At 38.6% G+C, this 57,671-nt stretch carries 55 protein-coding genes and 2 pseudogenes (2 of these 57 cut by a window edge); 30 read left to right on the plus strand and 27 right to left on the minus strand.

What is annotated here, in order from left to right:
- Together CDG56_RS05240 and CDG56_RS05245 are read right to left on the minus strand one after the other, a co-directional pair.
- Positions 1-424 carry the 5' portion of a dienelactone hydrolase family protein gene (locus CDG56_RS05240; RefSeq protein WP_087544318.1) on the minus strand. 263 nt of this gene lie to the left of the window's left edge, so 424 of the gene's 687 nt are visible here — the first part of the coding sequence; its start codon is at positions 422-424; its stop codon lies off the left edge, out of view.
- Positions 425-531: 107 nt separating this feature from the next.
- Positions 532-2,331: a hypothetical protein gene (locus CDG56_RS05245; protein ID WP_087547153.1), complete on the minus strand. Its 1,800-nt coding sequence runs from the start codon at positions 2,329-2,331 to the stop codon at positions 532-534.
- Between the two features lie 204 nt (positions 2,332-2,535).
- On the opposite strand from CDG56_RS05245, the pseudogene CDG56_RS05250 reads away from it, so the two are divergent.
- Positions 2,536-3,141, plus strand: a pseudogene (locus CDG56_RS05250) (Uma2 family endonuclease).
- Here CDG56_RS05250 and CDG56_RS05255 read toward each other — a convergent pair.
- From CDG56_RS05255 to pepN, 3 genes are all read right to left on the minus strand, one after another.
- The gene (locus tag CDG56_RS05255) at positions 3,133-3,786 is read right to left on the minus strand and encodes a DNA-binding response regulator (protein ID WP_087547154.1); all 654 of its coding nucleotides are present in this window, start codon (positions 3,784-3,786) and stop codon (positions 3,133-3,135) included. The pseudogene CDG56_RS05250 and the gene CDG56_RS05255 overlap by 9 nt on opposite strands.
- Before the next feature lie 46 nt (positions 3,787-3,832).
- Positions 3,833-5,971, minus strand: a complete 2,139-nt coding sequence (locus tag CDG56_RS05260; RefSeq protein WP_087547155.1) for a two-component sensor histidine kinase — start codon at positions 5,969-5,971, stop codon at positions 3,833-3,835.
- Between the two features lie 100 nt (positions 5,972-6,071).
- Entirely contained in the window at positions 6,072-8,681 is a 2,610-nt protein-coding gene (gene pepN, locus CDG56_RS05265) for an aminopeptidase N (RefSeq protein ID WP_087547156.1), read from the minus strand.
- 344 nt (positions 8,682-9,025) lie between these two features.
- Here pepN and CDG56_RS05270 point away from each other — a divergent pair, with 344 nt between their 5' ends.
- Positions 9,026-9,283 (plus strand): hypothetical protein, encoded by a 258-nt coding sequence (locus tag CDG56_RS05270; protein ID WP_004661424.1) that lies wholly within the window; start codon positions 9,026-9,028, stop codon positions 9,281-9,283.
- 55 nt (positions 9,284-9,338) lie between these two features.
- On the opposite strand, the gene CDG56_RS05275 is transcribed toward CDG56_RS05270, so the two are convergent.
- The 4 genes from CDG56_RS05275 to CDG56_RS05290 form a co-directional block, all read right to left on the minus strand.
- A complete protein-coding gene (locus tag CDG56_RS05275) occupies positions 9,339-9,812 on the minus strand; it encodes a DUF2147 domain-containing protein (RefSeq protein WP_087547157.1) in 474 nt (157 codons plus the stop codon).
- 204 nt (positions 9,813-10,016) lie between these two features.
- A complete protein-coding gene (locus CDG56_RS05280; RefSeq protein ID WP_413772781.1) occupies positions 10,017-10,454 on the minus strand; it encodes a DUF2147 domain-containing protein in 438 nt (145 codons plus the stop codon).
- Positions 10,455-10,693: 239 nt separating this feature from the next.
- On the minus strand, positions 10,694-11,167 hold the full coding sequence (locus CDG56_RS05285; protein WP_087544310.1) for a DUF2147 domain-containing protein: 474 nt from the start codon (positions 11,165-11,167) through the stop codon (positions 10,694-10,696).
- Positions 11,168-11,312: 145 nt separating this feature from the next.
- Entirely contained in the window at positions 11,313-11,774 is a 462-nt protein-coding gene (locus CDG56_RS05290) for a DUF2147 domain-containing protein (RefSeq protein WP_087547159.1), read from the minus strand.
- 238 nt (positions 11,775-12,012) lie between these two features.
- Between CDG56_RS05290 and CDG56_RS05295 the strand changes: the two genes are divergently transcribed.
- Both CDG56_RS05295 and thiM read left to right on the plus strand, forming a co-directional pair.
- Positions 12,013-13,173, plus strand: coding sequence for a hypothetical protein (locus tag CDG56_RS05295; protein WP_087547160.1), 1,161 nt, complete (start codon positions 12,013-12,015; stop codon positions 13,171-13,173).
- 34 nt (positions 13,174-13,207) lie between these two features.
- A complete protein-coding gene (gene thiM / locus CDG56_RS05300) occupies positions 13,208-14,023 on the plus strand; it encodes a hydroxyethylthiazole kinase (RefSeq protein WP_087547161.1) in 816 nt (271 codons plus the stop codon).
- Positions 14,024-14,055: 32 nt separating this feature from the next.
- Here thiM and CDG56_RS05305 read toward each other — a convergent pair whose 3' ends face one another.
- The 3 genes from CDG56_RS05305 to CDG56_RS05315 form a co-directional block, all read right to left on the minus strand.
- On the minus strand, positions 14,056-14,907 hold the full coding sequence (locus CDG56_RS05305; protein WP_087547162.1) for an AraC family transcriptional regulator: 852 nt from the start codon (positions 14,905-14,907) through the stop codon (positions 14,056-14,058).
- 87 nt (positions 14,908-14,994) lie between these two features.
- Positions 14,995-15,357 carry a 5-carboxymethyl-2-hydroxymuconate Delta-isomerase gene (locus tag CDG56_RS05310; RefSeq protein WP_087547163.1) on the minus strand — a complete coding sequence of 121 codons (363 nt, stop codon included), beginning with the start codon at positions 15,355-15,357 and terminating at the stop codon, positions 14,995-14,997.
- A 9-nt stretch (positions 15,358-15,366) separates the two neighbouring features.
- Positions 15,367-17,079 (minus strand): AAA family ATPase, encoded by a 1,713-nt coding sequence (locus CDG56_RS05315; RefSeq protein ID WP_087547193.1) that lies wholly within the window; start codon positions 17,077-17,079, stop codon positions 15,367-15,369.
- 159 nt (positions 17,080-17,238) lie between these two features.
- Here CDG56_RS05315 and CDG56_RS05320 point away from each other — a divergent pair, with 159 nt between their 5' ends.
- Both CDG56_RS05320 and CDG56_RS05325 read left to right on the plus strand, forming a co-directional pair.
- Complete coding sequence (locus tag CDG56_RS05320) at positions 17,239-18,204, plus strand: alpha/beta hydrolase (RefSeq protein WP_087547164.1); 966 nt, start codon at positions 17,239-17,241, stop codon at positions 18,202-18,204.
- A 31-nt stretch (positions 18,205-18,235) separates the two neighbouring features.
- Entirely contained in the window at positions 18,236-18,949 is a 714-nt protein-coding gene (locus CDG56_RS05325) for a glutamine amidotransferase (protein ID WP_087547165.1), read from the plus strand.
- Positions 18,950-19,359: 410 nt separating this feature from the next.
- On the opposite strand, the gene CDG56_RS05330 is transcribed toward CDG56_RS05325, so the two are convergent.
- The gene (locus CDG56_RS05330; RefSeq protein WP_087547166.1) at positions 19,360-21,087 is read right to left on the minus strand and encodes a glutamine--tRNA ligase/YqeY domain fusion protein; all 1,728 of its coding nucleotides are present in this window, start codon (positions 21,085-21,087) and stop codon (positions 19,360-19,362) included.
- Positions 21,088-21,253: 166 nt separating this feature from the next.
- Here CDG56_RS05330 and CDG56_RS05335 point away from each other — a divergent pair, with 166 nt between their 5' ends.
- From CDG56_RS05335 to CDG56_RS05345, 3 genes and pseudogenes are all read left to right on the plus strand, one after another.
- On the plus strand, positions 21,254-21,763 hold the full coding sequence (locus CDG56_RS05335; protein WP_087547167.1) for a peptidylprolyl isomerase: 510 nt from the start codon (positions 21,254-21,256) through the stop codon (positions 21,761-21,763).
- An 83-nt stretch (positions 21,764-21,846) separates the two neighbouring features.
- The gene (locus CDG56_RS05340; protein WP_087547168.1) at positions 21,847-22,563 is read left to right on the plus strand and encodes a UDP-2,3-diacylglucosamine diphosphatase; all 717 of its coding nucleotides are present in this window, start codon (positions 21,847-21,849) and stop codon (positions 22,561-22,563) included.
- Between the two features lie 105 nt (positions 22,564-22,668).
- Positions 22,669-23,062, plus strand: a pseudogene (locus CDG56_RS05345) (nitroreductase family protein).
- A gap of 44 nt (positions 23,063-23,106) precedes the next feature.
- Here the strand turns inward: CDG56_RS05345 and CDG56_RS05350 are convergent.
- The 5 genes from CDG56_RS05350 to tsaE form a co-directional block, all read right to left on the minus strand.
- Positions 23,107-23,967 carry a DMT family transporter gene (locus tag CDG56_RS05350; RefSeq protein ID WP_087547169.1) on the minus strand — a complete coding sequence of 287 codons (861 nt, stop codon included), beginning with the start codon at positions 23,965-23,967 and terminating at the stop codon, positions 23,107-23,109.
- A gap of 77 nt (positions 23,968-24,044) precedes the next feature.
- Positions 24,045-24,518, minus strand: a complete 474-nt coding sequence (gene hfq, locus CDG56_RS05355; RefSeq protein ID WP_087547170.1) for an RNA chaperone Hfq — start codon at positions 24,516-24,518, stop codon at positions 24,045-24,047.
- Positions 24,519-24,609: 91 nt separating this feature from the next.
- On the minus strand, positions 24,610-25,554 hold the full coding sequence (gene miaA / locus CDG56_RS05360; protein WP_087547171.1) for a tRNA (adenosine(37)-N6)-dimethylallyltransferase MiaA: 945 nt from the start codon (positions 25,552-25,554) through the stop codon (positions 24,610-24,612).
- Between the two features lie 6 nt (positions 25,555-25,560).
- Positions 25,561-27,501, minus strand: coding sequence for a DNA mismatch repair endonuclease MutL (mutL, locus tag CDG56_RS05365; RefSeq protein WP_087547172.1), 1,941 nt, complete (start codon positions 27,499-27,501; stop codon positions 25,561-25,563).
- A complete protein-coding gene (gene tsaE / locus CDG56_RS05370; RefSeq protein ID WP_087547173.1) occupies positions 27,491-27,967 on the minus strand; it encodes a tRNA (adenosine(37)-N6)-threonylcarbamoyltransferase complex ATPase subunit type 1 TsaE in 477 nt (158 codons plus the stop codon). The genes mutL and tsaE overlap by 11 nt, the downstream gene beginning before the upstream one ends.
- A gap of 107 nt (positions 27,968-28,074) precedes the next feature.
- Between tsaE and CDG56_RS05375 the strand changes: the two genes are divergently transcribed.
- The 4 genes from CDG56_RS05375 to CDG56_RS05390 all read left to right on the plus strand — a co-directional run bounded on the left by CDG56_RS05375 (position 28,075) and on the right by CDG56_RS05390 (position 30,578).
- On the plus strand, positions 28,075-28,707 hold the full coding sequence (locus tag CDG56_RS05375; protein WP_087547174.1) for a hypothetical protein: 633 nt from the start codon (positions 28,075-28,077) through the stop codon (positions 28,705-28,707).
- A complete protein-coding gene (locus CDG56_RS05380) occupies positions 28,704-29,612 on the plus strand; it encodes a pseudouridine synthase (RefSeq protein ID WP_087547175.1) in 909 nt (302 codons plus the stop codon). The genes CDG56_RS05375 and CDG56_RS05380 overlap by 4 nt, the downstream gene beginning before the upstream one ends.
- Positions 29,613-29,721: 109 nt before the next feature.
- The gene (locus tag CDG56_RS05385) at positions 29,722-30,036 is read left to right on the plus strand and encodes a type II toxin-antitoxin system RelB/DinJ family antitoxin (protein WP_087544280.1); all 315 of its coding nucleotides are present in this window, start codon (positions 29,722-29,724) and stop codon (positions 30,034-30,036) included.
- Positions 30,037-30,134: 98 nt separating this feature from the next.
- Positions 30,135-30,578, plus strand: coding sequence for a GNAT family N-acetyltransferase (locus CDG56_RS05390; RefSeq protein ID WP_087536111.1), 444 nt, complete (start codon positions 30,135-30,137; stop codon positions 30,576-30,578).
- Here the strand turns inward: CDG56_RS05390 and CDG56_RS05395 are convergent, their stop codons facing one another.
- On the minus strand, positions 30,579-31,295 hold the full coding sequence (locus CDG56_RS05395; protein WP_087547176.1) for a pseudouridine synthase: 717 nt from the start codon (positions 31,293-31,295) through the stop codon (positions 30,579-30,581). It abuts the gene before it with no gap.
- 246 nt (positions 31,296-31,541) lie between these two features.
- On the opposite strand from CDG56_RS05395, the gene CDG56_RS05400 reads away from it, so the two are divergent.
- Entirely contained in the window at positions 31,542-32,057 is a 516-nt protein-coding gene (locus CDG56_RS05400; protein ID WP_087547177.1) for a glycine zipper domain-containing protein, read from the plus strand.
- Positions 32,058-32,201: 144 nt separating this feature from the next.
- Entirely contained in the window at positions 32,202-33,203 is a 1,002-nt protein-coding gene (locus tag CDG56_RS05405; RefSeq protein WP_087547178.1) for an LLM class flavin-dependent oxidoreductase, read from the plus strand.
- Positions 33,204-33,528: 325 nt separating this feature from the next.
- On the opposite strand, the gene CDG56_RS05415 is transcribed toward CDG56_RS05405, so the two are convergent.
- Positions 33,529-34,365: a pyruvate, water dikinase regulatory protein gene (locus CDG56_RS05415; protein WP_004661375.1), complete on the minus strand. Its 837-nt coding sequence runs from the start codon at positions 34,363-34,365 to the stop codon at positions 33,529-33,531.
- A gap of 158 nt (positions 34,366-34,523) precedes the next feature.
- On the opposite strand from CDG56_RS05415, the gene ppsA reads away from it, so the two are divergent.
- From ppsA to alr, 14 genes are all read left to right on the plus strand, one after another.
- Complete coding sequence (gene ppsA, locus CDG56_RS05420) at positions 34,524-36,902, plus strand: phosphoenolpyruvate synthase (RefSeq protein WP_004661374.1); 2,379 nt, start codon at positions 34,524-34,526, stop codon at positions 36,900-36,902.
- A gap of 65 nt (positions 36,903-36,967) precedes the next feature.
- Positions 36,968-37,729, plus strand: coding sequence for an RDD family protein (locus tag CDG56_RS05425; protein ID WP_005215378.1), 762 nt, complete (start codon positions 36,968-36,970; stop codon positions 37,727-37,729).
- Between the two features lie 300 nt (positions 37,730-38,029).
- Positions 38,030-39,085 carry a ubiquinol oxidase subunit II gene (cyoA, locus tag CDG56_RS05430; RefSeq protein ID WP_087536105.1) on the plus strand — a complete coding sequence of 352 codons (1,056 nt, stop codon included), beginning with the start codon at positions 38,030-38,032 and terminating at the stop codon, positions 39,083-39,085.
- 3 nt (positions 39,086-39,088) lie between these two features.
- Positions 39,089-41,080 carry a cytochrome o ubiquinol oxidase subunit I gene (gene cyoB / locus CDG56_RS05435; RefSeq protein ID WP_087544275.1) on the plus strand — a complete coding sequence of 664 codons (1,992 nt, stop codon included), beginning with the start codon at positions 39,089-39,091 and terminating at the stop codon, positions 41,078-41,080.
- 4 nt (positions 41,081-41,084) lie between these two features.
- Positions 41,085-41,705, plus strand: coding sequence for a cytochrome o ubiquinol oxidase subunit III (gene cyoC / locus CDG56_RS05440; protein ID WP_087544273.1), 621 nt, complete (start codon positions 41,085-41,087; stop codon positions 41,703-41,705).
- A complete protein-coding gene (locus tag CDG56_RS05445; protein WP_087536102.1) occupies positions 41,705-42,034 on the plus strand; it encodes a cytochrome o ubiquinol oxidase subunit IV in 330 nt (109 codons plus the stop codon). The genes cyoC and CDG56_RS05445 overlap by 1 nt, the downstream gene beginning before the upstream one ends.
- Positions 42,035-42,044: 10 nt before the next feature.
- Positions 42,045-42,923, plus strand: coding sequence for a heme o synthase (gene cyoE / locus CDG56_RS05450; protein WP_087544272.1), 879 nt, complete (start codon positions 42,045-42,047; stop codon positions 42,921-42,923).
- 87 nt (positions 42,924-43,010) lie between these two features.
- Positions 43,011-45,122 carry a hypothetical protein gene (locus CDG56_RS05455; protein WP_087547179.1) on the plus strand — a complete coding sequence of 704 codons (2,112 nt, stop codon included), beginning with the start codon at positions 43,011-43,013 and terminating at the stop codon, positions 45,120-45,122.
- Positions 45,123-45,131: 9 nt separating this feature from the next.
- Positions 45,132-45,866 (plus strand): DUF3142 domain-containing protein, encoded by a 735-nt coding sequence (locus CDG56_RS05460; RefSeq protein WP_087547180.1) that lies wholly within the window; start codon positions 45,132-45,134, stop codon positions 45,864-45,866.
- Between the two features lie 128 nt (positions 45,867-45,994).
- Positions 45,995-46,378: a 30S ribosomal protein S6 gene (rpsF, locus tag CDG56_RS05465; RefSeq protein WP_004654408.1), complete on the plus strand. Its 384-nt coding sequence runs from the start codon at positions 45,995-45,997 to the stop codon at positions 46,376-46,378.
- An 11-nt stretch (positions 46,379-46,389) separates the two neighbouring features.
- Positions 46,390-46,617, plus strand: coding sequence for a 30S ribosomal protein S18 (gene rpsR, locus CDG56_RS05470; protein ID WP_000090661.1), 228 nt, complete (start codon positions 46,390-46,392; stop codon positions 46,615-46,617).
- Between the two features lie 12 nt (positions 46,618-46,629).
- On the plus strand, positions 46,630-47,076 hold the full coding sequence (rplI, locus tag CDG56_RS05475) for a 50S ribosomal protein L9 (RefSeq protein WP_004912185.1): 447 nt from the start codon (positions 46,630-46,632) through the stop codon (positions 47,074-47,076).
- A 181-nt stretch (positions 47,077-47,257) separates the two neighbouring features.
- Positions 47,258-48,703 carry a replicative DNA helicase gene (gene dnaB / locus CDG56_RS05480; RefSeq protein ID WP_087536098.1) on the plus strand — a complete coding sequence of 482 codons (1,446 nt, stop codon included), beginning with the start codon at positions 47,258-47,260 and terminating at the stop codon, positions 48,701-48,703.
- 59 nt (positions 48,704-48,762) lie between these two features.
- Entirely contained in the window at positions 48,763-49,833 is a 1,071-nt protein-coding gene (alr, locus tag CDG56_RS05485; protein ID WP_087547181.1) for an alanine racemase, read from the plus strand.
- A 46-nt stretch (positions 49,834-49,879) separates the two neighbouring features.
- Here alr and CDG56_RS05490 read toward each other — a convergent pair whose 3' ends face one another.
- The 4 genes from CDG56_RS05490 to CDG56_RS05505 all read right to left on the minus strand — a co-directional run bounded on the left by CDG56_RS05490 (position 49,880) and on the right by CDG56_RS05505 (position 53,646).
- Complete coding sequence (locus CDG56_RS05490) at positions 49,880-50,614, minus strand: proteasome-type protease (protein WP_087547182.1); 735 nt, start codon at positions 50,612-50,614, stop codon at positions 49,880-49,882.
- A gap of 17 nt (positions 50,615-50,631) precedes the next feature.
- Positions 50,632-51,411 (minus strand): transglutaminase family protein, encoded by a 780-nt coding sequence (locus CDG56_RS05495; RefSeq protein WP_087547183.1) that lies wholly within the window; start codon positions 51,409-51,411, stop codon positions 50,632-50,634.
- Positions 51,408-52,010: an alpha-E domain-containing protein gene (locus CDG56_RS05500; RefSeq protein ID WP_087547184.1), complete on the minus strand. Its 603-nt coding sequence runs from the start codon at positions 52,008-52,010 to the stop codon at positions 51,408-51,410. Before CDG56_RS05500 ends, CDG56_RS05495 begins: the two co-directional genes overlap by 4 nt.
- A gap of 85 nt (positions 52,011-52,095) precedes the next feature.
- A complete protein-coding gene (locus CDG56_RS05505) occupies positions 52,096-53,646 on the minus strand; it encodes a circularly permuted type 2 ATP-grasp protein (protein WP_087547185.1) in 1,551 nt (516 codons plus the stop codon).
- 212 nt (positions 53,647-53,858) lie between these two features.
- Between CDG56_RS05505 and CDG56_RS17150 the strand changes: the two genes are divergently transcribed.
- Positions 53,859-54,860, plus strand: coding sequence for a helix-turn-helix transcriptional regulator (locus CDG56_RS17150; RefSeq protein ID WP_087547186.1), 1,002 nt, complete (start codon positions 53,859-53,861; stop codon positions 54,858-54,860).
- A gap of 13 nt (positions 54,861-54,873) precedes the next feature.
- On the opposite strand, the gene CDG56_RS05515 is transcribed toward CDG56_RS17150, so the two are convergent.
- The 3 genes from CDG56_RS05515 to CDG56_RS05525 all read right to left on the minus strand — a co-directional run.
- On the minus strand, positions 54,874-55,149 hold the full coding sequence (locus CDG56_RS05515; RefSeq protein ID WP_005160973.1) for a DksA/TraR family C4-type zinc finger protein: 276 nt from the start codon (positions 55,147-55,149) through the stop codon (positions 54,874-54,876).
- Between the two features lie 518 nt (positions 55,150-55,667).
- Complete coding sequence (locus CDG56_RS05520; protein ID WP_005160977.1) at positions 55,668-56,987, minus strand: adenylosuccinate synthase; 1,320 nt, start codon at positions 56,985-56,987, stop codon at positions 55,668-55,670.
- A gap of 58 nt (positions 56,988-57,045) precedes the next feature.
- Positions 57,046-57,671, minus strand: partial view of an ATP phosphoribosyltransferase regulatory subunit gene (locus tag CDG56_RS05525; RefSeq protein ID WP_087547187.1) — the 3' portion only. It continues 541 nt past the right edge of the window; only the last 626 of its 1,167 coding nucleotides appear in the window; its start codon lies off the right edge, out of view; it ends in the stop codon at positions 57,046-57,048.

Here is a 57,671-nt window from a genome sequence, read left to right on the forward strand (position 1 = left end):
CCAGTGAATGATGATAAACCACAGGTGCCAGCATGTCCTCACGCTTGGCCATTTGAATCACATAACCACCCGTTAAACATTGTCCCAGCATGCCCAAGCGACCATTTGAGCGTGGATCAGCTTTTAACGCATCAAGTAACACATGAATTTCTTTATTCATATCGCTATCGGCAGCATTGATTCGCCCAGCCTTACTGACCATTGCCCGAATACAATACTTGACTGCACCACCACTAAATAAATTGGGTACATAAACCAGATAGCCACGATTTGCCAAGTCCTGTGCATCTTCCCGATACACATCCAGTATGCCAAACAATTCATGCAGCAATAAAATAGCAGGCGTTTTTTCAGAGCTTTGTGCAGGTGCATACACTTCAACTTCGATTTTACGTGTCGGTAATGTGATTGTTTTTATTTCCATTTCAGCTATCCATTCTTTTAAATCGCTTTTATATTATTTTTGACAATATTAATTGTCAAATAAAAAAGGGCATCAATAGATGCCCCAGCTAAGATTAGAGTAAATTTTTAAAATTTCAGTATACCATTGGCAGTTAATATTTTCGTTGGATCAGCTTGTTGAGAAAGTTTTACATCTTTAAATGTTAATGTACGGTTTGCTGTGTCCAAACTTAATCCAGGGCATACCGAAGTTTCCGAAGCATATGTTCCACATTGATACCAAGTCATTGAACCTAGTACAAATGAGATATAAGTAGCAGTCGCATTAGCTTTGGTAATCGTTATACCATCCTCTAGTGGTGGATTTGCTTTATGGGCGAACTGTACATTTACAGTTTGATTAGATGCGTTAAACTGCCCAACTCTTGGTGTCGCCCATACAGTTGAGTTATGTTCGAATATCAATGGCGAAGCTAATCCAGTAATGGTGATACAACCCCATTGATTGGTACTATTTGCACAGCTTGTAGCAGGTGTCGGTGTAGTCTGCTGACTGTTATCTAAATACATCAACAAACTATTATTTTTAACTGTTAGATCTTGCGTTGTCCCACTGACTGCTTTTAATACAGTATTATTAAAATAGAAGCTTTTTGCAGGTTTTGAATTGATCTGTCCATCTTTTACGGTTACACCATTACAGGCAGGATTTGTTCCCACACCACATGCCCAAGCATAACTATTATTTTCAACAGCAACACTTTTCACAACTGAATTTTCAACCGTGATTTTTACATTTTCTTTTTTATCAGCATTAAAAAATGTATAAATATCAGGTGATGTAATTGCAACTGAACTTGCCTTACTAAAGCTACAGAAATCATTCGGGGCATTCTTAAAGCCAAGCTTATCATCCGCACCATTTGACTCGCAAAGTTGTGGAGAGGCTGTGGCTTTTTCACCATAAAAACCTGTAAAATCTGCACTTTCTGCAGAATATTTACCTGCATTGTCTTTAAATAGTGTCACATATCCCTTATCAGTAATTACATAATAATTTGTACCATTTTGCTGAACGTTTGCACCGCAAACTTCTGCAATGGTTGCAGTTGTGCCTTTTGCAATAACTTTTCCTGTCGCTGCATTCAGATTCAAGACCACTGTACCTTTATCACTGTAATCACCGCTATAGCTCATCAAATCACTGAGTTTGCCTACAGGTAGTTTCTTGCTGGCACAGGTTTCTGTTACTGGGGCAGGAGTTACAGGAACGAAATCAGGAACTGCTGCCACATCTCCTGCTTTTACTTTCTCAATCAGGGCAGCATAGTCTTTAATCGTAGCTTGATTGGCAGCCAATGATGCCGCAAAAGCATCCAGAGCCTTATCAAATGAATCACCAATTGCAAATTTAGTTGTTAATAGGTCAAAGTTTTCTGGTAATACATAACCATCTGCTTTGAGTTGCTTGGTTAAATTATCTACCGCGGTTTTAAGTGTGGTTTCTAAAATTGGTTGATAGGTTTTAAACCAGTCACTTGGCGTTTGTGAGCTTGCCAAAGCCAGAGCAAGATCAGTAAATGGTGTAATATTGACATTACCCGCTTTTGCAGCATAACCATGCAAGGTTTGGGTATCTGATGCTTTCACTTCCAATGCACAAGGTAGTTTAGTGCTATCCACCTGCCCTGACCATTCCCCCTGTTCATTGGTTTTAACCTCATTTTTAAACCCAGTGCCATCTTTACAACTCGCTGTGACACTGGCATTTTTAATCGCTGCCCCAACAGCTGCTGTTCCAGCTAAATTACTGTAGGTTGTGGTCGGTGTTGGTGATGTATTACTGTGCTGATCATCGTCATCATGACATGCTGTAAGTAAAACACTGGCAGCAATACAAGCACTCAATAAACTTTTTTTTAACATACGAACCCCATTCGTTATTTCATCCCTTTCGTGATGACAGTAACGTTTTTAGGGTTTTCTGCGTATCCCCAGTTCAGGGGGGGATAGCCTAAAATCTATTTTGACTTCAAAAACTTGTTTACAATGTGAATATTCAATGAGTTGTGATACTTCTTCATACACGCTAAGGTATAGGCTGTATTTATATCATTATGAGTTATTGCCATGTCACCTCATCATGCCTACCCACTTTCAGTCAGTGAACAGGATTATCTTGATGGCGAATTGCTAACTGATATTAAACATGAATATATTCATGGCGAAGTCTATGCAATGGCTGGGGCAAAAGCGGCGCATAATCATATTGTCAGTAATATATTCAGCCTTTCATATGCATTTAAAAGGAAAATCTTGCAGTTCTATGATGTCAGATATGAAAGTCAAAATTGACGACTGTTATTTCTATCCTGATGTACTGGTTGATTGTTCAGATTTAGCAGATGACAGTGTTTTTACACAAACACCGACCATTATTGTTGAGGTATTGTCTAAATCCACGCGCCAGATTGACCGTGTGATCAAACGTGAAAAGTATCTACAGATTCCGACCCTACAGGAATATATCCTGATTGAACAGGGTATTGCCGAGATTGAAGTAGTATGTCGTAGTCAAAACTGGCAATCTCATTTCTACTATTTGGGAGATCACATTACACTGAACTCAATTGGTTTAAGCATTTCAGTTGAAGATATTATGACCGTGTCAAAAATGAAGATGTCGTGACATGGCTAGAGAAGAAAGCCCTAGCAGAACAAAACCTCTCAAATTAAACCATATTGCTGTGCCAACAATGCCGCTTCAGCACGGGATGAAATATGCAGTTTTTGATAAATTGTCTTGATATAGCCATTTATGGTATGGCCAGATAATTTTAATTCGTAGGCGATTTCAGCGACCTGATGTCCTTTTGCAATATAGACAAGCACCTGTTTTTCCCGATTTGTTAAAGTCAGTGACTGTATGGCCTGTTGCTTTTGTTGATTGAGCTGTTCATGTGTTTTGACATAATTGAGCAGTTTCTGCGTCATGCTTGGGGAAAAGGCATGGATTCCAGCAATCAGGTTTTTCAAATGCTGCTGAAATAGAGTGGGTTCAAGGTCTTTCAGCAAGTACCCTTTTGCACCATGACAAATGGCCTCAAACAGATATTGGTCATCTTCAAAAATAGTTACCACCACACTCAGGGTATTGACAGAATGTTGTGCCAGCCAGTCAATCACCTCTGTTCCCTTTCCATCAGGCAAGGAAAGATCAATCAAGGCCAGATCATAATGTTGTGACAATAATGACTGTTTTGCTTCCTTTACACTATAAACCTGTTGGATACGAATGCCTGCAAAGGTTTCAAGCAACATCTGTTTCATCCATGCATTGACTTCCAGTATATCTTCTAAAATCAATGCCGTTTGAATCATATTTACACACATCTTATATATTTACATCCATTACTTTTTGCCACAGTCACGATAATGGAAAAATCAACTCTACCCTTGAACCTTGTGTTTCTGGCAGCCTCTGAAAATGCAGGGTTGCCGAAAGTTCAGTTGCACGTTCCCTCAGGTTTTTAAGCCCATTCCCCTCAGGCTGATTAGTTTGACCATCAAATCCAGCACCATCATCACAAATGACTGAAACCAGTTGTGAATCAACCAGGCTAATCTCAATGATTACACTCTGGGCATTGGCATACTTCATTATATTACTGATGATTTCCCGAAGCATAGAAATATAATGCCTGTATTGTGCATAACTTAAGGTGATGGGTGTGTCAGCAAGCTTTTGTTGCCAATTCAGTTCTATCCCACAACTTTGCAGGCGGGTCACAACCTCATGCTCAAATTCCTGCAAAACCACATTTAACTCAACACCCGTACCCAACAGACCATTGACGATGGTACGCATTTCAGCAATTGCCTGACGAATGGCCTGCTTGGCTTGATCCACATCTTTCTGATACAGACCTGATAATAGTTTTGCCCCCAGGTCATCGTGCAAGTCGCGGGCGATACGGTGTCTTTCCTCACGCACACCATTGTCATAGGCAACCCGACTCTCGACTGCCTGAGCTAAAAACGGTAATAAATTCTGAACCAGTTGCTGGTCATAGGCATTAAACAAACGGCGGCCTTGCTGCGGATAGCTGAGACGCATCGCTGCCAGTCCTGCCACCTGTGGGGTATACATCACCAGTCCATTATCTTCAATTTGGCTATTATTTTCGTGTTCACTTATTTCAAGGTTTAATGGCTGAAACAGGTCATTCAACAAGGCTTTCCACTGTAACTGGCGTTCCTGCTCATTCACCGCAAAGCTGACCTGCAAGATTCGCTCAAACAGTTCGCTGTCGGATAATTTTTTACGTTGTAACAGCCGTGCCTGTAGCCAGCCACGGACAGGCAGCCAAACCAGACCACAGATCAGGATAGCCAGACTGAGTGACATAAGTGGGCTTAACATCATCACCAGAAAGGCATCCAGCAACACCAGTAAAATCGCTCCTGCCAGCCAGTACAGAATTCCGAATGCCCAACGGTCCAGACTAAATAACTGATAGCGTTTTAAGCCAATCGCAATACCAATGGTCACAAACAGAAAGAAACCAAACGAATAGGCTTGTGACATATTCAGCTGAATATCAAGTAGCTGGGTACTCTGAACCAAAAATACAAATGCGCCGCTACTCACCAGAATCCATAAGGCAAACCAGCGCAATGCCACTTTTGCCCGTGGATCATGTCGGTTTGCCCGCCATTGCCAAACCATACATAAAATTGCGCTCAGCATTTGTAAGGTAACGGGTAAGTCTCCCCCCATGCTTGGTTCAGGTAATAGAAATAAGGTATCGAGCAACCACCAACCAGAGAAAAATATCGGTATTGCCCACAACCATTGGGTTCTGATCAACTGCTTTGGGTACACCAGGAATAGACTGATTAATGCACAGCCATATAGCAATGCACCACCCGTATTGATTGCGACCAGTACCCGAAATAATTCGGCATTTAAAGCTAGATCACGGGTGCTATAGATGGCTGCGGAAAAGGCGAATACTGGATAGGCCGCATTGAGTAAGGCAAAAACACGGGGGGCGATTTCATTGGGACGCAATGCCCAAATCCAGCAGCCCAGTAAAAACCCAATCGAACTGACAGCAAGCTGAAACCAGAACTCAAAAGGTAAATCCCGAAGTGTTCGTTTAGGCTGAATATTGACAGGATATGGCGTTGAGCTTGAATGATCGCCTGACTGCAAAAATATCTGCTGATGCTGGCTAATCAGTTGATAAATTTGGCTCTGCTTGATAAAAAACTGCTGCATTTCAGAATAGGTTGCAACAAAATGAGGATCTTCAATAAAGTCATTTGCATTGAGTAGTATTCGGTTCTCCCCACCTGCTGATGAAATCGCAACTGAATCCACATCCCATAATATCAATCGCTGTCCGTCAAATACCGAAATTTTCTGGCGTTCTTTAACTTCAAAGCGTAAATGGCTACTGGGCTGATTTACCGCACAATAGATGACCGCAATAAGGGTCAACGACAATCCTAAAATGGCATAAAACAACCGATCCGCTGGTGTTTTGCGACGCAAAACCATGTATCACCACAATATGAGTATCCTTTCTGTGAACTAATGATAATCCAGAACATATAAAAAAGGATGCTGTGACAGCATCCTTTCTGACGAAAATAATGTGTTATTCAATGTTTAGCATACTGCTCAAGGTTTCAGATACATTTTTCGATTTCACTTTAGGCTGCAACGCTTTCAATGCCCGCTGTACCTGACTACGTTGTGGTTCGGCTAAAGTATACCAACGAGACAATACTTGTAATAAACGCGAACCTAAAATTGGATTTTTCTCATCCAAATAAGCGGCAAGCACAATGAAATGATCGACACCAAAGCTCCACGTATTGACTGGATTTGCAGCTAGTCCACCACTCACTGCACGGATACGGTTCGGTGTTCCCAAATCATAATCGGCGTGCTTAGTCAGATACTCAATCGTTTCCGCTGTCGCACATGGATTCGATGCTTGGATGCTAAACCATTGATCCAGCGACAAGGCTTCATCTTTAAAACGATTATAGAAGTCATCCAAAGCATCTTGAGCCTGTGGTGCATCATTCCAGACCAGCACACGCAATGCCCCCAAAAGTTCAGACATATTGCCCGTGTTTTGATACTGCGCATAAGCCAGATCAAATACCGATTCATCGCCCTGACGTGCCAGCATATTTAGCATGATATTTTTAAGCGCCCGCACACCCATCGCCAAAGAAAACTCTTTTTGCATCTCTGGGTCTAAAGATAGATAGGTGTCTTTCCAGAATGAATCCAACTCACGAGCCAACCGATCCAACACTGCTTCACGTTTCTCACGAATCAATTCAGGCTCATAGTCTTGATCAATACGACTGCCTAGATAGTTTTCACTTGGTACATCAAATAAACGTGATGCCAATAACGGATCTTTATTTACTAAGTCAGGCAAGGTATTTTTAATTGCCTGAATATAGGTATCCACCTTATGGTCTTCTAAAAGAATACGTTCCAATAAAGTTTGTGTCGCTTGCCATTGGTTAAAGCCATTGGTTTCATGCTGAATCAAGAAGGCAAGATCATCATTGGAATAATCAAAGACTAAATTCACAGGGGCAGAAAAATTACGTAATAACGAGGCAACAGGTTGCTCAGTCACCCCTGTAAATTCAATTGTTGCTTCATCTTGATCAAATAAGTACACGCCATCTTTGACCTCATTCACAAACAGATCAGTGCTGTGCAAGGTATATTGCTCACCTGTATTGGCATTAAATAATGCCAGAGCCACAGGAATTGGCACTGCTTTGAGGTTTGGATATTTTGAATGTGCTTTCAAGCTTTGTTTGAAGCTTAAACGATAAGTCTGTGCAACCGCATCATATTCACCTCGAGCTTCTAACTTTGGCGTACCAGGTTGGTTATACCATGTGAGGAAGTTAGAGAGATCAACACCTGACCCTGCGCTTAATGCAGCAACCCAGTCTTCAACCGTCACCGCCTGACCATCATGGCGGCGAAAGTATTCATCTGTGCCCTGACGGTATTTCTGTTTGCCTAATAAAGTCGCCATCATGCGGTTAATTTCCGCACCTTTTTCATAAACCGTTGCAGTATAGAAATTATTGATTTCAACAAAATGATCTGGGCGTGGTGGATGCGACAATGGACCAGCATCTTCTGGGAACTGATGCGATTTCAATACCGCTACATCATCAATTCGTTGTACAGCTGCTGATTGTAAATCCTCAGAGAAAGACTGATCCCGAAAAACCGTTAAGCCTTCTTTTAAACACAACTGGAACCAGTCACGACAGGTAATTCGGTTGCCTGTCCAGTTATGGAAATATTCATGTGCAATGACTGACTGAACTCGCATGATCGCAGCATCAGTGGTGTATTCCTCATCGGCAAGCACACAAGAGGTATTGAAGATATTTAAACCTTTATTTTCCATTGCACCCATGTTGAACTGACTGACCGCGACAATCATGTAGTTATCGAGATCATACGGACGACCATAGTGTTCTTCGTCCCAACGCATCGAATGCTTTAATGCTTCCATCGCGATATGGCATTTTGGAATATCTTTCTCAATCGCATAAATTTCCAGGGCAACGTCACGCCCCTCAGACGTGGTATAACGATCTTTCAGTACCGCCAAATCACCAATCACACAGGCAAATAAATAGCTTGGCTTTTTGGTTGGATCTTGCCAAATTGCAAAATGACGACCTTCCCCAGCTTCACCCGTTTCCAACAAGTTACCATTTGCAAGTAATACTGGATATTTCTTATCTGCTTCTACCCGTGTCGTAAACTCAGCAAGCACATCTGGACGATCTGGATAGAATGTAATTTTACGGAAACCTTCTGGTTCATTTTGGGTAACGAACAAATCACCTGCTTTATATAAGCCTTCAAGTTGCGTATTGGATTCAGGATGGATAATCACCTGAGTTTGAACAATGACCTCATCTGGTGCATCAGTGATCACCAATTGTTCAGTATCCAAATGATATTGTTCAGCGCTAAGGGTTTGCCCATTCAATTGAACCGATTTTAATTCAAGATCACGACCTAACAGAACCAATTCGCCTGCAGTCTGACGTTGCATAACCAGTGTAGAATCGACAATCGTATGATCATCATAAACTTGAATATTTAAATTAATTGATTCAACCAAGAATGATGGCTTTTGATAATCTTTTAAATAAATCGTTTGATCTGCTTGTACAGGAGGCTGTGCCGCAATATTCATCAGTATTCCTTATCGTTCATCATGTCGGATGGTCTTGTTATCAAGACTTCTTGATTAGTCGATCATACGCCAACTTACAAAAGCTGTCTTTAAGCCCATATCTTAGTTTCAAGTATTTTTATTGGGGTTTAGTTCAGTAATTTTCAAATTAATCGATTAAAATGGAATTCTGTTTAGAAAGAATAACAACAGTTATTTCTAATTTTAAATAAAAGCTACAAAAATAACCAAATTCCAAGGTTTGAACTACATTTTTTTTATGTGCTTTACATTTTGTGCACGGTTATTGCTTAAGTTTATATGCCAATGTAGGTAATACAATCAAACAAGCGAGGGTTAAGACGATGGAATTAAAAGCACACTTATATCGTTTAGAAAATATTAAAGCGATCCATGATCTTGCAAAAGCAGGTGTGGATCATCATGTCATTTCCGTTTTTTTAACAGCAGAAGGAATCGAACTCAGCAGCTTAGAAGTAACGAATATCGTGAATACCTATGATGAACTTGGAAAAGAAAAATTACCAAGTAAAAAAGTCCAAGCACTTATCAACGCCAAAAAAATCGGTCAGGAGGACGAAAACTTACCATGCCCTGTTTAACTTTTACATTTAATAAAAAACCTCGAAATATTTTCGAGGTTTTTTATTACACTAATTAAGGATTTGCACTATCTGTACGAATCCAGACCACGGTGCGGCCCAGTGCAGACACTCCCATATAACCACGCATACGAAGACGCTTTCCTTCGCCAGTTACAACACCCTTGCCTTTGTAGATGCGACCCGAAGTCGGTTCCAACACACGACCATCTATATATGAGTCAGGTTTATTTGGATCTTCCCTAAATCCAGATAAAATCTCCAAACCCAGAATGGGTTTATTTGTATTAGGAGCTGGGCACTTGGTACAGTTCGCAAGGGAAAAACCACGAGCATTAGGATAACGATAAACAATTTTCCCATGAAAGCGACCATCTGATCCTTTACGGATTTCAACAATCGAAAGTTGCTCACCTGTACGTTCTTCAATACTTTTCCAATAACCTTCGATCGAAGCTGAAAAAGCAGTCATGCTTAAAAAAGCAATAGAAACTCCCATGATTCCTTTCATAAACATTTGATTTAGCATACTAACCCCGTCTTTTAAAAACTAGCCCATTCATCTTTATAGGTTTAATTATTTAAACTTATCACACTTCACTAGAACTTTCACTCTTCTGGTGCGTTCTTTTGCTTTAAAAAACTTATCTAACTGATATAATTCATGTAATCAATAACATTATTTTTTAAATACAAAATAGATTCTTCACATTTCTATCAACTTACAAGATTTTTAAGGATTGGCATGATCCGTCCTTAGCCAAACCACAGTCCGCCCTAAAGCCGAGATCCCCATATAGCCACGCATACGTAAACGCTTACCATCACTCGTTACAAGTGCCTTGCCTTTGTAGACCCGGCCACTGGTTGGTTCCATTATTCTACCATCAATATACGCATCTGGATTTTCAGGATTATCTTTGAGCTTTGATAAGATTTCTAAGCCAAGGATTGGATGATTGGTATATGGCTCAGGGCATTTAACACAATTGGCTAACTTAATACCGTGTGCATTGGGGTAACGATAGACAATTTTGCCATGATAATAACCGTCACTGCCTTTTCTAATTTCGACAATTGAAAGCTGCTCACCCGTACGATCATCTATACTTTTCCAGTAACCCTCGATTGAACTTGCATAACTACTAATACTTGTAATAGCCAATGCCATTCCGATTAGGCATTTCTTTAATGAATTTTTATACATAGAAGCCTCAACGTTTTGAATAAGAAAAATATTTTTTATGCACGATCTCTTAGGATATAGCATAAAAAACCTCTCTGATTCAATATCAAAGCATTGAAACTGATCTACATAGATGAATTCATAAAATGACTAAAAGACGATTAGACATGAATTCATTTAGATATAAACCCAGATATTGAACCAAATTTATTTGTTCAACAGGGTTATGGATTGGCACTGTCAGTCCTAATCCAAACTTGGGTACGACCTAAAGCAGAGATCCCCATATATCCGCGCATGCGTAAACGTTTACCATCAGCACTTAACTGAGCTTTGCCTTTATAAAAATTGCCCGTTTTAGGTTCGAGTATTTTTCCGTCTATAAAATGGTTTGGATTTTTAGGGTCTTCTCGCAAACCTGATGCGATCTGAAGTCCTAAAATAGGTTTGTTTTTGAAAGGCTCAGGGCATTTCACACAATTGGTTAATACACTACCACCTGGAACAGGGTAACGATATACAATTGTTCCTGTATAAGTATTATCAGGTTTCTTTTTAATTTCTACGATTGAAAGCTGTTCGCCCGTACGGTCATCAATACTTTTCCAAAAACCTTCAGGTGTCATCGCGAAATTAGCAGTTGCGAATAGGGCAAATGAAATTCCCACGATTCCTTTCATGAGTGAATGTTTTTGCATAATATGCTCTCCCTAAGTGCAAAATAGATCCATCTGATATACATTTTTATTCCAATGTTCTTAGACAGTCAACAAGACGAGTGGATATTTAATTGTTTAAAATCACAATAAATTTTAAGCAATTCATCTATTAAAAAAGAAATGATTACGGGTTCGCACTATCTGTGCATATCCAAACCGTATTTCTACCCAAAGCTGAAATTCCAACATAACTGCGCATATTTAAATGCTTACCATCAGCACTTAACTGAGCTTTGCCTTTGTACACTTTTCCAGTTTTGCTCTCTAAGATGAATCCATTAATAAAACTATTTGCTTTATTAGGGTCTTCAACCAAACCAGTTAAAACTTCTAAACCTAAACGTGGCTTTCCTGTATACGGCGGTGGACAGTTAACACAATGTGTTACGATCGCCCCTTGCGCATTCGGATAGATATAAACGATTTTTCCGCGATAAGTGTTATCCGCTGCTTTCTTGATTTCAATAATAGTCAGTTGTTCGCCTGTCCGATCATCAATACTGCGCCAATAGCTTTCAATTGTACTTACATCTGAGAGAATACTTGTAAAACAAGCAATTAATGCAATAGAGCATTTCAACAATATTGATTATTCATCCTTATCTCTTCCTACTTCTAAAACAAACTTAATAAGATCTTTTAATTGGGACAGAAATTTACCATATTTTAAAAAATGGATAAGCCACCTGCTTAGCTTTTATATAAAATTCAGTGGATTAAATCTCAATACAAAACCACTTTTTCAGTGCAAATAATCTTTTTCTCACTCCGAGCACGAGCAATGTATAATCCTTTCATTTCGTGGTTATATAGGTTTATTGTCAATGGATTTACAGATTCTGCAAAAGCAGTTAGATGAAAGTAGCCATTGCCCATTGTGCCAAGCATCCATGTTCTGGATTGAAGCTGAGCAATACTCACAAGAATTCCAATTTCATGAATGTAGTCATTGCCAACATCGTGTATTTAAAAGTGACAGCAAGCTGAATTGCCATTGTGCTCAATGCACAGCTCAGCGCAAAAAACAAACTCAACAAACCATTTTACAAGAACAACGTAAATACAAAGTCAAAGATGAAGTGATTTATAGCCTGAATCAACTCAGCTTTATGCATAAATTATTTTTACTAAGTTTATTGGACAGTTATGCTCGTGAAGATGTACAGCATGATGAATTCATCCACTGGAAGAACATTAAATATCATGATTTCACCCCCAATTATTTATTTCAAAATCAACTCGTTCAAGAGTTACTCAAATTAGGCATCTTTAAATCACAAGATTCGAGCCTAGAACCAGAACATTTTTATCTTAATCTTCGGCTTGATGGTTATTCTGATCCGAGTCTATTTAGTGTAACCCAACAATTGCGCCATTGGTTTTATGAGAATCTAAGTTTAGGTATTCCCTTCAAAACAACAGATGAAGTTAAAGATGCTTTGTATTTGATTCTTTATCAAGAAATCGTCCAGTTCATGCAGTTTTATTGTAGAACTTGGGGAATTCAAATTGCAGGCAATCGCTCCTTTCAGGCCTTTTGCTATCGCTTGATGGAAGGACTCGCAGTGGGTCAAATTTTTTACTTAATTCAAACTGCGTTAGAGTATCTCTATAAGCAAAACGCATTGCAGCCAAGAAACGATAAATTTATTAATACCAACTTACTCAAAAAGACATTAGCACAATATCGTGAACGCGCTGTGGCTGAACGTTGGGAAACCACGACATTACCTCGCCCATACACCATTCCATTTAGTAAAATGAGCGAAGTATTATTATTTAAATTCTTGGGTTATGACGAAAGTGTTTTTATTCAACCTGTCTGGAAATCTTGGCGCAAGATTGAACCTCGTTTAAATTTTTATGCAGTAAAGCGTTGCATGTATTGCGGTTCAAATGATCTTGTAGTCGATTATGATGCTACAGACTATGTATCATTGATTTGTCGTCGATGTAAGCATCAAGACCACTACTTTACGCGTTAAACTATTATTTTTGTAAATTTTTAAGGGGTGATGAATGTCACAAAAACAACAACTAATTGAACAAGTGATTGAAGCTTGGCAAGCTCTTCAGCAACAAGCCCCATTGGTACAATGTATTACCAATAGTGTCGCCAATAATTACGTCGCAAATATCTTACTTGCAGCTGGTGCATCGCCCGCAATGATCGACAATCCATTTGAAGCAGCAGATTTTACAAACATTTGTGCAGCTTTAAGCATCAATATTGGTACACCGACGACTGAACAAACTCAAGCGATGCTCATTTCTGCTGAGACAGCACAACAGCAACAAAGACCATGGGTACTCGATCCTGTTGGCTATGGATCAATCCTGAAATGGCGTAGTGAAACTGTTGATCAATTACTCAAGTTTCAACCTACCATTATCCGCGGCAATGCCTCTGAAATCAGCACTTTAGCGGGCAGTCAAGTTCAATCTAAAGGCGTTGATAGCACATTAAATAGCCATGATGTTTATGCTCAAGCAAAAAGCTTGTTACAGCATACTGAGTGTGTTGCGATTTCTGGTGAATCTGACTATATCATTTCCAAACAATTGGATATCGTAATCAAAGTAAATGGTGGTTGCCATTTACAGCCTAAAATTACTGCAACAGGATGCGCTCTAGGTGCATTAACCGCCGCTTATCATGCAGTAACAAATTCAACCATTGCGGCGCTTGCTGCACATATTCATTTTGCTATTGCAGGCAAACTGGCATATGACAATGCTCAAACAGTTGGAAGCTTTAATGTTGCTTTTTTAGATTATATTCATATGCTCGATGATAATTTAATTCAGCAATATTTAGACATTGAAATTTTATAATTCAGCTCTGCTTAATTAGCAGAGCTTGAAAGCTATTTCAGTAATAAATAAATGTCTGTGATCAAATCACATTCATCTACATCATGAACAAAGTTGTGGTAGTGAAAAAAGACGGGAAAATCCCCTACTTCACGTGCTGATTGTGGCAACCAGTCCCGATATAGATAGTAAACACTGTCTTTAATATGATCGTGACTGCCCAAATGCCGAATCACGGCATAGTTACCTTTGGGAAGTGTACCTGTGCTTACACCGTATGTATTTTCAGGTATATCCGCCGTGATTGTTCCAGCAATGTCAAAACGGAATTCATCACTTAAAGTCTGTTCAGGGTCAGAAAATGGAATACCGTAGGTGCGGCTTTTTGCTATAGGAGATAATCCCGTTTCTTTGCGCCACTGAATAAATTGTGCTGCCGTTTCAAATACACGTTCTGGTGCGCCATGATGAGAAATAAATGCGATTTTCTCTTCTGCTCTTTCTACAATATTAACGTTCATCATGATTTCTCTCGGAGGTAAAGAAAAAACAAACTTTTCATGCCAAGACGACCAATGCGGCTGTTCTCTAAAAGCACTTGGGGTTTGATCAAATGAACGTTTAAATGCGCGGCTAAATGCTTCAGGGCTATCAAAACCAGACTGTAAAGCAATATCAATAATTTTAGTGTCAGTAGAAAATGCAAGTTGAAATGATGCTCGTTTTAAACGACACAACTGAATAAACTTCATCAGATTCACACCTGTATTCGCTACAAAAATGCGATGAAAATGAAATTTAGATAGTGATGCAACTTGACTCAACATATTCAAATCTAGCTCATCATCTAGATGTTGCTGGATGTACTCACATACACGTTGCAACTTCTGATCATATAGCGACATACATTTAACTCAATTCATTTGATGAAAGCTAATTTGCCAGATTCATATCCTGTAAACTTGATCAGAATTGCGGATTTTCAAATCAAATTAAATCATCGCCTTAAAATAATTCTCTTTTGGCATATCAATCACTTCAACACATAATTGAATTGAATATTCAGCCTCATTTTTTAGATAACCTTTTTGTTGTAACAATCGGAGTAATGCCTCACCTGCTGCTTGCTTCTGAACTTGGGTTCGTCCACTCAAAATATAAAGTTTTAGATGAACATAAGCTTCTTGATGATCCTCCAACCCAATTAAAAAAACCTCATCTTTAAAAATGCGCGACTTAATATCATGGGCTCTAAATAATCCAGTCTCAACCAATACTGTATTGACTAGCTTAAGAAGTTTTTGCTGATCAAGATTAGTTAAATTTGCTGAATAATTTGCAATTAGATGAGGCATTTAAATCCCTTATTCGATAAACAGTAACGCTAAACGTACTTGATCATAAGCCATGCGCGGACTTGTAGCTTCCACAATTGGACGTAACTTAATTGAACCATCATCGGTAAAATGCTCAGGATTTTTACGTTTGTGTAACCGTTTATAAATCTTACGAACTTCTTCAACGACTTCATCACCAGGGTTAGCAATGGAAATATCTAATCCTTGCTCTTTATGCAATCGCGCAAGATGGTTAATAATCGTTGCAGGCGTTAGCCCTCGCTCATGGGCAATATCTTCAATTTCATAACCATCTTCAAATAAAGCACGCGTCTCATCTAAGGTCGCTGCTGCATAATTTTGTTTTTCGCCTTTTGAAAGTTTTTTCTCATTACGTGCAATTTCAGTTGTATTCAACGTACCACCACAATGACGAATAAAGGCATTATGCTGTGGCGTTAGATCAATATTTTCAAAATTCACTTCTGCTTCAGTCGATAATTCCTGAAAACGGCGGTCTGCTTTAATTGCTAAACTATCCAACTCTAATGCTTGTTCATTAAACCCAAGCAATTTCAGTCCAGTCAGTGACTTTAACCGAGACAAAGCGACATAACCCTGACCTTTTTCAAAAGTATGCGTTAAATTAATTTCTGCTGCTTCTAAAGTCATACCCTGACTTTTATGAATGGTAATCGCCCACGCCAAACGTAAAGGAATTTGCTGATAACTTGCAATCACCTTGCCTGCTTCATTTTCAATTGACCATGTTTCTGGCTCAACAAGTAATGTCGTTCCATCTGTCAATTTGACTTTTGGTAAAATCCCTTGTTTATCATCTTCCTCAAAACCAATCACTTCACCTAAACTGCCATTGATATAGCCCATATCAAAGTTATTTTTGACAAACATCACTTTGGCATGCTTTTTAAGGGTCAATTCTTCAGGTGCGCGTACCGAGGACTTCAGTGTTTCGATTAATTTTTCATTACCATCTAAAATAGCATTAAATTGATGACTTTCATTCTCAATTTCGTTCAGATGCTGATAATTGATGTTATCCACATCCATATTATGTGTGTATAAACGGGTAAAGGTTTCGCCAATATCGTGCTGACGCGATTGTTGTAATGCGAAAATATGATTCTGCTGAATGCTCTGTGCTCGAATCGCATTTAATATCTGATTTAAAATTTCATCATCCTGACGGTGTTGCTCAGTCAAATAGCAAACCCGAAATTTTGCTTCAACCCACGCTTCAGACATGAAGCAAAATTTATCTCGATTACTTTCATCTTTCTTACCTACTGGTGGTAACTGGAAAAAGTCACCTGCAACAATGACTTGAATTCCACCAAAAGCTTCATCACTTTCTTTGAAGTATTTAAGCACCTGATTGACTAAATTAAGCTGTTTGGCATGCAGCATTGAAATTTCATCAATAATCAAGACTTGGGCATTTTCTAAATGCTCTTTTAGATATTTACGCTCTTTCATACGCTTAAGATCATCATCACTCAAACGATCTTTAATTCCAATCCCTGCCCACGTATGAATGGTCATTCCATTCATATGCGTAGCCGCGATCCCTGTAGAAGCCGTAATCGCAACGGGGACTTTTCGCGCTTTAAGATAGTGAATATATTGATTTAGCGTATAGGTTTTTCCTGCACCCGCGGAACCTGTTAAAAAAACATTTTCCCCAGCTTTAAGTAACTTCAGTGCAGTCTCTTGTTTCATAATTTCTTCAGTCAAAAACAACAGCACATAGCTTAACGATTTTTTTGTAAAAGTAAAAACTCAAACTGATTTTGAGAACTGTTTGTATCTCACTTTTACATTGACATCCAAACATTTTCATTTAATGTGTTTCTTAATTAATTCAGATTAGATATAAAAATGAACATTTCAAATTCATATAAATATCGAACAGATATATTGGGAGAAGATTATCAGCAACTCACTTTAAATTTTGCTGATGATTATGATGGGAAAGTCGTTGCAACATTAGTTCGCAAGAAATCAGCTCAAGCCACCAAGAAAGCAGTTCTATATATTCATGGTTTTTGTGACTATTTTTTCCAAACAGAAATGGCAGAACAATTTAACCAGCATGGTTATGATTTTTATGCTCTCGATCTCAGAAAATATGGTCGCTCAAAATTACCGCATCAGAAGTTTTATTATCTACTCGACTTACGTGAATATGATGCTGAAATCACTAAAGCACTCGAAATTATTGGCCAAGAAAATCACAATCAAGTTTTACTTGCTGGGCATTCAACGGGCGGCTTAATTACAACGCTATACGCCGCACATTACCCAGATCATCGCCTGATTAAAGCACTATGGACCAACAGTCCTTTTTATGATTTTTATAAAAGTGTAATAGAGAAAAAAGTTGGTATTCCCTTATTAAGCGAGGTTGGCGAACGTTTACCAAATGCTAAATTCCCAAGTGGCTTAAATCAATGGTATACACCAAGCCTACATAAAGATTTCTATGGTGAATGGGATTTCAACTTAAATTGGAAGCCCAAATCACTCCCTTTTGTTCATTTATGTTTTGTAAATGCGATCCACAAAGCACAAAAAGAAATCCATCGCGGTATTAGTTTAAATATTCCAACCTTGATTATGCATTCACACCAATCCAAATATCCCAAAAAATGGGGTGTTGATGCACAGCAAAGTGATGTGATTTTAGATGTCAAAGATATGACACACAATGCAAAGAAAATGAAAGGTGATGTACAAACCTTAGCAATCAAAAATGGCTTACATGATTTAGTCTTATCTGCACCGCCTGTGCGAAAGAAAGTCTATGAGGATTTATTTTCTTGGCTTGAACAAAAAATGCCTTAACTAAGCTCTATTTATAGTGATTACACAGATTATGGATACTTCAATTTCTTTGCCTAAAACAGTTTATGCAATTCAACATCTTGCATTTGAAGATTTAGGTTCATTAGAAGATATTTTTTATCAACTCGGTTTCCGTGTTCGTTATTTTGAAGCGGGTGTGGATGATCTTAAACCCGCTTTAAATTATGAAGGTCTTACCATTATCCTTGGTGGACCAATTGGTGTTTATGAAACTGAAGACTACCCTTTTCTTATAGAAGAAATTGAAGGCCTTAAGCAACGCTTGAATGCGAATAAACCAACTATTGGTATTTGTTTAGGCGCACAATTGATCGCACATGCATTAGGTGCAAAAGTCTACGCAGGTCATCAAAAAGAAATTGGTTGGAGCCCATTAGAAATAAAAAATCTTGATCAAAACCCATTATCAGGATTAGAAAATATTCATGTCTTACACTGGCATGGTGATACTTTCGATTTACCATCACAAGCAACTTTACTCGCTAGCTCAGAAATTTATCCAAATCAGGCATTCGCCGTGGGAAATAATATTCTAGCTTTACAATTTCATCTTGAGATAAACCAACACAGTTTTGAGAAATGGCTCATTGGCCATACGTGTGAAATACGGCATGCAGGCTTATCAATTCCTCAGTTACGACAAGCTAATTTAGATTATGCTGAACAATTAGAAAGTAAATGCAGGGCAATTATTGAATTTTTTTTAGAAAAACTTGATGATTGAATTCATGACTCGAAAACAGTATGTTTATGATAAATTTAGACATACTATTTGCCTAACTTAAATTAATTATTTGAAAAATAGAATATTACACTTATTAAAATTTTATTACAGAAACAAACATTAAGACCAATAAGTAACGACAGTACTCGCAAGCTATTTTCTAAAAAAGCAATAAAATAACATTATTCATTTACACTCTTTTAGTTGGAATAAATATATGATCAAGTTAATAAAAAGTTTTCACTCAATCAATACTTATTTATTCATTTCGACGGTTTTACTTATTTCAATGATTATTTATTTCTACCACATAAATCCATAATATAATAGAAAAACCCAATTTAAAATTGGGCTTTTCCATGTCTAAACTAAATTCTTCGAGCTAAAAAGAGTTCAAATTCGCCTAAAGGTTATTTCTTCTCTACTTTAAAGCTATCTTTAAGATCAAGAATGCGGTTGAATACAGGTTTATCAGCATAATGATCATGTTGATCTGCAACAAAGTAACCCTCACGTTCAAACTGGAAACGATCTTCAGGTTGCGCTTGTGCCAAAGCAGGCTCAATCACCGCTTGAACGACTTTTAATGATTCAGGATTTAGATTTGCCAAGAAATCATCATCTGCATCTGGCGCAGCTTCGGTAAATAAACGATCGTAAATACGAATTTCAGCAGGTATACCTTTCGTTGCAGAGACCCAATGAATAACCCCTTTGACTTTACGACCTTCAGGGTTTTTGCCTAACGTTTCAGGATCAATTGAACATTTAAGCTCAATTACTTCACCATTGGCATCCTTGATTACTTCATCACACTTGATCACATAAGCATGGCGTAAACGCACTTCGCCTTCTGGAATCAAACGTTTAAATCCTTTTGGTGCAACCTCTTCAAAGTCTTTACGATCAATATAGATTTCACGTGTTAAAGGAATGATACGTTCGCCCATATCAACATTTGGATGACGTGAATGAGTTAAATCTAATTCTTCAGGTAAATTAGTCAATGTGACTTTTAATGGATTCAGTACAGCCATTCCACGCGCTGCGGCATTTTCCAAAGATTGACGGATACAGAACTCCAGCATTGCCACATCCACGATACCATCAGTTTTTGACACACCGACACGCTTACAGAAATCACGCAAGCCCTCTGGGGTAAAACCACGACGACGCATCCCCACCACGGTTGGCATACGCGGATCATCCCACCCATTGACATGATTGCCTTCAACCAATTTACGCAGTTTACGTTTAGAAGTAATCGTATAATCAATATTTAAACGGGATGATTCATACTGACGTGGAACTGCTTGCGAATGCACTTTTTCTACCACCCAGTCATAGAATGGACGGTGATCTTGGAACTCTAAAGTACAGAGTGAATGAGTAATCCCTTCAATTGCATCTGACAATGGATGAGCATAGTCATACATTGGATACATTTTCCACTTATCACCTGTCTGGTGATGTTCTGAATGCAATACGCGGTAGAGAATCGGGTCACGCATATGTACATTCGGGCTTGCCATATCAATTTTGGCACGTAAAACCGCTTTGCCCTCGCCCAACTCACCATTACGCATTTGCTCAAAACGCGCCAGATTTTCTTCCACAGTCGCATTACGGTATGGTGAGTTTTTACCTGGCTCCACAAAGCTACCGCGATTCAACTTGATTTCTTCAGGTGTTTGCAAGTCCACATAGGCATCCCCCTGTTCAATTAATTGAACAGCCCACATGTAAAGTTGATCGAAATAACCAGAAGCATAGCGAGGCTCACCATTCCAGTTAAAACCTAACCACTTCACATCATTGGCAATACCATCAACATATTCTTGTTCTTCGGCATCTGGGTTTGTATCGTCAAAACGTAAATTACATAGACCATCAAATTCTTCGGCAATACCAAAGTTCAAACAAATTGCTTTGACATGACCAATATGCAGATAACCATTTGGCTCAGGCGGGAAACGAGTTACAACTTTTTGGGTACGACCTTCTTTTAAATCATCGGTAATCACCTGACGTACAAAGTCCAAGCCTGCCTGTTGTTCTTGCTGCGCGGCATCGACAGAGGCATGAGTATTCGGCGTCGGGGTCTTTGGCAGTTCTGAAACAACATCATTTGGCTTCATAGGGTGTAAATCACTTCTTACAGTTAAAAATGGGAAATAAAAACGCAATCTTTACTATTTATGAAAGATTTTAACGTTTTTTACTTGCCTTGTAGTTTACAGTTTGCTTATGCTTCTCTCAACCAAAAACCCATGGTCACAAACCCATGTTTAGGAGATTAATGTAATGAGTTTTCCTCAAGTCGAATTAAATACCAATAAAGGTCGTATTGTTCTTGAGCTTAACGCTGAAAAAGCACCAAAAACGGTTGCAAATTTCTTAGAATATGTACGCGACGGTTTCTATGACGGCGTAATTTTCCACCGTGTGATTGATGGTTTTATGATCCAAGGTGGTGGCATGGACGAAAACTTCAAAGAAAAAGCAACACGTGACTCAATCGAAAATGAAGCTGACAACGGCTTAAGCAACGATGAAGGCACAATTGCTATGGCACGTACACAAGCCCCTCATTCTGCATCTGCTCAATTCTTTATCAACGTAAAAAATAACTCTTTCTTAAACCACACAGCGCCAACTGCACAAGGCTGGGGTTATGCGGTATTTGGTAAAGTTGTAGAAGGTATGGATGTTGTAGCTGCAATTAAAGGTGTGCGTACTGGTAACCGTGGTTACCATGCAGATGTTCCTTTAGAGAACGTTGTGATTGAATCAGCTAAAATTATTGCTGAGTAATAACCCCTGCCAACCTCCCTTTATAAAGGGAGGAAAGTCCCTCTTTTTAAAGAGGGATTTAGGGAGATTAAAAGGAAAAAAGTGTGACCTACCTGTTTATTTCAGATCTACACTTGTCACCTGATCACCCTCGACTCGTTCGAGGGTTTTTGGCTTTATTGAAACAATATCAGGATAAAAACACACACCTCTATATTTTGGGTGATTGGTTTAATGCTTGGATTGGGGATGATTACACCGCCCCGTGGTTAGATGAAATTGTCAGCGCTTTGCAAAAATTCACCGCAGCGAATAACCAAGTTTATTTCCAAGTGGGGAATCGTGATTTTGCCTTAGGTCAAAAATTCTTAAAGCAATTTAATGGGATTTTATTACCTAACGTTTATACCTTAAATATTCAGCGACATACGTTCCGACTGGAGCATGGCGATGCGCTCTGCACTGATGATGTTGCCTATCAGCGTTTTCGCAAAGTGATTCGCAATCCCATCTTATTGGGGCTAATAAAACGTACCCCTCTCAGCTTTAGACAAAAGCTCGCCAATGGCTTCCGTAAAAAGAGTAGTGAAACCAAACAACTAAAAAGCTATGACATCATGGATGTAAATGCAAAAGCAGTTGAAAATGTCATTACTGAAGTCGATTATTTAATTCATGGCCATACCCATCGCCCTGAAATTCATCAAGTGTTGAATAAACAACGTATTGTTTTAGGTGATTGGCGAGAAGACTCCGCTTGGATTTTAGAAATTAACGAACAAGAAAATAGCAGCTTGGATTTTAAAAAGTGGACCTATTGATCTTTATTCCATTCGACTTTTATCGATACCAAAATCACATTTAGACACTTTTCCTACCTGCTAGATCCAGTAAAATAAACTGATTTTTTATTTGGTTGATAATAGATGGATTCCCTAGACACCGCAAAAACACGTTACACCACCAAAATACACGATGCGAGTAAAAAAATTCCAAAAGAACAGTTTGAAAAACTACTCTAAATTTTACGCTTCAGCCCTTCTTCAGTAAATATTCAACCTTGGCATTTTTAATTGCTGAAACAGATGAGGCCAAACAACGTATCGCATCAGCACAGACAGGCAATTACATCTATAACGCGGCTAAAGTTCTAAACTCTTCCCACACCTTAGTATTTTGCACACGTACTGATATTTCTGCCGAATACAAGGCTTAAAAGCATCTGTTATTGTTTCACTCGGCTATCGTAGCGAAAATGACTTTAATGCAAAATTACCTAAATCACGACTATTTGATGAGGTTGTTTTTACACGTTTATAACAATCATTCATCCAATGGGAGTGACTCAATCCACTCCCACAGTTTTAATTCATCATTGCTTTAGCCAATAACATGACTGAAACAATACCACTGATTAATCCAATCCAGGTATAAGTTTTTAAGCGCTCTTTGAATAAAATCACTCCACTTAGTACACCTAGAATAACCACTAGTATATTCATTCCAGCAAAGACAATCGCAGGCGTTTCTTTGAAAATCATATGTGCTTTAACATACAAAGCAATATTGGCAAAGTTCAGTACCCCCAAACATAATCCCATAAAAATGTTTTTAGGTTGCCAGTTCGGTTGGGTAATGGCGATATAAATGATAGATAAAATAAAGGCTGTAATAAAAGTTAAATTTAGCGTGACCGCAAACTGTAAGCCTAAACTACTGCTATATTTTAGTAATACATCAATAGCTGCATAACCCGCCCAAACACTAAACAAAAATAAGGCTGATTTTAAGCTCATGCCTTTACTTGCCTGCTCTGTAGCTTGTCCTATAATGATCGCTAAAATTGCCATAACTCCGAAAACAACCCCAATTAATTTCAATTGGCTAAATTGCTCACCAAAAATAAAATAGGCAGCTAATAACGACAGTATGACTGCAAGCCGCTGAGCAATTTCCGTTTTTAAGATACCAGCGAATTGTAGCGACTTGGCTAAGCATAAAAATATACTTGGTAATAATAGACCTAAAACAAGAATTAACCACCAAGGCGTATTATTGAGAGAAATATGAGTAATATCGGTTTTAAACCAATAAAAGCATAAAAGGCTTGCGCTCAAATAATTCCACGCGATGATTTGAAAAATATCAAAACCTTTTGCTTTTAAATATTTTAAAAGAATCGAGACCAATACACTACAGCACGCAGCTGCAACAATCATTTCCATAGTTTTTCTAGCTATGTAAAAACACAAAAAAAGCCAGTCTATTATTAGACTGGCTTTTTTAAAAGATCATAGATCAATTAACGATTATTTTCGTCTTCTTGACCATCTTCAAATTTAGTTTCGCTATCGAAGCCACCTTGATGACCGAAGCCACCTTGACCACCGAAGCCACCTTGACCACCGAAGCCACCTTGACCACCGAAGCCACCTTGACCACCGAAGCCACCACCTTGACCACCAAAGCCACCTTGACCACCAAAGCCGCCAGTAGAACCTTGACCACCGAAACCACCAGTAGCACCTTGTGCAGGGAAACCACCAGTAGCACCTTGTGCGCCAGCTGGACGTGGGTTACGCGCAGGTACAACTGTAGAAATCGCGTGTTTATAAACCATTTGACTTACAGTGTTTTTTAATAAAACTACATATTGATCAAAAGACTCAATATGCCCCTGTAATTTAATACCGTTCACGAGGAAAATAGAAACTGGAATACGTTCTTTACGGAGAGAATTTAAGAACGGATCTTGTAAAGTTTGACCTTTAGACATTTGTAACTCCAAAAAATTTTTAAATCAGCGCAAAAAAACTATCTTTATTTTTCAACTAAAAATTATAAAAAGACAGCCTGCGAATTTTGCTTTATCCAAAGAAGTTTCGCAAGTCTTCTTTCGCCTGCTTTATCGTCACGTAAGTTTTAAAATCGTGTATTTCTTGCAAAGAACGTAACCAAGTGTATTGACGTTTGGCAAGTTGCCGTGTCGCAAATAATGCTTTATTCTCCATTTCTACTTTATTTTTGAGACTTATATCACTTTTTAATAAAAAATCTAAAGCTTGACGATAACCCACAGACCGCATGGATGGTAAATTATCACTTAAATCGTATTTTCTAATTAATTCCTCTACTTCATTTAAAAATCCAATACTCCACATTTTGCTTAAACGTTGCTCAATACGTTGATGTAATTCTACCCGATCTGGCATCAATGCGTAATTATGAAATTTGTAACGATAGGGTTGATTTTTAGGCTGCTCTGCCTGTAGTTTTGTTATTGGTTCACCTGTAATTCGGTAAACTTCTAATGCCCTAATAATTCTTTGTTTATCTGAAACTTTGAACTTTTGTCCAGCAATTGGATCAACAGAAACCAATTCATCATAAACAGACTGCCAGCCTTCAAGATCAGCTTTAGCGAGAATTGCATCACGAATACTTTGATCCGCATTCGGTAGATTATCAGCTAATCCTTCAAGTAGCGATTTAAAATATAGCATTGTGCCGCCCACTAAAATTGGTGTTTTGCCACGCGAATGCATGTCATCAATTAATGGGCAAACATCTTCAACAAACTGGGCTGCTGAGTATACATCCAATGGCGTAATAATATCGATTAAGTGATGCGGGTATTGTTGTTGCTCTTCTTTTGTGGGTTTAGCAGTCCCAATATCCATATCTTTATAAACTAAAGCTGAATCCACAGAAATCAATTCGAAATTACCGCGTTCATAGAGTTCGCATGCCAATGCTGTTTTACCACTTGCGGTAGGCCCCATTAAATTGATGACGGGCAATTGATTTGACATGTAAAACTACTCTCCTCGAGCAAATAATTTATCTAATTGATGTAATGGAAATGCGCGCCAAGTTGGACGCCCATGATTACATTGACTGGCAAATTCAGTTTGTTCCATTTGGCGTAATAAAGCATTCATTTCAGAAAGACTGAGTTGTCGATGTGCTCTTACAGCCCCATGACACGCCATACCAGCAAGAAGCTCATCACGTTTTTGTAATAGGCCTCTGGCTTCATCATTCGGGTCAAGATCATTTAATAATTCTGGAATTAAATTACTAAAGTCAGCTTTATGCAAAATAGCAGGCACACCACGCACAATCACTTGATCATCGCCGTATTGATCAATTTCCAACCCCAAACGTTCTAATTGTGGCTGTAAATCTTCAACGCGAGTCGCTTGCATACGAGTAATGGAAACAACTTTAGGAATCAGCAGTTGTTGCGAAGTCCAAAATTCAGGTTTATCCCATGCCGACTTCATCTGCTGCAACAAGATACGTTCATGTGCCGCATGCATATCCACAATGATCAGGCCTTCAGTATTTTGCGCTAAAATATAGATGCCATGCAGTTGTGCGATTGCTATTCCCAAAGGAAACTCATCTACACGTGATGGGCCAGGATCATTTCCATCTTCTGTTTCTTCACGTAAAGGCGCTAAATAGCTTTTGAGTGCATTATTTAACTGTGCAGAGCCATTATAACGTGGTTCTTGAGGTGTTGAATTGTACTGTACTGCCTGTGGGCGGCTTTGATTAAACTCAGTGAGTAAATCTGTCGCAACAACAACCTGCTGATTGGGTTGTCGTTCAGGCTCAGCTACTGCTCGATGTAAATTGAATTGTTCTTGGTATTTTGGCTGAGGCTGATAATTAAAATTTTCTGCCTCAGCTTCATCTGTTTTCATCGCTTGTGCTAAATCAGCAGTTGCGGTTTGAAATTGAGACAAGGTTGCTTTGGCATAATGCCGTACAAACTCATGTACTTCACGCTGGTTCAAAAAACGAATTTCATGTTTGGTTGGATGTACATTCACATCAATATTTTCAGGATCAACTTCTAAAAACAATAAATAAGAGGAATGTTGATGACCATGCAAAATTCCTTCATAGGCCATACGTAACGCATGCGAAATGGTTTTGTCTTTGACAATACGACCATTCACATACACATATTGCATGTCAGCCTGTGCTCGTGCGTCGGAAGGATGCCCTAACCAGCCTGACAAACGCATATTGATACTTTCAGCATCGATCCAGTATGCATTTTGAATAAACTGTTGACCTAATAACTGCTGGACACGCTGATAACGTAATTCACCACTATCAGCAATCGGCAAATTTAAACGAATATTATCGTTATGTTCGAGTACAAAACGAATTTCAAAATGAGTCAAAGCCAAACGGCGGACTATTTCTTCGATATGCCCAAATTCTGTACTTGGTTTTTTTAAAAACTTTCGGCGCGCTGGCACATTGAAAAATAAATCTTGTACACGAATATGTGTACCTTTTTGTGCTGCAACAGCCTGTATTTGTTGATGATCAAATGCTGTTCCATTCACTTCAACCTGATAACCCACGCCTTGTTCATCTTGGCTACTGGTCAAGGTCAAACGTGATACTGCAGCAATCGAAGCTAATGCTTCTCCACGAAAGCCTAAACTAACAATTGCATGCAAGTCTTCCGATGTTTTAATTTTACTTGTCGCATGCCGCATCACCGCTAATGGTAAATCTTCAGGATGAATTCCATGGCCATTATCAATGATTTCAATCAGGGTCGAACCACCTTGTGCTACCCGAATAATAAGTTCGGTTGCGCCAGCATCGATTGCATTTTCTAATAATTCTTTAACAACTGATGATGGACGTTCAATCACCTCACCCGCAGCAATCTGGTTGGCTAAGGCAGCATCAAGAGTATGAATACGACGAGTTGAATCATGCGCCATTCAATTGTTCCTGCAAAGTTTGAGATAAAGATTCGGATTCACTGGTTAGCGTGACAAACCGAGTCAATTCATCATCCGATTTTTGAATATCAATCACTACATCAGCTTTTGGTATTTCGTCTCCACCTTTTGACGGCCATTCAAATAAGAATAAAGCATCTGGGGTTTCTAAATAATCACGAATTCCCATCAGTTCTAATTCATAGGGATCATCTAAACGATACAAATCAAAATGGAAAATTTCTTTGCCTTGAATGGTATATGGCTCAACCAAGGTATAAGTTGGGCTTTTTACTGAACCTTGATGCCCAAGATTCTGGATAAAGTAACGCGTAAATGTCGTTTTTCCAGCCCCTAAATCACCAATCAAATATATAACGCCTGAATGCACTTGTTGTGAGAGCACTTGCGCAAATTTTTGAGTGTCTTGTTCATGATTTAAAGTAAATTTCACTGAATATGACATGGTAAATAGAATAAAATTGGGATACCCGCTATGATAACATCGCCCTGCGTTAAAGCCTAATGCACCGAAATGAATTGCTTCTTTTTAAAACGTTCAAGAATTTAAATATGACCTTACAAAATAGAGTAAACCCTTGGGGAAAATTGCATCAGCATCCTTCTAAAAAAGCGATGCTGATGGGAAATCGTGGCGGTCGTCTCCATAACTCGAACAAACAGATTATTAAACAATGGGCAACACAGTCATGGATTCATTGTTTAACAACATTCGGTAATATTAAAAGAGAAGTTTTTGGTGACTCTTATTCAGAATTATTTTTTTTAGATGAAGCCACAGCTTTATCTGCAGGACATCGTCCCTGTGGCGAATGCCAAAGAAAACGTTATCAAGAGTTTAAAAAAATCTGGTTAAATATCAACAACGCAGGTATATCAATTTCAGCAAAAGAAATGGATAAACATATCCACCAAGATCGAATTAATGCTGAAAAAATGCAGCATACATTTCAAGCAAATCTTTCAGAACTGCCTATTGGAACTTTTTTTGAATATGCTTCTGAAGCGATTGTAGTTTATAAAGAAAACTGTTATTTGATTTGGTCTTTTGATGGCTATCAAAAGAAAATTGAATTACCTCAAAATCTTATAGTTACTGTGTTAACACCTCAAACTTTTGTAAAAATGTTTGACCATGGATATGTCCCAAATTTTCATTCTTCAGCATCACTCAAAATAATATGAATACGGTTGAAAATTTTATCCCTCCAGTGATCAATGGTGTCAGTGCCAGTAAAGTCTTTTTACCTCAAAATATTTCGGCACCTACCATTTTTGAATATCTTTGCCAACACTTCTCGCATATTCAAGCCAGTGAATGGCAGCAGCGCTTTGCTGATCAGTTAATTTATGCGGCTGATGGTGACATCTTAAACATAGAAAGCCACTATACGCCTAATACCCATATTTTTTATTATCGTTTTCTGGCGCATGAAATTCATGTGCCTTTTCAGCATGAGATTTTATACGAAAATGAACATTTACTCGTGGTTGATAAACCCCACTTTCTTACGATGACTCCAACTGGGCAATATGTTCAGGAAACATTATTAGTACGTTTAAAAAAGCAAACTGGATATGAGGATCTAACCCCGATTCATCGACTGGATCGCGAAACAGCGGGCATCGTTTTATTCTGTAAAAAACCAGAACTTCGAGGAATATACCAACAACTTTTTGCAGATCGAAAAGTGCAAAAAATCTATCACGCGATTGCAGCTTATCGAGCTGAATTACATTTTCCACAAATATTACAGCTCCATTTAGAAAAAGGTCAGCCGTTTTACACGATGCAAATTAATTCTGAAAAACCTCAGAATTCTGAAACTTTGATAGCGCTTTTAGAACACAATCAACATTACGCAAAATATCAGCTTAAACCCAAGACGGGTAAACAACATCAATTGCGTGTGCACCTTAATTACTTAGGCATTCCAATTTTAAATGATCCGTTTTATCCAGTTGTCGCACATAAAGCCGATGATGACTTTGAACAACCGCTCCAGTTGTTAGCAAAAGAGATTTATTTTATCGATCCCGTTTTAAATCAAGAAATGCATTTCAATTCTAAATTTGAATTGATATTGTAAATACAACGTAATGACAAAATTGCTATTTTTTCACTTCAGAAATATTGAAATTACATTGCAATGGTTTAGAATACATGACGATAATTAAAAATATTTGGTCGTATTCTGTATGCGAAAAACAGAAGTTTATCAAGTTCGCCTTGATTCACAGGAAAAGAAACAAGCTTTTGCCGTTTTTAAGCAGTTAGGTATATCCCCTGCCCAAGCTGTTCGTCTTTTCTTTAAACAAGTTGTATTGACGAAATCAATTCCTTTTGCGATTGAAAATCAAAACATTAATATGGAACAGTTACTCAAGCTCCGTAAATCTAAAAATGCAGCAATAAATGATCCTTCAACTGCTATAGATTTGCATGTTGAAGACGATCATGAAGATCTATTTGAAGAATTGAATGCACTGTTAGGTGAAAGTGACAAAACTTAACAATGTTGCATTTATAAACAAGTTTTTATTTTTTAAGCTTAAATTTTTTCGTTATTCTGATAGTCCAAATAAAATTATAAATGCAAGGATAGACAGGAATGATTGTTAAACGAGCAACAAAAGAAGATCTTCACCAACTTGCTGTCTTGTTTGATGAATACCGTCAATTCTATGGTACATCATCCAATATTGAACAATCCTATCAATTTCTAAAACATCGTTTCGAAAATAAAGATAGTGTCATTTTCATTCACGTTAAAGATGATGTGCTCACAGGCTTTGTTTTACTGTACCTTGCTTTTTCATCTGTTTCTTGTGAAACCTATTATATTTTAGATGATGTTTATGTAACCCCATCTTATCGAAAACAAGGATCGGCTAAGCAATTAATTGACACCGCAATCCTTTTTGCTCGCCATGAAAATGCACAAAGAATTAGTCTCGAAACACAAAAAAATAATTATGAGTCTCGCCGTCTTTATGAACAAATGGGATTTATTCAAGATGATGAATTCAAAACCTTTCACTGTTTTTTAAAATAGTTACTCGATATCTAAAGCAATATTTTGACTCAATTGTTTTTGCGAAGATGTAAGATAAATCCATTCACCTTTTGGTAATTCAGGAAGCTCAAGTAATCCTATTTGCTGGCGGTGTAAAAGCTCAACTTTATTTCCGACTGCGGCAAGCATACGTTTAACTTGATGGTAAACACCTTGATGAATTGTCATTGTCAATTGATGTGTGGAAAATAGTTGAAGATTGGTTGCGGCATAAATACCTTTTTCATTCCTTAGCTCAACCCCCTGTTCTAAAGCTATTAATTGCTCAGCTGAAATCGGATCGGCAGTCGTTACATGATAAACTTTTGGCACATGCTTGCGCGGATTGGTTAAGGCTTGTAAATATTGACCATCATCAGTCAATAACAATAATCCTGTGGTATCTTGGTCTAGTCTTCCCACGCATTGAATACCCCGATGAATCAAAATTTCAGGCAGTAGGCTAAATACACTTTTATGATGCGTTGCCTGATGTGAACATTCATAGCCCTTCGGTTTATTTAAAACAATGTAGAGATGTTCTCGATATTGGTATTCTTCGCCAAATACTTGAAAACAAAGCTGGTCCGTATTTATATTCTGTTTAGGGTTTTCACAAACTTGTCCTTCAATCTGCACAGAACCATTTTTAATTATCTGTTGGCAATACTTTCTTGAACCAAAGCCTTGCGATTGCAAAATTTTTTCCAACAGCATAACTACATCCTCATCTCAAACTCAGTCTATTGTACTCGATTCAGCTAGGCATCGTTGCTTACAGCATACTCATTCTTTTTTTTTATAATTTATTCACAATCTGTTCATTTGTAATAGAACATATACAAAACTCTCGCCAAAGTCTCTCAATCATCCTATTGCGCTCCATATTTTCACTTAAAAGTCCTGTTACATTTGTCTCAAGCAAAAGAATACTGTCCAAAAGAATGGATAAGGAGTTTCACCATGAAATCGAATATGTGGTTATGTAGCGTCATCTTAGCAACCTCATCAATGATGACTGTTGCACATGCAGATAATACAGCACGTGTTGCAGCAACTTCAGCACTTGGTAGTATTGTTGGTACAGCAGTTGGTAAACAACTTGGCGGTAATACAGGTGCTATGATTGGTTCCGCAATTGGTGGTGCTGGTGGTGCAGCAGCATCAAGCAATAAACGTGATCGCACTGAAGCCGCCATTGGTGGTGGACTAGGTGGTGTTGGTGGTTACACCGTTGGACGTAATGTCGGTGGAACGAGTGGCGGTTATATCGGTGCTGCGCTTGGCTCTGCAGGTGGTGCGGTATTAGGTCAAAAAGTAGGTCAAGATCGTGATGCCGATGAACGTTACGAAAACCGTCGTTCTTACGATGAGCGCCGTTACGACAACCGTCGTTCTTATGATGATCGTAGATACTATAAATCTCGTCATCATTACCGTCATGATAATGGCTATCACCGTGGTTGGTATAAAGATTAATCATCAAATCCTAACACTTTCTCTTTTGGCGCCTTCGGGCGCTTTTTTTATTTTATCCAATGCGCAACAAATATCGACAATATTCGATATACAAAACCAAACTTATATCGTATTATTTCGATATATGATTTTGAGAGTTAAAAAATGAAGTCACTACAAGAAATCAAATTTTCAATTTTGGAGTTAGCTCCTGTCAGAGACGATAAAAGTATTGAATTTTCACTTCGTCATGCACTAGAAGTTGCTCAACACGCTGAAAAGCTTGGTTATGAACGTTTCTGGTTAGCTGAACATCACAATATGGATGGAATTGCGAGTTCTGCAACGGCAGTTTTACTAGGATTCATCGCAGCAAATACACACAAAATTCGCTTAGGTTCTGGTGGCATCATGTTACCTAATCATGCACCATTAGTTGTTGCAGAACAATTCGGGACTCTAGCAACACTTTATCCAAATCGTTTTGAACTTGGTTTGGGGCGTGCTCCAGGAACTGATCAAATGACGATGCGTGCATTACGACGCGGGCGTCAAGAAACCGAAGATCAATTTCCTCAGGATGTAATGGAAATTTTGCAATATTTTAAAGACCCACAGCCCAACCAGAAAATTATTGCCACTCCAGGTCAAGGCACTCATGTACCTGTCTGGTTGCTAGGTTCAAGTCTGTTTAGCGCACAGCTTGCTGCAAAGTTGGGACTTCCCTATTCTTTTGCATCACATTTCGCTCCACGTATGTTAGGTCAAGCAATCGAAATTTACCGTGAGAATTTTCAAGCATCTGAATATCTTGATAAACCTTATGTGTCAATGGGCGTACCAACAGTCATTTCGGCAACTGATGAAGAAGCACAATATTTAGCTACCAGTTCTTATCAGCGTATTTTAAACCTGATTCGGGGGCACAGTCTAAAACTCAAACCGCCAACTGAATCAATACAAGGTCTGGCAAGCAGCGCTGAGCAACTCGCCATCCAGAATTTCTATGCAATGGCTCAAATTGGTTCACAGGAAACTGTCAAAACAGGACTGGAAAAAATTGCCGCGCAATATGATGTAGATGAGTTTATCTTCACCTGTGATATTTACGATACACAAAAACGTCTGGAAAACTTTAGCTTGCTCATGGAGCTAAAAAACCAGTAGGCAATCCTATTTTCAAATAAGCATTGCCTCGTTCCGCAATGCTTATTTCATCACGCCCATGTATTGATAGGAGGTATTTTTTTTGCAGTAACGTAGATACTTTCCTTGAGGTTTATAGTTTTTATCCAGCAACATAATATCAATATTATTCTTCAAGCTTTTGTCTGTACGGATATAATCAAGTGTCTCATCCGAGCTTTCATGGTTTTTACAGTCAAAATCGACCTGAATGGCATCAAGCGCTGCTTTATGAGGTTCCCAATCTTATTTCTTCAAAATAAAAAAGCGTAGCCCATCCTCTACGCTTCTCATTTAAAGATACTATTTAGCCAATACGACGTTTTAAACCAGTCAACTGTAAAATACGCGTTGAAATTTCTTCAATCGACATTTCAGTGACGTTCAAATACTTAATACCTTCAGAAATATAAATACCCTCTATGGCACGTAATTCCATTTGGCACTGACTAAAACTTGCATAACGACTATTGGCTTTTCGTTCGCTACGAATAGCGACCAATCGCTCAGCATCAATCATTAAACCAAAGAGCTTATTTTTATGTGCTCGTAGCACAGCAGGTAGACGATTATCATCTAAATCTTCTTCAGTTAAGGGATAGTTCGCAACACGAATTCCAAACTGTAATGATAAATAAATCGAGGTTGGTGTTTTCCCAGATCGAGAAACGCCAACTAAAATCAAGTCAGCTTTATCATAATGACGAGTTCGAGCACCATCATCATTGTCTAATGCAAAATGTACTGCATCAATACGAGCCTTATAAGATTCAGAATCTGTTACAGCATGGGTCTGTCCAACTAAAGTTGTTGGTGGTGTACCCAACTCTTGCTCAAGTTTACTAATTAATCCCTCGAAAACATCCAAATTTACGGCTTTAGCTGTATTAATAATTTCACGAACATGTGGGTCTACCAATGTGTCAAAAACAAGTGGTAAACATCCATCTCTTGATTGGCATCCATTGATGTCAACCACCACATTCATTGCAGCTTCTTCAGTGGTAATATAAGGCATAATATGAATATCAAAATCGACATTCGGAAATTGCGCAAGTAGTGAATGTCCAAGGGTTTCTGCGGTAATTGCAGTACCATCCGAAATAAAAAATACACTCCGTTTAATTTGTTTACTTTCGGGCATCAAAATTCTCCTTAAACATTTGTCTTAGTGCTCTATAATCTTTATAGTAAACTCATCTAACATGACTGTCGCTTAGTAAAATACTAAATCTAAGCACATTCGTATAATTTCATACCAATGATGGTCATTCATACTGCAAAAAAAGTGGAGTAAATACTTTGGAAGCGCGCGTAATCGGTCTGGAAAAATTAGGGAAACACGATGTCGAACTCGTAGGTGGGAAAAACTCATCTTTGGGTGAAATGATCAGCCATTTATCCAATGCTGGTGTATCGGTACCTGGTGGCTTTGCAACAACTGCTGCTGCCTATCGTGAGTTCTTGGATCAAAGCGGCTTAAATGCTCGAATTCAGGCTGAACTTGAGCAGCTAAATGTTGATGATGTAAACGCACTTATAGAGACAGGCGCTAAAATCCGTAAATGGATCGTTGATACCCCACTTACTGCTAATTTAGAACAAGAAATTCGTGACGCATTTACAGCACTTTCAAACGGTAATCCAGACATCGCTGTTGCTGTACGCTCTTCTGCGACTGCTGAAGATTTACCTGATGCTTCTTTTGCAGGACAACAAGAAACTTTCTTAAATATTCGCGGAATTGATAACGTTCTTATCGCGATTAAAGAAGTTTTTGCTTCGCTTTATAATGACCGTGCCATCGCGTACCGTGTACACCAAGGTTTTGAACACAGTGTTGTTGCCCTATCTGCGGGTGTACAACGTATGGTTCGTTCAGAGACTGGTGCTGCAGGTGTAATGTTTACGCTTGACACAGAATCTGGTTTCCGTGATGTGGTATTTATTACCGCATCATACGGTCTGGGTGAAATGGTTGTTCAGGGAGCTGTCAACCCTGACGAATTCTATTTGTCAAAACCATTGTTAAATGCAGGTAAACACTCAGTCTTACGCCGCAATCTCGGTTCTAAACACCAAAAAATGATTTATGGTGAAGAAGGCGCTGCAGGTAAATCCGTTGTTGTGGTTGATGTTGAAAAACCAGAGCGTCAACAATTCGCATTAAATGATCATGAATTACATGAACTTGCTAAACAAGCATTGATTATTGAACAACATTACGGCTCGCCAATGGACATCGAATGGGCGAAAGATGGTGATGATGGTCAAATCTACATCGTTCAAGCACGTCCTGAAACTGTTAAAAGCCGTCAAAATGTCGGCACAATGGAACGTTACCTATTAAAACAACGTGGCACTGTCATCTGTGAAGGTCGTTCAATTGGTCAACGCATTGGTTCTGGTAAAGTTCGTGTTGTAACCTCGATTAAAGAGATGGATAAAGTACAAGACGGTGATGTACTTGTATCAGACATGACTGACCCAGATTGGGAGCCAGTAATGAAACGCGCCGCAGCGATTGTGACCAATCGTGGTGGCCGTACTTGTCACGCTGCAATCATTGCACGTGAGTTAGGTGTACCTGCAATCGTGGGTTGTGGTAATGCAACAGAAGTATTAACCGATGGTCAAGAAGTCACTGTTTCATGTGCTGAAGGTGATACAGGCTTTATCTATGAAGGCGCATTAGATTTTGAGGTGCAACGTAACTCAATTCACTCAATGCCAAAACTTCCATTTAAGATTATGATGAATGTTGGTAATCCAGACCGTGCATTCGACTTTGCTCAAATTCCAAATGAAGGGATTGGTCTTGCACGTCTTGAATTCATCATTAACCGTATGATCGGTGTACATCCTAAAGCGCTTCTCAATATTGACAGCCTACCACGTGAAACGCGTGCTGCTGTAATGACACGTACATCAGGTTATTCTTCGCCAATCGAATTCTATGTAGAAAAGTTAGTTGAAGGTATTTCAACACTTGCAGCTGCATTTGCTGAAAAACCAGTCATCGTTCGTATGTCTGACTTTAAGTCAAATGAATATGCAAACTTAATCGGCGGTAAATTATACGAGCCAGAAGAAGAAAACCCGATGTTGGGTTTCCGAGGTGCAAGTCGTTACGTATCTGACAACTTCCGTGACTGTTTTGAGCTTGAGTGCCGTGCTTTGAAGAAAGCCCGTGATGAAATGGGTTTAACCAATATTCAAATCATGATTCCATTCGTGCGTACAGTGTCTGAAGCAAAACGTGTGATTGAGTTGCTTGCTCAAAATGGTTTAAAACGTGGTGAAAATGGCCTCAAAATCATTATGATGTGTGAGCTTCCAACCAATGCTTTATTGGCTGAACAGTTCCTTGAACATTTTGATGGTTTCTCAATTGGTTCAAATGACTTAACACAATTAACACTTGGTCTTGACCGTGATTCTGGTATCGTATCTCATTTATTTGATGAGCGTGATCCAGCGGTTAAAGCCCTTCTTTCTATGGCAATTCATGCATGCCGTAAAGCAGGAAAATACGTTGGTATTTGTGGTCAAGGTCCTTCAGACCACCCTGACCTTGCTAAATGGCTCATGGAACAAGGTATTGAATCTGTGTCACTTAACCCTGACTCAGTGCTTGATACTTGGTTCTTCCTTGCTGAAGAACAAATCAAGAAAGCCTAGTCTTTTTAAAAAAAGGCCCTTTCGTAGGGTCTTTTTTCATCTTTAGTCATTGAGAATTTTTAATTATGCAAATTTACTTGGCTCGTAATAACCAACAAGCTGGACCTTATAGTTTAGACCAACTGAACCAAATGCTTTCTAGCCAACAAGTATTACTTACAGACTTGGTTTGGCACGAAGGTATGAGTGAATGGAAAACTCTTGGCGAACTCACTCAAGGAAAACTTGTCTACGAACCTGTAGGTTATTCATCATTCAATCATCAAATTAACAATCAAACTGAGCAGTCAACTTTTAAAATTAAAGTTGAACAAAAAACATCTGAACTCGCCTCATTTCATTCTCGTGCACTCGCTAAGGTGATTGACTTAACACTTTGGCTTCCGATGGCTGCTATACCATCTTTTTTCTTTAACGAAAGCCAGTACACAGAATTATTTAAAATTCAAAAGCAATTACAAGCAAGCCAAGTCGCTTCAAGTGAAGCAGTTGAGTTGCAGCATCAACTTATGCAGCTTATTCCAAATGAAGCATGGATGAGTATTTTTGTTTACTTGATCCTAATGCTGATGCTGCAAGCTTTTTTAATTGCGAAGTCTGGACAAAGCATTGGTAAAAAAATAACCAAAATTAAAATCGTAGATGCTGAAACACATACGGCAGTCAATACGATTAGAGCTTTTTGGTTGAGAAGTGCTTTATTTATCATTCTGAATTTATTGTTTATGCCATTTATTACCATTATCGATTATGCTTTCTTTGCATTTAATAAAAATCGCCAAACTTTGCACGATAAATTGGCAAAAACTAAGGTCGTAAAGCAATAATTTTTAATTAACTAAGCAAAAGAGGATTTATTCCTCTTTTTTGCTCTATAAAATTGATATTTATAGAAAAAACACACATTTCAACAACAATTCCTACAAAATAAATCAGGTTTCAAAACAAGTATTTCTGACTGTGTTAGATGTAGCTTAGTTTTTCAATATGAGGCATAATGCCCAACAACGTAGCGGTGTCGCATGATTGCTAAGCATTTCACAAAAAATTCTTATCAATCATGCGACACTTTAATCGCTATCCCATAATTTAAATTAGGGAATGGGACTCTTCACCGAGGTTGTAAAATGAGACAAACGATTTTAGCTGTATTGTCTTTATCAACGATGGCTGCGCTCTTGACAGGGTGTGGCGGTGATATGGTACTACTAAACAATAAAGGTCCAGTAGGTCAAGGTCAAAGTAGCCTGATGATGACTGCGATCTATCTAATGCTATTGGTGGTGATTCCATCAATTATCATGGCATTATGGTTTGGTTGGCAATATCGCGCATCGAATAAAGATGCAGACTATAAACCTACTTGGGCACACTCTACGACAATTGAGATCGTTGTTTGGGGTGTTCCTGTCATTATTATTGGTATTTTAGCTTGGTTAACTTGGTGGGGTTCCCACAAGTACGACCCTTACCGTCCGTTAGAGTCAGATAAAGCGCCTTTAACTGTTCAAGCCATCGCTGAACAATTTAAATGGATTTTTATCTATCCTGAGCAAAACATTGCAACGGTAAACGAAGTACGCTTCCCAGAAAAAACGCCTGTAAGCTTTAAGATTACTTCTAACTTTACGATGAACTCGTTCTTCATACCACAGTTAGGTGGTCAGATCTATGCAATGGCGGGTATGCAAACTCATCTTCACCTTTTAGCAGATGAACCAGGTGTATTCCGTGGTTTCTCAGCTAACTATTCAGGTTACGGTTTCTCACAAATGCGCTTCAAGGCACATAGTGTAACTGAACCAGAGTTTGCACAATGGGTAGAAGCTGTTAAAGCGGGTAATGGTACAAGTATCAATGCTGAAGCAATTCAAAAAGGTACACTTGACCAAGCTGAATTAGCGACACTTAAAGATGGCGATCGTTCTAAACATCAGATCGAAATTCTTGTAAACCGTGCTAAGGCTGCTGGTGATGAAGAAGCACTTGCTAAAGCTGAAGCTATGAAACCGTTCCCGAACAAGCCACACCCTGTGACTTATTACTCTTCAGTTGAGCCAAAATTGTTTGAAACAATTATCAACCACTACATGAGTAATTATCACGGTGCTGACCACTCTGCTGCTGGACATGCAACAGCAGAAACTCATGCTGCAGCTGAACACGCTGCTCAAGGGGAATAAGACATGGATATGATTTTTGGCAAATTAGGCTGGGATTCTATTCCAACAGAGCCGATTGTACTCGTTACCATGGTCATGATGGCTCTTGGTGGCATTGCAGTTCTAGGCGGTATTACCTATTTCAAAAAATGGGGATACTTATGGAACGAATGGTTCACATCAGTAGACCATAAGAAAATTGGTATCATGTATATCATCGTATCAGTAGTCATGCTTCTGCGTGGTTTCGCCGATGCGATCATGATGCGTTTACAACTTTTCCTCGCTAAAGGCGGTGGTGAAGGTTACTTACATCCAGACCATTACGATCAGATCTTTACAGCACACGGTGTAATCATGATCTTCTTCGTGGCTATGGGTCTCGTTGTAGGTATGATGAACATTTCTGTTCCATTGCAAATCGGTGCTCGTGACGTAGCATTCCCATTATTGAACTCTTTAAGCTTCTGGTTATTTGCGGGTGCTGCTGGTTTGATGATGGCTTCACTTGTTTTAGGTGAATTCGCTGCGACTGGTTGGATGGCATACCCTCCTCTTTCAGGTATCCAATATTCACCAGGTGTAGGTGTTGACTACTACATTTGGGCACTGCAAGTTTCAGGTTTAGGTACGCTTTTATCTGGTGTTAACTTCTTTGTTACCATCATTAAAATGCGCGCACCTGGCATGAAATTAATGGACATGCCTATTTTCACATGGACTTCACTGTGTACGGCTGTATTAATCATTGCATCATTCCCTGTATTAACAGGTACGCTTGCAATGCTTACTTTAGACCGTTACTTCGGTTTCCATTTCTTCACTAATGAGCTTGGCGGTAGCCCAATGCTTTACGTGAACTTGATCTGGACATGGGGTCACCCTGAAGTATATATCTTGGTATTACCAGCATTTGGTTTATACTCAGAAATCGTTGCAACCTTCTCTCGTAAAGCGTTGTTCGGTTACAAGTCTATGGTGTATGCAACTATCGCGATTACTGTACTTGCGTTCGTTGTATGGCTTCACCACTTCTTCACCATGGGTGCTGGTGCGAACGTTAACGCGTTCTTCGGTATCATGACCATGGTTATTGCGATTCCTACAGGTGTGAAAATCTTCTCTTGGTTATTCACGATGTATAAAGGTCGCATCACCTTTACTACTCCAATGTTATGGACGCTTGGCTTCCTAGTAACATTCGGTATTGGTGGTTTAACTGGTGTACTTATGGCTGTTCCGCCTGCGGACTTCCTTGTACACAACTCACTCTTCTTGATCGCTCACTTCCATAACGTAATTATCGGTGGTGTGGTGTTTGGTATGTTTGCTGGCATCATCTTCTACTGGCCGAAAATGTTTGGTTGGAAGCTCAACGAAGCATGGGGTAAAGCTGCGTTCTGGTTCTGGTTCTTCGGTTTCTATTTTGCATTCATGCCACTTTATATCCTTGGTTTCATGGGTATGACTCGTCGTTTGAATACATATGACAACCCAGAATGGGATCCATACTTAGCGATCGCATTATTTGGTGCCGTTCTTGTTGCTATTGGTATTGCATGTTTCTTAATGCAAATCATCGTTGGTTTCTTACAACGTAAAGACAACATGGACTACACAGGCGACCCTTGGGATAGTCGTACACTTGAATGGTCTACGTCATCTCCTGCTCCATTCTATAACTTTGCACATGTACCAGAAGCTAGCGGCGTTGACCGTTTCTGGACTGACAAAGAAAATGGCGTAGCATATGCACGTAACACTAAATATGAAGACATCCACATGCCGACTGATCGTGCTGCTGGTTTTGTCATTGCAATGTTCATTACTGTTCTTGGTTTTGCATTGATCTGGCATATTTGGTGGCTAGTCGTTGTTTCATTCGTTGCTTCAGTTGTTAGCTTGATCGTAAGCTCATTCACTAAGAATGTTGATTACTACGTACCTGCTGCAGAAGTTGAACGTATTGAAAATGAACGCTATGCGTTACTTGAAAAACACTTGAAGAAGGACTAAGGAAATGGCTGAAGTACTTCATCACGACAACCACGGTCATGACGGTCATCACGAGCACGATGACACAGACTTAACGGTCTTTGGTTTCTGGACATACTTGATGAGTGACTTGATTCTTTTCGGATCACTCTTCATTGCGTTCGCTGTATTAAGCAGTCATATTCCGCCTGGTACTCCAAGTGCGAAAGATCTTTTTGGTGATTCTTTAGGTTTTGTATTAACCGAAACTTTTGCCCTCTTGATCTCTTCGGTAACATTCGGATTTGCAGTTCTTGCATCTTATAAAAAGAATGTAAACCAAGTGATTACTTGGTTATTCATTACTTTCTTATTTGGTGCATCGTTTATTGGTATGGAAATCTATGAATTCCATCACCTTGTACATGCTGGCCACGGTCCGACTCATAGTGCATTCTTATCAGCATTCTTTACTTTAGTTGGTACACACGGTATTCACGTAACTTCTGGTTTAGTGTGGATGTTAGTATTGATGTATCAGATCAAAAAGAATGGTTTGACACTACCGAATACACGTCGTCTTGCTTGCTTAAGCTTGTTCTGGCACTTCCTTGACATCGTTTGGATCTGTGTATTCAGCGTCGTTTACTTACTGGGAGTTCTCTAATGAGTGGTCATGACCATAATGCTGCAGGTGCATCACACGGTAACTTTAAGCAATACACTGTTGGGTTTATCCTATCTGTTATCCTCACCATCATCCCATTCGGGATGGTGATGTCGGGCGGATTTAGCCGTGGCATCTTAGTTACTGTTATTGCAATCGCTGCTGTTGCTCAGGTAATCGTACAACTTGTGTATTTCTTACACATGAATACATCATCTGAACAACGCTGGAACCTTATTGCATTTATCTACACAATCTTATGTATTGCTGTACTTCTAGTCGGCTCTGTGTGGATTATGAATTACCTACACTACAACATGATGATCTAAACTGATTGTCATGTGGAAAAAGTATTTATTCCTGACTAAACCAGGAATTCTCTTTGGTAATTTTATTACCACCTTGGGCGGCTTCTTTTTAGCCGCCCAAGGCTCTATAGACTTCCTCTTATTATTAATTACATTACTTGGAACAACTTTTGTGGTTGCTTCTGGTTGTGTAGTCAATAATGTTATTGATCAAGACATCGATCAAAAAATGCAACGCACAATGAATCGTGCTCTTGTTAAGAAAACCATATCTCCTTCTATTGCAATGTTTTATGCTCTTGTATTAGGTGTGATTGGTTTTAGCATGCTCTGGTTCTATGTGAATGCCTATGCATTTTTATTCGCAGTCATTGGTTTTGTCGTCTATGTCGGTTTTTATAGTTTGTGGACAAAACGTACCACGATCCACCAAACCGTGATTGGTAGTATTTCTGGAGCGAGTCCACCTGTTATTGGTTATACGGCTGTAAGTCATCATTTCGATATGGCTGCTCTTCTCATTTTTATTGCATATGCCTTATGGCAAATGCCGCATTCATGGGCAATTGCGATTTATCGTTTTGAAGATTACAAAAACGCAGGTGTGCCTATTTTACCTGTTGCACGTTCTATTCATAGAACTAAAATCGAATCGCTGATCTATGTGATTTTATTCACTATTGCGATGAATGCTTTGTATATATATGGATATACCAATATTATTTTCTTGGTCATCTGTAATGCACTTTGTATTTACTGGTTTTACATTGGTATTTTAGGATTTAAAGCTGAAGATGATCAGCTTTGGGCAAAACGCTTTTTCCTTTTTTCAGTAATCTTAATTACTGTGATTAGTTTGAGCTTTAGCTTTACATTTAAAAGCCCTGCACCCTTCCTCCCTATTTTTTAAAAAGATAGAGACTTCTCTGTCTTTTTATTCCCCACTTCAGTTGTTATCATTTCGTGCAATAAAAACATTTCACCCTTTATTGCCTAAATGAAACTACAAAATAAATTTATATTCAAATCAATTGTCTATTCTTCGCTTTCACTGGTCATTTGCTATAGCCCAATCACCTATGCTGGTGTAGAGCAATTTTGCGAGCCAAACCTTGCCATAAATGACAAAAATTTAAACGGCTGTAGCAATCTTCCTGTGTTATATCCAGCAAATGATAGTCAAACCAATATGACATTATTACTCAGCGACTTAGGGCTTGCGACAATTAAGCCGATGACAGCTGATGCCAATTTATGGGATGCGGTATATGGAACGGTACCTTTTGATGCAGCGAATCTGTCATCTCTGACTCAGAATAAATTGCCAAATCAAAGAAAACGATTAGAAAGAAATGACACCGTTTTTGACGAACGTTGTACGAGCTTTGATTCAGGTAATCAAACTTTTAATACACAAGTACAAAATAATAAAGCGATTCCAAATCTAGAAAAGCAAATTTTGATTTCTGAACGCAAGAAAATGAATCAGTGTGGTGACAAAATTGAATTGATTGCGATTAATCCAAATTGGTCAATCACAACACGTCAATATGCTTCTTATTTAAATGCGAGCATTCTGTTTTATAATAGCAATTATTCAGCAGCGACCAAAATTTATACGGTATTAAGTACTGTTGAGGATACATGGCTAAAAGAAACTGCACTATATATGCTGATTCGTACCAGCCTCAACTCAGCCTATACAACAGGTGTGGATCAATATGGTGATGTATATCTGGACAATATCAATCAAAATTTACTTAAACAATTTTTAGATCATATTACGGTTTATTTAAAAGCCTATCCAAATGGGCAATATATCGCGAGTGCGCGTGGTTTTATGCGTCGTGGTTTTTGGCTTTCAAAACGCCAAGATTTATTGGTTAATGAAATTGTCTGGCAACTTAAAAATCCGACATCAAAATTTTATAATTTGGAAATGAGTGAACTTCCCGCCGAAATTGATCGCCGAGTGTTCGATAGCTCAGCTTTTAATCTGAGCAATCTAAAAGACCCTTTCTTTTTGGCAGTATATGATTTGATGCATATGCGTGAATCGAATTCTGAGAATTATCATTCGATTTCTTGGGCACAACTGAATGCACAAAAAGATTTTTTCAGAACCCAGCCTGAATTATTTCAGTATTTACAAGCTGCTCACTTATTTTTTGTTCAAAATAAAGCTCAAGAAGCTCAAAATTACTTAGCTAAAGCAAATGCTAAAAATGGTAGTTATTTGCAGTTAAGCCAAACTTTTTTGAGAGGACAAATTTTAGAAAAAATTGGACAACCTCAAAATGCTGAAGAATATTGGCATCAGGAACTTACACAGGCCAAAGACAGCTATCAACGTAGTTTATTTGAAACAGCATTATCCAACCATTTGGCAATAAAACAGGACTATTCAGCATTTATTGGAAAAAAAGCTCAAATTACTCAGCCGAACCTGCAGAGAAATTTTATTACTCAAATCGCAAATACAAACAGTTTGCAAAAAATTATTCAATCTGATCAAAGCAATATCAATCAAAAACAAGCTGCGATCTACACCCTTCTGAGTAAAAGCTTAGTACATCAACAATTCGAATTGTTTAAACAAAGCTATGCTTTTATGCCCAAAAATGCCATGCAATATAAGGGTTATAACAGTGGCAATGAACAATTGAAGAATAAGCCAGATTTTTCTAATTTCATTTGGAATGGAGCACACATTACACCACACCTAAAATGCTCAAATTTAGAGACTTTAGTTAATCAATTGGCTCAAGCACCTAAAGATTCATTATTAAATGTTTGCTTAGGAGAATATTTCCGTAGTGAACAAGGTTATTCACTACAACAGTTGGCTTATGGTGAACAGCAACAATCCAGTTTTTCAGGAAAAATATTTTCCCGTGGTCAGGTATATAAAGACATTCTAAAATCATCCAGTAAAGATGATTTACACGCCTATGCCTTATATCGTTCGATTCAATGTTATGCACCCAGTGGAATCAATGATTGTGGTGATGCAGAAGTGAGTAAGCCAGTTCGTAAACAATGGTATGACCAGATCAAAAGAGACTATCCAAACAGTACTTGGGCAAAATCACTTAAATATTATTGGTAACTTTTAGCCATGAAGTTGCTTAAAACGGTTTTCTGTATTTTTCTGGTTTTTAGCCTGAATGCCTGCCAACCGACACAATCAGCAACTTCAAAAGTTGATGCCAATGATTTTGCTTCTTTCTGGATTTGGGGTGATATTCAGACAACCCCTTATCTGGTTCATGCGAAGGAACTGTATATTTTACAAGGTGAAATCCGTTATTCCAAATCAAAACAGATTTCAACTTTCACACCGCAAGGCGTATCCATACTGAAATTACCCCGTCAGAAAATTTGGTTAGTTTTTCGCACACATCATCTGGCTTGGAACGAAAAAAACTATCAAACTGTTTTCAAACGTTTAGAACATTGGAGAAATCAAGGGAATCAAGTTCAGGGAATTCAAATTGATTTCGACAGTCGAACCCATGATTTAAAAGAATATGCCCTTTTTCTAGAAAGTTTCAGAAAAAGACTCCCTCACTCTTATCAACTTAGCATTACAGGATTACTGGACTGGACAAATTTTAAGGATCAGAAAACTTTAACTATTTTGAGAAATAATATCAGTGAACTTGTGATCCAAACCTATCAAGGTACAACCACCATTCCCAATTACCCACAATATTTAAAACGTATCTCTGCAATGCAACTGCCTTATAAAATCGGTTTTGTACAAAATGGGTTACGTCAAAATAGCTCAAACGATTTTAATGACCCTCATTTTAAAGGCTATATCATCTTTTTACTTCGATCTAAAACATGAATTTACTTGCGATTTAAATGAAATGTGTCTAAAATCCCAGCTTCGCAATTTGCGACATAACTTTTTAGTTATGACTCCTTGCTTCTGACTTTTTAGTTGGGGGCTGCTTAAACCGTAAGGAGCTGACAATGCGTCACTACGAAATCGTACTATTGGTACACCCAGACCAAAGCGATCAAGTTGTAGGTATGGTTGAACGCTATATCTCTCAGATCAAAGAAGCTGAAGGTCAAATTCACCGTTTAGAAGATTGGGGCCGTCGCCAATTGGCTTACCCAATCAACAAGATTCACAAAGCACACTACATTCTTATGAATGTTGAATGTGGTCAAACGACTCTTGATGAGTTAGAAGAATTGTTCCGTTATAACGATGCAATCATTCGTAACATCATCATCCGTCGTGAACACGCAATTACTGAAGAATCTTTACTTGCTAAGAGTGCTGAAGAGAAACGTGCGCGTAAAGCTCAACGTGAAGAAGCACAACAAGCAATTCAAGAAGCTGAATAAGGAGAACCTCAATGGCACGTTTTTACCGTCGTCGCAAGTTCTGCCGCTTTACAGCTGAGAATGTTGCGTACATCGACTACAAAGATATCGACACTTTAAAACAGTACATCACTGAAAACGGCAAGATTGTTCCTAGCCGTATTACAGGTACTAAAGCTCGTTATCAACGTCAATTAGCGTTAGCTATTAAACAAGCTCGCTATTTGTCTTTGATTCCGTACACTGACAACCATAAGTAAGTGAGGTGAGCTGTGGACGTTATCTTATTACAACGCATTAAGAACCTTGGTAAATTAGGCGACAAAGTATCAGTTAAAGCTGGTTACGGTCGTAACTTCTTGATCCCTCAAGGTAAAGCTGTAGCTGCAACTGAAGCAAATACTGCTGCATTTGAAGCTCGTCGTGCTGAACTTGAGAAACAAGAAGCTGCTATTTTAGCTGCTGCGAATGCACGTGCTGAACAATTGAACGAAGTAAATATCGTTATCACTGCGAAAGCTGGTGATGAAGGTAAACTTTTCGGTTCTATCGGTACTCGTGATATCGCTGACGCTTTAACGAACGCTGGTCTAGCAGTAGATCGTGCAGAAGTTCGTTTACCAAACGGTGCGCTTCGTCACACTGGTGAATTCAACATCGCAATCCAATTGCATCATGATGTTGTTGCTGAAGTTCTCGTTACTATCGTATCTGAGTAATTTCTGCAAAGAAAAGAGCATGTTTTTACATGCTCTTTTTTTATGCCTAAAATTTTATATTTTAGTACACCCTACTTTTCCAGCAATTAAACAATTTTCTTCCAATTAAATTCTCCTGTCTGCGTCCATTTGGATTAAGATAGTCAGTCGTTACAGTTTCATCTTTTTATTAGGTCTTGTTATGTCACAGGCGAATGCCAATTTTACGAAAAATTCTCCAAACACAGAGAGTAAAGTGAGTGACTCAGGTCAATTAAAAGAATTTCGTACACCACCGCACAATCTCGCAATTGAGCAAGCTGTGCTAGCGGCATTAATGACGGTTGCCGAATCATTTGAACAAGTTAGCGATTTACTGAAAGAAAATGATTTTTATGCAACACGTCATAAATATATTTATCGTGCCATCGAAAAACTAGCGCAAGAAAACTCGCCTTATGATGCTGTATTGGTCAATGATTGGTTACTCAAACAAAACCTGCTTGATGCAATTGGTGGTGAAGAATATTTAATGCAATTGATGGCAGATTCACCTTCAAGCTTTTACAATCTTGAAATCTACGCCAATAAAATTAAAGAATTTTCAACACTACGCGCAATGATTAAAGTCAGTAGTGATATTTTGCAAAATGCTTATGACACCAAAGGTCGCCCTGTCAGTGAAATCCTAGATTTAGCCGAAACCAGTATTTTCTCTTTGGCCGAACAGCATAATAATAACAAGAAAGATTCAGGGCCAAAATCGATTAGCTCTGTCACTGCTGATGTGATTTCTAAACTCGATGAACTTTCTAAATTAGACGGCAATATTACAGGTTTAACCACAGGTTTCTTAGAGTTAGATAATAAAACCTCAGGTATGCAACCTGGGGATTTGATTATTGTTGCAGCCCGTCCTTCGATGGGTAAAACCACCTTCGCCATGAACTTAGTTGAAAGTGTACTGCAATACAACCGCTTACCTGCTCTCGTATTCTCAATGGAGATGCCAGCAGACTCGATTGCTATGCGTTTGATCTCAGCAATGGGTAAAGTCCATCAGGGTCATCTACGTTCAGGTAATCTCGATGCAGATGAATGGACCAAAGTCACAGGAACTATTCTTCAATTACAAGAAATGCACCTCTATATTGATGATTCCTCTGCCCTACCACCAACTGAACTTCGTGCACGTGCGCGACGTATTGCCAAAATGCATGATGGAAAAATCGGCTGTATCATGGTCGACTACTTACAGTTAATGAAAGTGCCGGGTATGGGCGATAACCGTGTGGGTGAGATTTCGGAGATTTCTCGAAGCTTAAAAGCACTAGCTAAAGAAATGCAATGCCCTGTCATTGCCCTGTCTCAGCTTAACCGTAGTTTGGAGAACAGACCAAATAAACGCCCTGTCATGTCAGACTTACGTGAATCAGGCGCAATCGAGCAAGATGCCGACTTGATCATGTTTATTTATCGTGATGAAGTCTATAACAAAGAGTCTAAAGAAGCTGGTACAGCCGAAATTATTATCGGTAAACAACGTAATGGTCCAATTGGTTCAGTTCGTCTTGCCTTTGAAGGTCAATACACTCGCTTTAGTAACCTTTCACCTGAGTTCTATGCTCAATACGATGACGAGGAATAATCCCTCGGTTATTGATCTGCCTTAAAAACTTTCCATGTCGACCCAAAGGAGAAATCAGGGTGCGCCAAGCAACAGTTTATATTGATAGTGATGCACTACAATATAATTTAAACCGCGTTAAACAACTTGCTCCACATTCACAAATTGTTAGTATGGTCAAAGCAAATGCTTATGGACATGGAGTTAAAGACTGTTTAGCCGCCTTGGATGCCACAGACGCCTTTGGTGTCGCCTGTTTAGAAGAAGCTTTAGAGATCAGGCAACTGGGATATTCTCAACCCATCACTTTGATTGAGGGCATATTTTCAGAAGACGAAATGCAACAAGTAATTGAGCACAAACTCGAATGCCTGATTCATCAAAGTCAACAAGTTGAATGGTTGATTCAGCATAAACAAGCTTATAATGCCTTGGGCTTAAAAGTGTGGGTAAAGCTAAATAGCGGAATGAACCGTTTAGGCTTTAAAGTGACTGAAATTATCGATGTCATTCAACGTTTAAAATCAGAAGGCTTTAGCTGTGTCCTTACTATGCATTTTGCCAATGCAGATGCCGATCACCCTTTAAATGAACAACAAAAGCAACAATTTCTCCATGTCAAAGAAGCATGCGCCCCTATCTTAGCATCATGCTGTAACTCCGCTGCGATCTATAAATATCCTGAATTGCATTTCGATTTTGTTCGCCCAGGTATCATGCTTTATGGTGCAAGTCCATTTGCTGACAAAAATGTAGATGAACTCGATTTAAAGCCTGTAATGACCTTTAGTGCAGAAATTATTGCGCTTAATTCTATTCAACAAGGTGAATCTGTAGGTTACGGTTCAACGTTTACAGCAACACAGCCTATGAATATTGCCATTGTCTCAATTGGCTATGGTGATGGTTATCCAAGAGCATATATCAAACCAAATTTTGTGGCGATTCATCAGCAGTTAGTTCCCATGATCGGACGTGTCAGCATGGATATGATTGCGATTGATGTCACTCATATTCAGGCAGAGATCGGCACTAAAGTCGAGCTTTGGGGCAAATCTCGTTTGGTCGATGATGTCGCTGCGGCAAATGGCACGATTGGTTACGAATTATTATGTCGGTTAAGTAATAGACCCATTCGAAAAGTGATTTAAAACAGATAAAAAATCCAAGCCTTTGCTTGGATTTTTTCTTATATGATTACAAACCATAATCAGCCGTAGGCTTTGGCAACTCTTGAAGTCCACGGCGTAAGGTTTCAGACCATTGCTTACTAATCTGAGTAAAATAAGGATCATCTTCTCGGATGCGTTTCCCTTCAGGAATTTTAAAACTATCTTTATGATAAACCAACGCGTCTAAAGGCAATCCGACAGAAACATTAGACCTTAATGTTGAATCAAAAGAGATCAAACTGCAACGTAACGCATCATCTAATGGCATCGTATAGTGCAGTGCACGATCTAAAATTGGCTTTCCATACTTACTTTCACCAATCTGGAAATATGGGGTATCGGTAGTCGCACAGATAAAATTACCTTGTGGATAGACATTATACAGTTGCATTTCCTCACCCTGTATCTGCCCACACACCAAAATACTACACGAGTAGTTCATCTGTTCCTGAGTATCAGTCGTAACATCCTCGAGTACCTTACGCAAAGTCTTTCCAATTAATTCAGCAACTTCAAACATGGTATTTGCGCTATATAAATTTGGCTCTTGATGTAATGCTAAAGCATTTTGTAAATGACCAATAACGGCTTGTGTTGTTGCTAAATTACCTGCTGTTTGCAATGCAATAAAACGCTCACCTTCAACACCAAAGGTATGTAATTTACGAAATACAGAAATATGATCGACCCCTGCATTAGTTCGAGTATCACTAATCAATACCAAACCTTGCTCTAATCTTAATGCACAACAATAGGTCATCTCTTCTTCTCTTACCTTCAACAAGCCAAAACTTGAACCGTAGATATCATACTTTCCACCCCACCTTGCTCACGGATACCTCGAATTGGTGCAACATCTAGATAATCACGACCAACTGCGACATAAATATGATTTTTTGGGGTAAATATCTGGTTACTTACATCGAAACAATACCACTCATTTTCTACAAAAACCTCAGCCCATGCATGACTGGCTAGGTGCGGTTGATTTGCATCATATATATAGCCAGACACATAACGAGCTGGTAAATGTAATCCACGGCACATTGCAATTAAAATATGTGCATGATCTTGACATACACCTTGTCTTGCATGAAATGCATCAATTGCAGAAGTCGTCACTGAGGTGGTCTCAGGCTGGTACTGAACTTGTTGTAAAATTTTCTCAGATAAAAGTATTAAATGCTTACGATCTTTTACTTTGACCACCGCCTGAGCAAAATCAAGCATACTTAGATCGCAACACGTCATCATAGAACGCTGCAAAAAAAGCATTGGAGAAACATCCGCTTCTACATAGCCAAGTTCTGTTGCATATAAATCAACGACACCTTGTGCCATAATGGTCAAGTAGCGATATTCATGTCTCTGAGTTGCAGTGATCCATAAATTATTAAATGCGTCTCTTTGACATGAATATTGTCCCGGCACACTAATATGCCAGTTTTCTATGCTTTGATGCATAGAACTCTGCGGCATCATTTTAATCGATTGCACACTATTTCGAGCAACTTGCGTATAACGATAGTGCGTTTGATGATTCACCATGAGTTTCATGAGAATGCCTCAAATTGATTTTCTAACTTATAGGTAAAGGCATAAAACTGATTTAAATTAGGTTGCTCTTTTAGAATCTGCCAATTTGGCTGCAAGTCATCCCAACCTAGTTCAAATAACTGTTCAATAATCGGATCAATCGAAGCTATAACATCCTGAATATTATGTTGAAAACGGAAATGCGTATCAATTTTTTCAATACATTGTCCAACATGAAAGAATAAGAAAACATCGTTTTGTTCTGTTTTTAAAAGAGCACAACACTTCCCTACGACGGCTTGAATCTCTTCACCATCTGACACTGCATTTTTAATGATATGATTCAGCTCAGCATAGGTTTGAGCTGACAGTAAACCACGTAATTCTTGAATATTATCTCGAGCAATCTCAAGTTGGCTCAATAAAGAATAGGGTTGTTGATGATCTAGCATAAAATTATTTAGATTCTCAGCATCATCGATATGTAAACAAAGCGCTTGAGCAAAATCTGCTGCTTGTTCATCATCACAAAATGGCAAATGGCTAGCAACATGACCAATTCTAAATAAATAACGACCTAACCAATAAATATGATGAGCGCTTGAGCTAAGTAAAAGCATAAATTTCCTCCCTTATATATGATCAAAATCCCCAAAGTACGGCACTAGGCTAGAGACTTTGGACTAAAACTCTTAAGGAAAGCGTTCAAGAATGCAATGTTTCTACAACCCATGTATCTTTGATACCACCGCCTTGAGAGGAATTAACCACTAAAGAACCCGCTTGCATTGCAACTCGAGTCAGACCTCCTGGCACAATCTCAGTACGATAAGGCGAACTCAAAACGAATGGGCGTAAATCGATATGTCGTTCAGCAACCCCTTCGGACGTTAATGTTGGTGCTACAGAAAGTGCCAGAGTGGGTTGTGCAATATACAAATGTGGTGTTTCAATAATTTTTTGTCTAAATAGTTCAATTTGTTGTTGATCTGCTTGTGGTCCAATCAACATCCCATATCCACCCGAACCTTGTGCCTCTTTCACGACCAATTTTTCTAGATTACTAAGTACATAATCCAAGTGTTCTTGATCACGACATTGATATGTCGGAACATTACTTAAAATTGCTGTTTCACCCAAATAAAATTGAATCATTTTATCAACATAAGGATAAATTGATTTATCGTCAGCAACACCTGTACCTGGTGCGTTTGCAATCACAACATTTTTTTGCAAATAAGCCGACATCAACCCTGCAACTCCTAATGTACTATCAGGTCTAAAAGTTAACGGATCAAGAAAGTCATCATCGACACGGCGATAGATCACATCAACTTGCTGACGACCACGAATTGTTTTAACAAAAACTCGATCATTTTCAACAAATAAATCTCGACTCGTGACTAATGGCACATCCATTTCTCGTGCTAAAAATGAATGCTCATAATAAGCACTGTTAAAACGACCTGGTGTTAATACCACAATAAGTGGCTTATCCACATAAGCGTTCTCTTCTAAAATTGCTCTTAATAAAGTTGGGTATTGTTCTATGCCTTGCAAATTGTTACTGATGCACAAATCAGGCATTAGTTTTTGACTAATCTTACGACTCTCAATCATATAAGATACGCCAGACGGTGTTCTTAAGTTATCTTCAAGTACGAAGAAATCACCTTGACCATCACGAATAATATCAATACCGCTAATTTGTGAATAAACCTTCCCTTTAAGATAATGATTTAACATATGTGGCTGAAATGCTTCATGTGCAATCACTTGATCAGCAGGAATAAGCCCCTCTTTTAAAATATGTTGTCCATGATAAATATCATCCAAAAATGAATTGAGTGCTTTCACGCGTTGTGCACAACCTGATGAAATTTTTTCCCATTGTTTCTTTTCAATCACTCTTGGAATCAAATCATAAGGAATGGTTCGCTCAGCACCCTCTTGATTGCCATACACATTGAATGTGATTCCCTGATAAAGGAAATGTTGCTTCGCTTGATTCCCAAGTGTTCGTAACTCATCAAGGCTGCGAATACTCAACCACTGTTCAATTTTTTTCGAAGCTTGCGCATTAAAACTTTTGTCATCAAGCATCTCGTTAAAAAACTCAGATTTAAGCTGCTCAAACAAGTTTGTGCTGACACTAAGCTGTGGGATAAATGTAGACGAATGGACTGATACTGCTGCCGTTTGCTCTTGAGTATAATAATCCGCACTGGCATGTAGGTTGTGTTCTTGTTCTGACATAGAAACCTCGTCTCATCATTTATTTATATCTTAAATAAGCAATTTCAATGCCACCTATATAAAACGATTATTTTTTCATCAGGATTAAGATCATTCAATAAATCGACAGTTGTTTCAGTCGTAAATACGTAATCTCAAGATCTTGGGCTTGCTAAATAGTGCTAGTTTTTTTATTGTGTCTGCTTTAGACCATTAAATTACGTATTTCGCTTATGTCATCCGTACAAGAAAAAGAAACTTCCAATAGCCTTTATCGCCAATGGCAGATATTGTCTCGTCTTTCTACAGGGAAATGGATGGGGACACGTGAATTACAAGAAACATTACAACGTGAAGGAATCGAAATTAGCCTTCGAACCATTCAGCGGGATTTAAATCAGATTGCTCAACGCTTTCCCATTGAAAGCAATAAGACTGTACCGCAAGGTTGGCGTTGGTGTTCAGATGCACCCATCCAAAGCTTGCCACATATGACCAGCTCTCAAGCTGTCACCTTTATGATGGTAGAAGAGCATTTAAGACACTTACTTCCGCCAAGTTTACTTGAAGAAATGACACCTTGGTTTGATCTGGCAAAACGTAGTTTGTCTACACAAAACAATGTCAGACAATGGATCAATCGAGTTCGTATTGTTCCTGCTTCGCAACCATTAATCCCTCCGATGGTTGATAAACAAGCTCAACAAGCAATTTATGAAGGCTTACTACAAGATAAACAAATTGAATGTATATATCGAGCACGGACCAATTCAGGCGAAGATAAATCTTATATTTTAAATCCTTTAGCTTTGGTTCAAAAAGGTGCAGTAATTTATTTAATCTGTACCAGAAATGATAAAACTGAAGTACAAACTTTTGCCCTGCACCGTTTTAAAGCAGCAACTGTACTTGATAACCGTGCTCTACATCCCGTAAATTTTGATATTGATAATTATATCGAATCAGGCGCGTTGGGCTTCCGTGTAGATTACAGCAAACCGACCGAACAAATTCAGCTCAAACTAACGATGACTGAAAGTACAGCAAAAAGCTTTTATGAAAGTCAGTTAAGTAAAGACCAAAAGATTACGCCGTTAGAAGAAAATATTGTTGAGGTTAGTGCAACAGTCGCTTTTACCTCTCAACTGGTTTGGTGGTTACGTAGCTTTGGTAAAAAGTTACTCAATATTGAGCCAAGCGTTGTATATAATGCTGTGAAAGAGATAGAAGATTAATAAGGCAAAAGATTTAACGTAATTGGCTATCCTTACTTCCCCGCCGATTAAATAGTTCCAGTGCCTTACTCTTTTCCTCAAGTTGTTGCTGGCAACGAATACAATATTTCACGCCTTTCATCGCTTCACGGCGGGCTTGAGGAATGGGCTCGCCACATTCTTCACAATATAATGCGGCTTCTCCATCTTCATTGTGAGAAAGACCTTGTCTTGCTTTTGCAATCGCATCATAAATTGTTGCATCAATCTGCTCCTGCTCTGCACCGTCACGTGCCCAACCACCTGCCATTGCTGATCCCGTTTCATTTTTATATCTTGTCAATTTAAAATTCTAATACCATTTTATTTAGCTCACAATACGATTATTTATACCGATCACAACTGCTGTGCTATCCACTTCAAAGCACAGCAGTTTTTATTTTTAGAAAAAATAAGGGAATCAATAGATTCCCCTAGATTTCTTATTCGTTTTTTTATTTAACATTTAGGATTATTCTTATTGTATTAAAATGTTCAAACCAATTTCTCTCCCCACCTGATCCAAATTGGTCTGTACCTTTTTAATCGCCTTGATACAACCTAACATTGGCATGCCAGTTCATATCCATTATAGCGAATTGTTTTTTTCGTCATGGTTAAAACCCTCTTCGTTTGAATGTAGAGTGAATATAACGGGGATTTTCCATTTTGTGAAATAACAATGACTGGAATAAAAAGCTGATTTTTTGCTAGAGATTTTTGATATATAAATCCATAAAAATAAAAAAGCCCCTTTTAAAAAGAGGCTTTTGACGTTATCTATTCAGTTTAAGCTGAAAATGGATGACGTAAAATAATCGTTTCTGCACGATCTGGACCTGTAGAAACAATATCAATTGGGCATTCAATTAACTGCTCAAGACGTTTTACATAAGCTAACGCATTTGCAGGAAGTTGATCAATTTGAGTTAAGCCTACTGTAGACTCACTCCAACCTGGCATTGTTTCATAGATTGGTTTTAAGCTTTCAAATGAAATTGCATCAGAAGAACCTGCACAACCTGAATCCACATCTTCATAGCCTACACAGATCTTGATTTCTTCTAAACCATCTAATACATCTAGCTTAGTCAAGCAAATACCAGATAATGAGTTCACTTCAACTGAACGACGTAGAATTTCAGCATCGAACCAGCCACAACGACGTTGACGACCTGTAGATGCACCAAATTCGTGACCCACAGTACCTAAATGACGACCAATCGCATCACCTGTATCTGTAGCAGCATCGTAATGCAACTCAGTTGGGAATGGACCAGCACCTACACGTGTTGTATATGCTTTAGTAATACCTAATACATAATCTAAATGTAATGGCCCCATACCAGAACCAGAACTTACGCCACCAGCGGTTGTATTCGAACTTGTTACAAACGGATAAGTACCATGATCGATGTCAAGTAACGAACCTTGAGCACCTTCAAACATAATTGACTTACCTTCTTTGCGGTAATCATGTAACACTTTGGTCACGTCAATCACTAATGGTGCAAGCACTTCACGCCATTGATTACAAAGCTCAAGTACATCTTCAAACTTCACTTCATCAACACCATAGAATTGAGAAAGTTGGAAGTTATGAAGCTCTAGCATTTCCTTAAGTTTTTCTTCAAGTAATGCGCCACCACGAATCAAATCAGCTACACGTACAGCACGACGTGCAACTTTATCTTCATAAGCTGGACCAATGCCACGACCTGTTGTACCAATTTTGGCATTACCACGTTTTTTCTCACGTGCTTGGTCTAGTGCAATATGGTTAGGCAAAATCAAAGGACAGTTTGGTGAAATACGTAAACGCTCTTTAACAGGTACGCCTTCCGCTTCCAAAATTGCCATTTCTTTGATTAATGCTTCAGGAGAAAGAACAACACCATTCCCGATTAAGCACAATACGTTTTCACGTAAAATACCTGATGGAATGAGGTGTAATACAGTCTTCTTACCACCGACGACAAGTGTGTGACCTGCATTGTGTCCACCTTGATAGCGTACGACCGCAGCCGCCTGATCTGTGAGCAGGTCGACGATCTTACCTTTACCTTCGTCGCCCCATTGGGTACCCAGTACCACAACATTTTTGCCCATAATAGCCTCATTACATCATGCTGTTAAAATTGGAAGCTAAGCTTTTTAAACTTAGCAATTAAATTTTTTCAATTACCCATTGCCCATTTTGCAACACCATTTGATGCGTCGCATAAGGTACAGAGCTTAAATCATCATTACCTAACAATTGCACTACACTTAAACCTTGAGTACGTGCATCAGCAATTGCATTCAATAAATCTTGTTGATTGCCTTTAGGAGCGACAACTGTTTCAATTTCAGTAAATTGTGTAGCACCCAGCGCATATAAGTCACAACTAAAGCCTGTGGCTGGACGCGCACGGCCAAAGTGTTCACCAATACCATCATAACGTCCACCCTGAGCAAGTGGCGCAGCGCGATTAGGCGCATAAATGGCATACATCAAACCCGTATGATAGTGGTAACTACGCAGTTCAATGACATCTATACCAATATCAAGGCTAGACCAGCGAGATCTTATTTCTGCAAAAGTTGTTTTTAATGCATCAAACGCATTTTTAAAATCAACATCATTTAAAATATTTGGACTTAAATGTGCTTGCAAAGCGTCTAGATCGCTCGCATAACGACCTAGAGCATAAAAATCAGTACCCATTGGCAAGTCTTGAGTAAATTCTTCTAATTCTGGTAAAGCCTTGCGCTGATATAAATCAGACAGCTGATTTTCAGTATTTTTATTTA

The organism is Acinetobacter sp. WCHA39, assembly GCF_002165385.1.
Classification (GTDB): domain Bacteria; phylum Pseudomonadota; class Gammaproteobacteria; order Pseudomonadales; family Moraxellaceae; genus Acinetobacter.

Excerpts from the sequence above, each read along its gene's own strand:
- CDG56_RS05245 (WP_087547153.1), bottom strand. The coding sequence starts at position 2,331 with ATGTTAAAAAAAAGTTTATTGAGTGCTTGTATTGCTGCCAGTGTTTTA.
- CDG56_RS05255 (WP_087547154.1), bottom strand. The coding sequence starts at position 3,786 with ATGATTCAAACGGCATTGATTTTAGAAGATATACTGGAAGTCAATGCA.
- CDG56_RS05260 (WP_087547155.1), bottom strand. The coding sequence starts at position 5,971 with ATGGTTTTGCGTCGCAAAACACCAGCGGATCGGTTGTTTTATGCCATT.
- pepN (WP_087547156.1), bottom strand. The coding sequence starts at position 8,681 with ATGAATATTGCGGCACAGCCTCCTGTACAAGCAGATCAAACGATTTAT.
- CDG56_RS05270 (WP_004661424.1), top strand. The coding sequence starts at position 9,026 with ATGGAATTAAAAGCACACTTATATCGTTTAGAAAATATTAAAGCGATC.
- CDG56_RS05275 (WP_087547157.1), bottom strand. The coding sequence starts at position 9,812 with ATGCTAAATCAAATGTTTATGAAAGGAATCATGGGAGTTTCTATTGCT.
- CDG56_RS05280 (WP_413772781.1), bottom strand. The coding sequence starts at position 10,454 with ATGGCATTGGCTATTACAAGTATTAGTAGTTATGCAAGTTCAATCGAG.
- CDG56_RS05285 (WP_087544310.1), bottom strand. The coding sequence starts at position 11,167 with ATGCAAAAACATTCACTCATGAAAGGAATCGTGGGAATTTCATTTGCC.
- CDG56_RS05295 (WP_087547160.1), top strand. The coding sequence starts at position 12,013 with ATGGATTTACAGATTCTGCAAAAGCAGTTAGATGAAAGTAGCCATTGC.
- thiM (WP_087547161.1), top strand. The coding sequence starts at position 13,208 with ATGTCACAAAAACAACAACTAATTGAACAAGTGATTGAAGCTTGGCAA.
- CDG56_RS05305 (WP_087547162.1), bottom strand. The coding sequence starts at position 14,907 with ATGTCGCTATATGATCAGAAGTTGCAACGTGTATGTGAGTACATCCAG.
- CDG56_RS05310 (WP_087547163.1), bottom strand. The coding sequence starts at position 15,357 with ATGCCTCATCTAATTGCAAATTATTCAGCAAATTTAACTAATCTTGAT.
- CDG56_RS05315 (WP_087547193.1), bottom strand. The coding sequence starts at position 17,079 with ATGAAACAAGAGACTGCACTGAAGTTACTTAAAGCTGGGGAAAATGTT.
- CDG56_RS05320 (WP_087547164.1), top strand. The coding sequence starts at position 17,239 with ATGAACATTTCAAATTCATATAAATATCGAACAGATATATTGGGAGAA.
- CDG56_RS05325 (WP_087547165.1), top strand. The coding sequence starts at position 18,236 with ATGGATACTTCAATTTCTTTGCCTAAAACAGTTTATGCAATTCAACAT.
- CDG56_RS05330 (WP_087547166.1), bottom strand. The coding sequence starts at position 21,087 with ATGAAGCCAAATGATGTTGTTTCAGAACTGCCAAAGACCCCGACGCCG.
- CDG56_RS05335 (WP_087547167.1), top strand. The coding sequence starts at position 21,254 with ATGAGTTTTCCTCAAGTCGAATTAAATACCAATAAAGGTCGTATTGTT.
- CDG56_RS05350 (WP_087547169.1), bottom strand. The coding sequence starts at position 23,967 with ATGGAAATGATTGTTGCAGCTGCGTGCTGTAGTGTATTGGTCTCGATT.
- hfq (WP_087547170.1), bottom strand. The coding sequence starts at position 24,518 with ATGTCTAAAGGTCAAACTTTACAAGATCCGTTCTTAAATTCTCTCCGT.
- miaA (WP_087547171.1), bottom strand. The coding sequence starts at position 25,554 with ATGTCAAATCAATTGCCCGTCATCAATTTAATGGGGCCTACCGCAAGT.
- mutL (WP_087547172.1), bottom strand. The coding sequence starts at position 27,501 with ATGGCGCATGATTCAACTCGTCGTATTCATACTCTTGATGCTGCCTTA.
- tsaE (WP_087547173.1), bottom strand. The coding sequence starts at position 27,967 with ATGTCATATTCAGTGAAATTTACTTTAAATCATGAACAAGACACTCAA.
- CDG56_RS05375 (WP_087547174.1), top strand. The coding sequence starts at position 28,075 with ATGACCTTACAAAATAGAGTAAACCCTTGGGGAAAATTGCATCAGCAT.
- CDG56_RS05380 (WP_087547175.1), top strand. The coding sequence starts at position 28,704 with ATGAATACGGTTGAAAATTTTATCCCTCCAGTGATCAATGGTGTCAGT.
- CDG56_RS05385 (WP_087544280.1), top strand. The coding sequence starts at position 29,722 with ATGCGAAAAACAGAAGTTTATCAAGTTCGCCTTGATTCACAGGAAAAG.
- CDG56_RS05390 (WP_087536111.1), top strand. The coding sequence starts at position 30,135 with ATGATTGTTAAACGAGCAACAAAAGAAGATCTTCACCAACTTGCTGTC.
- CDG56_RS05395 (WP_087547176.1), bottom strand. The coding sequence starts at position 31,295 with ATGCTGTTGGAAAAAATTTTGCAATCGCAAGGCTTTGGTTCAAGAAAG.
- CDG56_RS05400 (WP_087547177.1), top strand. The coding sequence starts at position 31,542 with ATGAAATCGAATATGTGGTTATGTAGCGTCATCTTAGCAACCTCATCA.
- CDG56_RS05405 (WP_087547178.1), top strand. The coding sequence starts at position 32,202 with ATGAAGTCACTACAAGAAATCAAATTTTCAATTTTGGAGTTAGCTCCT.
- CDG56_RS05415 (WP_004661375.1), bottom strand. The coding sequence starts at position 34,365 with ATGCCCGAAAGTAAACAAATTAAACGGAGTGTATTTTTTATTTCGGAT.
- CDG56_RS05425 (WP_005215378.1), top strand. The coding sequence starts at position 36,968 with ATGCAAATTTACTTGGCTCGTAATAACCAACAAGCTGGACCTTATAGT.
- cyoA (WP_087536105.1), top strand. The coding sequence starts at position 38,030 with ATGAGACAAACGATTTTAGCTGTATTGTCTTTATCAACGATGGCTGCG.
- cyoB (WP_087544275.1), top strand. The coding sequence starts at position 39,089 with ATGGATATGATTTTTGGCAAATTAGGCTGGGATTCTATTCCAACAGAG.
- cyoC (WP_087544273.1), top strand. The coding sequence starts at position 41,085 with ATGGCTGAAGTACTTCATCACGACAACCACGGTCATGACGGTCATCAC.
- CDG56_RS05445 (WP_087536102.1), top strand. The coding sequence starts at position 41,705 with ATGAGTGGTCATGACCATAATGCTGCAGGTGCATCACACGGTAACTTT.
- cyoE (WP_087544272.1), top strand. The coding sequence starts at position 42,045 with ATGTGGAAAAAGTATTTATTCCTGACTAAACCAGGAATTCTCTTTGGT.
- CDG56_RS05455 (WP_087547179.1), top strand. The coding sequence starts at position 43,011 with ATGAAACTACAAAATAAATTTATATTCAAATCAATTGTCTATTCTTCG.
- CDG56_RS05460 (WP_087547180.1), top strand. The coding sequence starts at position 45,132 with ATGAAGTTGCTTAAAACGGTTTTCTGTATTTTTCTGGTTTTTAGCCTG.
- rpsF (WP_004654408.1), top strand. The coding sequence starts at position 45,995 with ATGCGTCACTACGAAATCGTACTATTGGTACACCCAGACCAAAGCGAT.
- rpsR (WP_000090661.1), top strand. The coding sequence starts at position 46,390 with ATGGCACGTTTTTACCGTCGTCGCAAGTTCTGCCGCTTTACAGCTGAG.
- dnaB (WP_087536098.1), top strand. The coding sequence starts at position 47,258 with ATGTCACAGGCGAATGCCAATTTTACGAAAAATTCTCCAAACACAGAG.
- CDG56_RS05490 (WP_087547182.1), bottom strand. The coding sequence starts at position 50,614 with ATGACCTATTGTTGTGCATTAAGATTAGAGCAAGGTTTGGTATTGATT.
- CDG56_RS05495 (WP_087547183.1), bottom strand. The coding sequence starts at position 51,411 with ATGAAACTCATGGTGAATCATCAAACGCACTATCGTTATACGCAAGTT.
- CDG56_RS05500 (WP_087547184.1), bottom strand. The coding sequence starts at position 52,010 with ATGCTTTTACTTAGCTCAAGCGCTCATCATATTTATTGGTTAGGTCGT.
- CDG56_RS05505 (WP_087547185.1), bottom strand. The coding sequence starts at position 53,646 with ATGTCAGAACAAGAACACAACCTACATGCCAGTGCGGATTATTATACT.
- CDG56_RS17150 (WP_087547186.1), top strand. The coding sequence starts at position 53,859 with ATGTCATCCGTACAAGAAAAAGAAACTTCCAATAGCCTTTATCGCCAA.
- CDG56_RS05515 (WP_005160973.1), bottom strand. The coding sequence starts at position 55,149 with ATGGCAGGTGGTTGGGCACGTGACGGTGCAGAGCAGGAGCAGATTGAT.
- CDG56_RS05520 (WP_005160977.1), bottom strand. The coding sequence starts at position 56,987 with ATGGGCAAAAATGTTGTGGTACTGGGTACCCAATGGGGCGACGAAGGT.